The sequence below is a fragment of the Arthrobacter sp. YAF17 genome (assembly GCF_052113365.1).
GTDB lineage: Bacteria > Actinomycetota > Actinomycetes > Actinomycetales > Micrococcaceae > Arthrobacter.
The window spans coordinates 1-49,678 of sequence record NZ_JBFRDB010000022.1; the positions used below are offsets into that span (position 1 = coordinate 1).

Annotated in this window: 40 protein-coding genes and 2 tRNA genes; 16 read left to right on the forward strand and 26 right to left on the reverse strand. The window is 67.3% G+C overall.

Annotation, left to right across the window (positions count from 1 at the left end; genetic code table 11):
- Positions 1-390: 390 nt before the first annotated feature.
- The 3 genes from AB4Y67_RS16115 to AB4Y67_RS16125 are packed head-to-tail and all read right to left on the reverse strand — an operon-like array spanning position 391 to position 8,025.
- A complete protein-coding gene (locus AB4Y67_RS16115) occupies positions 391-4,149 on the reverse strand; it encodes a 1,4-alpha-glucan branching enzyme (RefSeq protein ID WP_441406771.1) in 3,759 nt (1,252 codons plus the stop codon).
- Position 4,150: 1 nt separating this feature from the next.
- Complete coding sequence (gene treS, locus AB4Y67_RS16120; protein WP_441406772.1) at positions 4,151-5,947, reverse strand: maltose alpha-D-glucosyltransferase; 1,797 nt, start codon at positions 5,945-5,947, stop codon at positions 4,151-4,153.
- A 5-nt stretch (positions 5,948-5,952) separates the two neighbouring features.
- Positions 5,953-8,025, reverse strand: coding sequence for an alpha-1,4-glucan--maltose-1-phosphate maltosyltransferase (locus AB4Y67_RS16125; protein ID WP_441406773.1), 2,073 nt, complete (start codon positions 8,023-8,025; stop codon positions 5,953-5,955).
- A 142-nt stretch (positions 8,026-8,167) separates the two neighbouring features.
- On the opposite strand from AB4Y67_RS16125, the gene glgP reads away from it, so the two are divergent.
- Complete coding sequence (gene glgP / locus AB4Y67_RS16130) at positions 8,168-10,786, forward strand: alpha-glucan family phosphorylase (protein WP_441406774.1); 2,619 nt, start codon at positions 8,168-8,170, stop codon at positions 10,784-10,786.
- 105 nt (positions 10,787-10,891) lie between these two features.
- On the opposite strand, the gene AB4Y67_RS16135 is transcribed toward glgP, so the two are convergent.
- The 3 genes from AB4Y67_RS16135 to glgX form a co-directional block, all read right to left on the reverse strand.
- Entirely contained in the window at positions 10,892-11,248 is a 357-nt protein-coding gene (locus AB4Y67_RS16135) for a barstar family protein (RefSeq protein WP_441406775.1), read from the reverse strand.
- Positions 11,249-11,256: 8 nt separating this feature from the next.
- Entirely contained in the window at positions 11,257-11,751 is a 495-nt protein-coding gene (locus AB4Y67_RS16140) for a ribonuclease domain-containing protein (RefSeq protein ID WP_441406776.1), read from the reverse strand.
- Between the two features lie 62 nt (positions 11,752-11,813).
- Positions 11,814-13,928, reverse strand: a complete 2,115-nt coding sequence (gene glgX / locus AB4Y67_RS16145; protein WP_441406777.1) for a glycogen debranching protein GlgX — start codon at positions 13,926-13,928, stop codon at positions 11,814-11,816.
- Positions 13,929-14,045: 117 nt separating this feature from the next.
- Here glgX and AB4Y67_RS16150 point away from each other — a divergent pair, with 117 nt between their 5' ends.
- Positions 14,046-14,849: a carbon-nitrogen hydrolase family protein gene (locus tag AB4Y67_RS16150; RefSeq protein WP_441406778.1), complete on the forward strand. Its 804-nt coding sequence runs from the start codon at positions 14,046-14,048 to the stop codon at positions 14,847-14,849.
- A 668-nt stretch (positions 14,850-15,517) separates the two neighbouring features.
- Here the strand turns inward: AB4Y67_RS16150 and rlmB are convergent.
- The 6 genes from rlmB to AB4Y67_RS16180 form a co-directional block, all read right to left on the reverse strand.
- Complete coding sequence (rlmB, locus tag AB4Y67_RS16155) at positions 15,518-16,504, reverse strand: 23S rRNA (guanosine(2251)-2'-O)-methyltransferase RlmB (protein ID WP_441406779.1); 987 nt, start codon at positions 16,502-16,504, stop codon at positions 15,518-15,520.
- A 123-nt stretch (positions 16,505-16,627) separates the two neighbouring features.
- The gene (gene cysS, locus AB4Y67_RS16160) at positions 16,628-18,097 is read right to left on the reverse strand and encodes a cysteine--tRNA ligase (RefSeq protein ID WP_441406780.1); all 1,470 of its coding nucleotides are present in this window, start codon (positions 18,095-18,097) and stop codon (positions 16,628-16,630) included.
- Between the two features lie 55 nt (positions 18,098-18,152).
- Positions 18,153-18,482 (reverse strand): hypothetical protein, encoded by a 330-nt coding sequence (locus tag AB4Y67_RS16165; protein ID WP_441406781.1) that lies wholly within the window; start codon positions 18,480-18,482, stop codon positions 18,153-18,155.
- Between the two features lie 43 nt (positions 18,483-18,525).
- On the reverse strand, positions 18,526-19,062 hold the full coding sequence (gene ispF, locus AB4Y67_RS16170) for a 2-C-methyl-D-erythritol 2,4-cyclodiphosphate synthase (RefSeq protein WP_441406782.1): 537 nt from the start codon (positions 19,060-19,062) through the stop codon (positions 18,526-18,528).
- A gap of 2 nt (positions 19,063-19,064) precedes the next feature.
- Positions 19,065-19,883: a 2-C-methyl-D-erythritol 4-phosphate cytidylyltransferase gene (gene ispD, locus AB4Y67_RS16175; RefSeq protein WP_441406783.1), complete on the reverse strand. Its 819-nt coding sequence runs from the start codon at positions 19,881-19,883 to the stop codon at positions 19,065-19,067.
- A 181-nt stretch (positions 19,884-20,064) separates the two neighbouring features.
- A complete protein-coding gene (locus AB4Y67_RS16180) occupies positions 20,065-20,547 on the reverse strand; it encodes a CarD family transcriptional regulator (RefSeq protein ID WP_024367191.1) in 483 nt (160 codons plus the stop codon).
- Between the two features lie 327 nt (positions 20,548-20,874).
- On the opposite strand from AB4Y67_RS16180, the gene AB4Y67_RS16185 reads away from it, so the two are divergent.
- On the forward strand, positions 20,875-21,417 hold the full coding sequence (locus AB4Y67_RS16185; protein ID WP_441406806.1) for a hypothetical protein: 543 nt from the start codon (positions 20,875-20,877) through the stop codon (positions 21,415-21,417).
- 117 nt (positions 21,418-21,534) lie between these two features.
- On the opposite strand, the gene AB4Y67_RS16190 is transcribed toward AB4Y67_RS16185, so the two are convergent.
- Positions 21,535-22,215: a winged helix-turn-helix domain-containing protein gene (locus tag AB4Y67_RS16190; protein WP_441406784.1), complete on the reverse strand. Its 681-nt coding sequence runs from the start codon at positions 22,213-22,215 to the stop codon at positions 21,535-21,537.
- The gene (locus tag AB4Y67_RS16195) at positions 22,212-23,465 is read right to left on the reverse strand and encodes a sensor histidine kinase (protein WP_441406807.1); all 1,254 of its coding nucleotides are present in this window, start codon (positions 23,463-23,465) and stop codon (positions 22,212-22,214) included. Before AB4Y67_RS16195 ends, AB4Y67_RS16190 begins: the two co-directional genes overlap by 4 nt.
- A 207-nt stretch (positions 23,466-23,672) precedes the next feature.
- Between AB4Y67_RS16195 and phoU the strand changes: the two genes are divergently transcribed.
- Positions 23,673-24,335, forward strand: coding sequence for a phosphate signaling complex protein PhoU (gene phoU, locus AB4Y67_RS16200; RefSeq protein ID WP_441406785.1), 663 nt, complete (start codon positions 23,673-23,675; stop codon positions 24,333-24,335).
- A 107-nt stretch (positions 24,336-24,442) separates the two neighbouring features.
- Here the strand turns inward: phoU and AB4Y67_RS16205 are convergent, their stop codons facing one another.
- Entirely contained in the window at positions 24,443-25,189 is a 747-nt protein-coding gene (locus AB4Y67_RS16205; RefSeq protein WP_441406786.1) for a phosphoglyceromutase, read from the reverse strand.
- 215 nt (positions 25,190-25,404) lie between these two features.
- On the opposite strand from AB4Y67_RS16205, the gene AB4Y67_RS16210 reads away from it, so the two are divergent.
- Positions 25,405-26,235: a class I SAM-dependent methyltransferase gene (locus tag AB4Y67_RS16210; RefSeq protein ID WP_441406808.1), complete on the forward strand. Its 831-nt coding sequence runs from the start codon at positions 25,405-25,407 to the stop codon at positions 26,233-26,235.
- A 23-nt stretch (positions 26,236-26,258) separates the two neighbouring features.
- Here the strand turns inward: AB4Y67_RS16210 and AB4Y67_RS16215 are convergent, their stop codons facing one another.
- Both AB4Y67_RS16215 and AB4Y67_RS16220 read right to left on the reverse strand, forming a co-directional pair.
- The gene (locus AB4Y67_RS16215; RefSeq protein ID WP_346927364.1) at positions 26,259-26,615 is read right to left on the reverse strand and encodes a DUF2516 family protein; all 357 of its coding nucleotides are present in this window, start codon (positions 26,613-26,615) and stop codon (positions 26,259-26,261) included.
- A 9-nt stretch (positions 26,616-26,624) separates the two neighbouring features.
- Positions 26,625-27,845: a trans-sulfuration enzyme family protein gene (locus AB4Y67_RS16220; protein WP_441406787.1), complete on the reverse strand. Its 1,221-nt coding sequence runs from the start codon at positions 27,843-27,845 to the stop codon at positions 26,625-26,627.
- An 88-nt stretch (positions 27,846-27,933) separates the two neighbouring features.
- Here AB4Y67_RS16220 and tmk point away from each other — a divergent pair, with 88 nt between their 5' ends.
- The 6 genes from tmk (at position 27,934) to AB4Y67_RS16250 (ending at position 33,841) form a co-directional block, all read left to right on the forward strand.
- The gene (gene tmk / locus AB4Y67_RS16225) at positions 27,934-28,590 is read left to right on the forward strand and encodes a dTMP kinase (RefSeq protein WP_441406788.1); all 657 of its coding nucleotides are present in this window, start codon (positions 27,934-27,936) and stop codon (positions 28,588-28,590) included.
- On the forward strand, positions 28,587-29,729 hold the full coding sequence (locus AB4Y67_RS16230; protein WP_441406789.1) for a DNA polymerase III subunit delta': 1,143 nt from the start codon (positions 28,587-28,589) through the stop codon (positions 29,727-29,729). Before tmk ends, AB4Y67_RS16230 begins: the two co-directional genes overlap by 4 nt.
- A gap of 110 nt (positions 29,730-29,839) precedes the next feature.
- Complete coding sequence (locus AB4Y67_RS16235) at positions 29,840-31,405, forward strand: alpha/beta hydrolase (protein WP_441406790.1); 1,566 nt, start codon at positions 29,840-29,842, stop codon at positions 31,403-31,405.
- Positions 31,406-31,499: 94 nt separating this feature from the next.
- A tRNA-Thr gene (locus tag AB4Y67_RS16240) sits at positions 31,500-31,572 on the forward strand.
- Positions 31,573-31,940: 368 nt separating this feature from the next.
- Entirely contained in the window at positions 31,941-32,492 is a 552-nt protein-coding gene (locus AB4Y67_RS16245; RefSeq protein ID WP_441406791.1) for a hypothetical protein, read from the forward strand.
- A gap of 134 nt (positions 32,493-32,626) precedes the next feature.
- Complete coding sequence (locus tag AB4Y67_RS16250) at positions 32,627-33,841, forward strand: MFS transporter (RefSeq protein ID WP_441406792.1); 1,215 nt, start codon at positions 32,627-32,629, stop codon at positions 33,839-33,841.
- 39 nt (positions 33,842-33,880) lie between these two features.
- Here the strand turns inward: AB4Y67_RS16250 and AB4Y67_RS16255 are convergent, their stop codons facing one another.
- Positions 33,881-34,354 carry a hypothetical protein gene (locus AB4Y67_RS16255; RefSeq protein ID WP_441406793.1) on the reverse strand — a complete coding sequence of 158 codons (474 nt, stop codon included), beginning with the start codon at positions 34,352-34,354 and terminating at the stop codon, positions 33,881-33,883.
- A 71-nt stretch (positions 34,355-34,425) separates the two neighbouring features.
- On the opposite strand from AB4Y67_RS16255, the gene AB4Y67_RS16260 reads away from it, so the two are divergent.
- Positions 34,426-35,385: a hypothetical protein gene (locus AB4Y67_RS16260; RefSeq protein ID WP_441406794.1), complete on the forward strand. Its 960-nt coding sequence runs from the start codon at positions 34,426-34,428 to the stop codon at positions 35,383-35,385.
- Positions 35,386-35,421: 36 nt separating this feature from the next.
- The gene (locus AB4Y67_RS16265; protein ID WP_441406795.1) at positions 35,422-35,601 is read left to right on the forward strand and encodes a hypothetical protein; all 180 of its coding nucleotides are present in this window, start codon (positions 35,422-35,424) and stop codon (positions 35,599-35,601) included.
- A gap of 80 nt (positions 35,602-35,681) precedes the next feature.
- Here AB4Y67_RS16265 and AB4Y67_RS16270 read toward each other — a convergent pair whose 3' ends face one another.
- From AB4Y67_RS16270 to AB4Y67_RS16300, 7 genes are all read right to left on the reverse strand, one after another.
- The gene (locus tag AB4Y67_RS16270; protein WP_441406796.1) at positions 35,682-36,527 is read right to left on the reverse strand and encodes an aldo/keto reductase; all 846 of its coding nucleotides are present in this window, start codon (positions 36,525-36,527) and stop codon (positions 35,682-35,684) included.
- Positions 36,528-36,634: 107 nt separating this feature from the next.
- Positions 36,635-37,090, reverse strand: a complete 456-nt coding sequence (locus AB4Y67_RS16275) for a hypothetical protein (RefSeq protein WP_441406797.1) — start codon at positions 37,088-37,090, stop codon at positions 36,635-36,637.
- Between the two features lie 7 nt (positions 37,091-37,097).
- Positions 37,098-37,808 carry a proteasome activator gene (locus tag AB4Y67_RS16280; RefSeq protein ID WP_441406798.1) on the reverse strand — a complete coding sequence of 237 codons (711 nt, stop codon included), beginning with the start codon at positions 37,806-37,808 and terminating at the stop codon, positions 37,098-37,100.
- Positions 37,809-37,962: 154 nt separating this feature from the next.
- On the reverse strand, positions 37,963-38,154 hold the full coding sequence (locus tag AB4Y67_RS16285) for a YbdD/YjiX family protein (RefSeq protein WP_441406799.1): 192 nt from the start codon (positions 38,152-38,154) through the stop codon (positions 37,963-37,965).
- Between the two features lie 13 nt (positions 38,155-38,167).
- Entirely contained in the window at positions 38,168-40,468 is a 2,301-nt protein-coding gene (locus tag AB4Y67_RS16290; protein WP_441406800.1) for a carbon starvation CstA family protein, read from the reverse strand.
- 197 nt (positions 40,469-40,665) lie between these two features.
- Positions 40,666-41,202 (reverse strand): PadR family transcriptional regulator, encoded by a 537-nt coding sequence (locus AB4Y67_RS16295; protein WP_441406801.1) that lies wholly within the window; start codon positions 41,200-41,202, stop codon positions 40,666-40,668.
- 130 nt (positions 41,203-41,332) lie between these two features.
- On the reverse strand, positions 41,333-42,316 hold the full coding sequence (locus tag AB4Y67_RS16300; protein WP_441406802.1) for an NAD(P)H-quinone oxidoreductase: 984 nt from the start codon (positions 42,314-42,316) through the stop codon (positions 41,333-41,335).
- Between the two features lie 171 nt (positions 42,317-42,487).
- On the opposite strand from AB4Y67_RS16300, the gene AB4Y67_RS16305 reads away from it, so the two are divergent.
- Positions 42,488-42,575 (forward strand) — tRNA-Ser (locus tag AB4Y67_RS16305).
- Between the two features lie 135 nt (positions 42,576-42,710).
- On the opposite strand, the gene AB4Y67_RS16310 is transcribed toward AB4Y67_RS16305, so the two are convergent.
- Entirely contained in the window at positions 42,711-43,553 is an 843-nt protein-coding gene (locus tag AB4Y67_RS16310; protein WP_441406803.1) for a hypothetical protein, read from the reverse strand.
- Between the two features lie 336 nt (positions 43,554-43,889).
- On the opposite strand from AB4Y67_RS16310, the gene AB4Y67_RS16315 reads away from it, so the two are divergent.
- Positions 43,890-44,693 carry a VOC family protein gene (locus tag AB4Y67_RS16315; protein ID WP_441406804.1) on the forward strand — a complete coding sequence of 268 codons (804 nt, stop codon included), beginning with the start codon at positions 43,890-43,892 and terminating at the stop codon, positions 44,691-44,693.
- Between the two features lie 368 nt (positions 44,694-45,061).
- Complete coding sequence (locus tag AB4Y67_RS16320; protein ID WP_441406805.1) at positions 45,062-49,612, forward strand: ExeM/NucH family extracellular endonuclease; 4,551 nt, start codon at positions 45,062-45,064, stop codon at positions 49,610-49,612.
- Positions 49,613-49,678: the final 66 nt, after the last annotated feature.

Genomic DNA, 49,678 nt, shown 5'->3' on the forward strand with positions numbered 1-49,678 from the left:
GTGGCGCAACCTGGTCAATTCAACCAATTCAATACAATAAATTGGTATCAACAAACTTGGCACACTATTGAGTTCTCAAACAACAGACACACCCGGCACCACCACAACCTCAGCCGTGGATCGCTCCGGAGCAACTTATCTAACTTACCGGGCCGCTTCACCCTTGTCAAATCGCCATCCCGACTCAGTCTCGCCGTGAGGCATCTGGGTCTTGTTGGCCGATCAACTCCGGGGAGCAGCGCGGAAATAAACTCTACCACCACTTCGTCCTGGTGACAAAGGGGCGCCGCTGCACCCTCCTGCAGAACGCCAAAAAAGCCCGGAATCACGGGGATTCCGGGCTCTTCGGCGTAGCTTAGCCTGCCCGCCGCCGGGGCACCGGGCCCGGCGTCAGCTCACGGGTTTGAAGTACGCGGCACCCAGGGGAGGCAGCGTGACGGTGAGGGTGGCCGGCTGGCCGTCGATGCCCACATCCGTTGCTGTCAGCGTGCCGCTGTTCAGGACGCCGGATCCCCCATACGTGTCGGCGTCGGTGTTCAGCGCTTCCTGCCACTCCCCCACCGCGGGGACACCGAGGCGGAAGTCGTTGTGCGGGCCGCCCGAGAAGTTGAAGGCGCAGACCAGCGGGTTGCCCGCGGCATCCCGGCGGATGAAGGTCAGGACGTTGCGGTCCGAATCCCCGCCGTTGATCCACTGGAAGCCGGCGGGGTCGTTGTCCTGTTCGTAGAGCGCCGGCGTGGCGCTGTAGAGCTCATTCAGGTCCTTGGTCAGGAGCTGCATGCCCCGGTGCGCCGGAATTTCGGCCAGCCACCAGTCCAGGCCGTGCTGCTCGGACCATTCGGCTTCCTGGCCGAATTCTGTGCCCATGAAGATCAGCTGTTTGCCCGGGTGCGCCCACTGGTATCCCAGGAAGGTGCGCAGGTTGGCCAGCTGCTGCCAGCGGTCTCCGGGCATCTTGCGCAGCATCGATCCCTTGCCGTGCACCACCTCGTCGTGGCTGATGGGCAGCAGGAAGTTCTCCGTGTAGGCGTAGACCATGGAGAAGGTGACGGTGCCGTGGTGCCACTTGCGGTTGAACGGATCCTCGGAAATGTACTTGAGCGAGTCGTGCATCCAGCCCATGTTCCATTTGATGCCGAAGCCCAGGCCGCCCTGGCTGGTGGGCGCCGTGACGCCAGGGAATGCGGTTGATTCCTCGGCGATCATCACCGCGCCGGGGTGCGTCTTGTAGACCGTGGCGTTGACTTCCTGCAGGAAGGAGATGGCCTCGAGGTTTTCCCGTCCGCCGAACCGGTTCGGTTGCCATTGCCCCTCCTCACGGGAGTAGTCGAGGTAGAGCATCGAGGCGACGGCGTCCACGCGCAGGCCGTCGATGTGGAATTCGTCGAGCCAGTACAGCGCGTTGGCGACGAGGAAGTTGCGGACCTCGCGGCGGCCGAAGTCAAAGATCAGCGTTCCCCAGTCCGGGTGTTCGCCAAGGTTCGGGTCGGCGTGCTCGTACAGCGCCTCGCCGTCGAACCGGGCCAGCGCCCATTCATCCTTGGGAAAGTGAGCCGGCACCCAGTCCAGCAGCACGCCGATGCCGGCCTGGTGGAGTTCGTCCACGAGGTACCGGAATTCGTCGGGGTGGCCGAAGCGCGACGTCGGGGCGAAGTAGGACGTGACCTGGTAGCCCCAGGATCCGCCGAAGGGGTGCTCTGCCACCGGCATGAATTCCACGTGGGTGAAGCCAAGCCACTTGACGTAGGCCACCAACTCTTTGGCCAGTTCCCGGTAGCTGAGACCGACCCGCCAGGAGCCGAGGTGCACTTCATAGACACTCATCGGCGAGTTGTGCGGATCCTGCCCGGCCCGGGCCTCCATCCACTCTGTGTCCTTGAAGGCGTAGGAGGGCTCGACGACGCGCGACGCCGTCAGCGGCGGGACCTCGGTGCCGAACGCCAGCGGATCCGCCTTCTCCACCCAGTAGCCGTGCTTGGTCCGGAGCTCAAATTTGTAGCACGCCCCTGCTACAACGCCCGGGATAAAGAGTTCCCAGACCCCGGAGGAGCCGAGGGACCGCATCGAGTGCTGCCGCCCGTCCCAGCCGTTGAAGTCGCCCTTGACGCGCACCGCCTGGGCGTTCGGCGCCCACACCGCGAAAGAAACGCCGTCGACGTCGCCCATGGTGGACTTGTAGTGCTGGACATGTGCGCCGAGCACATCCCAGAGGCGCTCGTGGCGGCCTTCACCGATCAGGTGCAGGTCCAGTTCACCGATGGTCGGCAGGTAGCGGTAGGGGTCATCGGCTGCCTGCGGCGTCTGGCCCTCGTAGGTCACTTCCAGCCGGTAGTCCGGCACATGCCCCGAGTCCACCGGCTCCAGCACGGCAACCCATACCCCGCCGGACTCGTGTGTCATCGGGAAAGTGCCGGCGGCGGTCACAACGGAGACGGCTTCGGCGAGGTGCTTGACCGTGCGGATGGTGACGTGCCCGTGGTCATCGAGGTGCGCGCCCAGGACCGAGTGCGGCGCATGGTGTTCGCCGGAGGCGACCCTCGCCAGGGTGTCCGCATCCACCGGCATGGGACTTCCTGGACGATCGATACGTGCTGAACCTGTCATTTTGATACCTTCCGCTGCGGCTTCGGCCGGGACGCCGGAGCCAGTACTGCCGAGGAGACGACGTGATGCGTGGACCGGAATGGGGAGCCAGTCCGGTCTGTTCCGTAGTTCGTAGATGACTTCGTAGAGCGCTTTGTCGAGCCAAAGCGCCACGAAGAGGGGCGAATCCCGGTCGATGCTGCCGGGGATGACTTCCGCGTAGCCGGCCAGGAAGGCCTCGGCGCAGTCATCGACCCAGGATTCCGGGACGTCCGCGTCCGGGTGCTCCCGGATGGCCGCGCCGGCGGCGTAGTCAAAGGACCGCAGCATTCCCACAACGTCGCGCAGCGGGACATCCGGGAAATTGCGCTCAGAAATCGGCCGGAGCGGCTCGCCCTCAAAATCGAGGATGGCCCAGCGCGGCGCCTTCCCGGCACCGCCCGGAACCTGGAGGATCTGCCCGAGGTGGAGATCGCCGTGGATCCGTTGCAGGGGGCCGGCGCCGCTGCCTTCGAGCCGCACGAGGAGCCGGTCAAGTGCTTCACTAAAGGGGCCGACGGCGGTCCCGGCCTGCGCCCAGGACTGACGCACGCGCGCGGCCACACCGGGCGCAATGTCGCCGCCGGGAACGGATTCGGAGGCGACGCCGAGGGCCTCGGCAAGCCGGCGGTGCACTGCTGCGGTGGCGGCGCCGAGCGCGTGGGCCTCGGCGGTGAAACCCCGCCCGCCGCTCGCCGCATCGACGGCGAGCCGCCAGGCATCCAGCCCGCCCGCAAGAAACTCGTGTGCCACTGCCAGTTCGCCGACCGCGGTGCCGGTGGCGTTCTGCCCGGACGGGGGCTCCCACTCCCCGGTCACCCAGCCGAGGGTGGCCGGCACTTCAACGGTGTGTCCGGCGGTCAGGGCAGCACCGATTTCCACCTCCGGGTTCTGGCCTTCGGACAGTACCCGGAAAAACTTCAGGATCGCGGCGGATTCGCCGTCGTCGACGATCACCGAACTGTTGGACTGCTCCCCGGAGAGTACTTTCACGACGCCGGTGGCCCGGGGCAGGACGTAGCCGGATGCAACGAGGTGGCCGGTCGCGTTCCCGGACGGAGGGCTGCCGCCGCCGCGCATCAGTTCCAGCCATGCCGCGATGAACGCCGGGTCGTGGACGCCGTCGTAGATCCACCGGGCACCGGGCGCTCCGGCGGAAGTCTCCGCCCCGGCGGATCCGGCCTGGCCGGAGGCTCCGGCGGGACCTGGCCCGGAAATCTGACCGATCAGCGCTGATTCCGCCCCCAACAGAGGCGCGCTGCGGATGCTGAGCGGGACCTGGACGACGTCGGTACGGGAACCGTCCGGCGTCGGGTAGCTCACGGCCAGCAGCAGCACCTCGAGTCCGGCAGCGGTGGCGCCGCCAGGACCGCCGGGGCTGCCAGGTCCGTCCGGGCCGCTGGCGAGGCTCAGGCCCCCGGCCGGTTCGAAGCTGAACGCCGCGCTCTTCACGGGGAACCAGCGCTGGCGCCGAAGCCAGCCGCCGAGCAGTCCGCTCAGGGCAGGGGTAAGGGTCGGTCGGCTCATCTCAGCCTTCGATGGACAGGATCGGCATGGCCTGCGTGTGGGGCGACGCCGGGTTGGAGGCGGCCGAGCGGATCCGCAGCCAGAAGAAATCGTGGCTGCCCAGGGTCAGCGTCAGGGTTCCGTCGTCGGAGATCGCCGGGAACGCCTGCCCGCCGAACACGTCCCGCAGGCCGCGGCCGGCGAACCTCGGAACCCTCAAAGTGGTGGCCACCGGGTGCTGGGACAGGTTGAAGGCGCACAGGACAGTCTCCGGCTCCTCACCGGCGGCGTTACCGGCCGGCAGTTCGCGCAGGTAGGCGAGGACGACGTCGTGGTCCGCTTCGACGTGCTCGAAGCCGCCCAGCCCGAAGGCCGGGTGGTTCTTCCGGACACTGAGGATCTGGCGGGTCCAGCGCAGCAGCGAACCGGAATGCGCCGCCTCGGCCTCCACATTGGCCATGCTGTAGTTGTAGACCAGCGACTGGATCACGGGGAGGTAGAGCTTGCCCGGGTCGGCATTGGAGAACCCGGCGTTGCGGTCCGGGTTCCATTGCATCGGGGTGCGGACCGCGTCGCGGTCCTCGAGCCAGATGTTGTCGCCCATGCCGATCTCGTCCCCGTAGTACAGGAACGGGCTGCCGGGCAGGGAGAGCAGCAGGGCGTTGATGAGTTCGATCTCGGAGCGGGAGTTGTCCAGCAGCGGCGCGAGCCGGCGCCGGATCCCAATGTTGGCGCGCATGCGCGGGTCCGGGGCGTACCAGCCGAGCATGGCGGCCCGCTCGTCGGCGGTGACCATTTCCAGTGTGAGCTCGTCGTGGTTCCGCAGGAAGGTGCCCCACTGGGCGCCTTCGGGGATGTTCGGGGTGTCCTTCATCGTTTCGATGATGGGCGCCGCCTTCTGGTCCCGCAGCGCGTAGTAGAGCCGCGGCATGATCGGGAAGTGGAATGCCATGTGGCATTCCGGTTCTTCCTGGCTGCCGAAGTACTCCACCACTTCGGCCGGCGGCTGGTTTGCCTCGGCGATGATCACGCGGCCCGGGTAGCTTTCGTCGACCATCTTGCGCAGCTTGCGCAGGAACTCGTGGGTCTGCGGCAGGTTCTCGCAGTTGGTGCCCTCTTCCTCGAAGAGGTACGGGATGGCGTCCGCACGGAATCCGTCGATGCCCTGGTCCAGCCAGAACCGTACGACGTCGAAGAGCGCGTCGATGACTTTGGGGTTCTCAAAGTTGAGGTCGGGCTGGTGGCTGAAGAAGCGGTGCCAGAAGAACTGGCGGCGGATCGGGTCGAAGGTCCAGTTGGATTCCTCCGTGTCCACGAAGATGATGCGGGCGTCTTCGTACTTCTCGTCCGTGTCGCTCCAGACGTAGAAGTCGCCGAACGGCCCCTCCGGATCCTTGCGGGATTCCTGGAACCACGGGTGCTGGTCCGAGGTGTGGTTCAGCGGGAGGTCGATGATCACGCGCACGCCGCGGGCATGGGCCTCCGCGACGAGGCGCTTGAAATCGCTGATGGTGCCGAATTCGTCGAGGACGGAGTTGTAATCCGAGATGTCGTAGCCGCCGTCCCGGAGCGGTGACTGGAAGAACGGCGGGAGCCAGAGGCAGTCGACGCCGAGCCACTGCAGGTAGTCCAGTTTCTCGATCAGCCCGTGGAAGTCACCGGACCCGTCGCCGTTTCCGTCCGCGAACCCCCGGACCAGCACTTCGTAGAAGACCGCCTTGCGGTACCAGTGGGGATCATGCTGGAGGCCGGGCGCGTTCAATTCAAAGGTGCCCTTCGGGCTGAAGTGCTGGCTGGGGTTCGTCGCGCTGAAACTCACTCGTGCTACCTCCGGATGCTAAGAATGTGCGCGGGTTCCACGTGGGCGTCCAGGCGAACGTAGTTGTACTCGCCCCATTCCCAGCTCTCGCCGGTCACCAGATCATCCACCAGGAAGCGGCCGTTGTGCGTCAGGTTCTCCGGGTCCAGCTCCAGTGCCGCCAGGTCCAGGGTCACCGTGCTTTCCCGGATGCCGTGCGGGTCTACGTTTACGACGACGATGAGCGTGTCCTTGGTGCCGTCGGGAAGGGTCTTGTGCTTCGAGTAGACGACTGTGGCGTTGTCCGTGCTTGCGTGCACCGTCAGGTTCTGCAGGTCCCCGAGGGCGGGGTGTGCCCGGCGGATCGCGTTGAGCCGGGTGAGGTATGGGGCCAGCGTCCGGCCGGATTCGGCCGCGGCGTCCCAGTCACGGTCCTTGTACTCGAATTTCTCGTTGTCGATGTACTCCTCGGCGCCGGGCCGGGCCACGTGCTCGTAGAGTTCGAAGCCGGCGTAGACGCCCCAGATGGGACTGGCAGTGGCAGCCAGTGCGGCCCGGATTTTGAACGCGGGCGGCCCGCCATACTGCAGGAATTCGGTCAGGATGTCCGGGGTGTTGACGAAGAAGTTCGGCCGGAAGAATGCCGGCGATTCGTGGCTGACCTCCTGGAAGTACTCCTCCAGTTCCTCCTTGGTGTTCCGCCAGGTGAAGTAGGTGTAGGACTGCTGGAAGCCGGCCCGCCCCAGCGCGTGCATCATGGCCGGGCGGGTGAACGCCTCGGCGAGGAAGACGACGTCGGGGTGCTTCTTGTTGACCTTGGCGATCAGCCATTCCCAGAACCACACCGGCTTGGTGTGCGGGTTGTCGACGCGGAAGATCTTGACGCCGTGGCTCACCCACAGGAAAACGATGCGCAGGATCTCGTTGGAGAGGCCGGCGGGGTCGTTGTCGAAGTTGAGCGGGAAAATGTCCTGGTACTTCTTCGGCGGGTTCTCCGCGTAGGCGATGCTGCCGTCAACGCGGGTGGTGAACCACTCGGGGTGGCTTTGGACCCAGGGGTGGTCCGGCGCGGCCTGCAGCGCGAGATCCAGGGCGACTTCCAGCCCCAGTTCCCCGGCCCGCGCCACGAAGGCGTCGAAGTCTTCAAACGTGCCGAGCTCCGGATGGATGGCGTCGTGGCCGCCCTCCTTGGCACCGATGGCCCAAGGGGAGCCCGGATCGTGCGGCCCGGCGAGCAGCGTGTTGTTCGGGCCCTTGCGGTGCTGGATGCCGATCGGGTGGATCGGCGGCATGTAGATGATGTCGAACCCCATGGCCGCGACGGCGTCGAGCCGCTGGGCGGCCGTGCGGAAGGTGCCGGAGGTCCATTCACCCGTGCCGGGGTCGCGGACGGCGCCTTCGGACCGCGGGAAGAATTCGTACCAGGAGCCCCGGCCCGCGAGCTCGCGCTCCACCAGCAGGGGGTAGTTCTCGGAGACGGTCACCAGTTCGCGGATCGGCTGGCGGTCGACGACGGCGGCCACCTCGGGGCCGAATCCGGCGGCGAGGCGCTCCTCGGGCGTCTTGCCGGCGTCGTTGAGCCCGACGACGGCCATCCGCAGGGTCCGCCGGTCCGCGGACGGGCGGGATGAGTCCTCGGAGGCTTCGGAGAGCAGCGCGGCGCCCTCGGCCAGCATCAGCTCGACGTCGATGCCGGCTTCGACCTTAACCTCGGCGTTGTGGTGCCAGGTGCCGTAGCGGTCGTGCCAGGCCTCGATGACGAAGGACCAGTTGCCCGTGGCGGTCGGGGTCAGCAGGCCTTCCCAGCGGTCGGTTCCCTTCCCGCGGTTGCCGCGGGGCGGGGCGAGACGGACGCGCTGTCGTTCTTTTCCGCGGGGATCCAGCAGGACAGCGCTGACGCCGAGCAGGTCGTGGCCTTCGCGGAAAGCGGTGGCGCCCACCACCAGGGTTTCTCCGACGACTGCCTTGGCAGGGAATTTTCCGCCTTCGACCGCAGGCTGTACAGCGGTGATCGGAAAACGGCCAAAACGAAGGCCTTCCGTGATCAGGGCCTTCGGCTTTTGCTTGGACACGGCACTGGTTCGCGAGTTAGTCGTCACAGGCTCGACGTTATCGACAAATCGGCCAGATTGCTAAGCCTGCTCAGTTTTTCCGGAGGTTTTCCGGAAGCCGGTCCGTCATTTATACAAAAGAGACTTAAAGCGGTTCCGGGCCCCCGACTTGTCGGTTAGTGTTTCGCTGGTGAAGGCAATCCGCAGATTTACCGTCCGAACCGTTCTTCCCGAGCCGATCCGGCCGCTTGCCCGCCTGGCCACGAATCTTCGGTGGTCGTGGCACCGGCCCACCCGGCAGCTTTTCGAGGGCCTGAACCCGAAAATCTGGGCCGAGAGCTCCCACGATCCGGTGCGCTTCCTCGGCCTGGTCAGCAGGGAGGAGCTGCAGCGCCTCGCCGCAGACCAGGACGTGGTGCAGCGGGTCCACGCCGCCGCCGAGGACCTCGACCAGTACCTCGAGCAGCCCCGCTGGTACCAGAGCCTCGGCGACGGTGCGCCGGCGTGCATCGCCTACTTCTCCCCCGAGTTCGGCATCACCGAGGTGCTGCCCCAGTACTCCGGCGGCCTCGGCATCCTCGCCGGCGACCACCTGAAGGCAGCCTCGGACCTTGGCGTGCCGCTGATCGGCGTCGGCCTGCTCTACCAGGCCGGCTACTTCAAGCAGTCCCTGTCCCGTGACGCCTGGCAGCAGGAAACGTATCCTGTCCTGGATCCCGACGGGCTGCCGCTGACCCTGCTGCGCGAAGCTTCCGCCGACGGCAACGGCAAGCCCATCCAGATCTCACTGCCGCTCCCCAACGGCCGCCGCCTGCTGGCGCACGTCTGGCGGGCCGACGTCGGGCGTGTCCCGCTCCTGCTCCTGGACTCCAACGTGCCGGGCAACGACGAGGCCGCGCGCGGCATCACCGACCGCCTGTACGGCGGCGGCGGCGACCACCGCCTCCAGCAGGAACTCCTGCTCGGCATGGGCGGTGTCAAAGCCCTGCGCGCTTTCCAGCAGCTCACCGGCAGCCCCGCGCCGGAAGTATTCCACACCAACGAGGGCCACGCCGGTTTCCTCGGGGTGGAGCGGATCCAGGAAATGATGTCCGCCGCGGAACCGCTGACCTGGGACGAAGCACTGGCCGCCGGACGCGCCTCCACCGTGTTCACGACCCACACCCCGGTCCCGGCCGGCATTGACCGGTTCGAGGTCTCGCAGATCCAGCACTTCTTCGACGCCGGGCTGGCTCCCGACGTTCCGGTGGCCAAAATCCTGAACCTCGGCCGCGAGGACTACACCGACGGCAACCCGTTCGTGTTCAACATGGCCGTCATGGGCCTGCGGCTGGCCCAGCGCGCCAACGGTGTGGCCAAGCTGCACGGTGTAGTGTCCCGCGGCATGTTCTCCGCGCTGTGGCCCGGATTCGACCACTCCGAGGTGCCCATCACGTCTGTCACCAACGGCGTGCACGTGCCCACGTGGGTGGATCCGCGCGTCTCTGCCCTGGCCCGTGACCAGTTCGGCTCCGACGCGGAAGAGCAGGGCCGCTGGGACCTCGCCTACAACGTCAGCGACGAGGACGTGTGGGCCCTCCGCCGCGAGATGCGCGTGTCCCTCGTGGAGGACGTCCGGCGCCGCCTCCGGGCCGCCTGGAAGAAGCGCGGTGCGGCCGACGCCGAGCTCGCCTGGACGGATTCCGTGCTGGACCCGGACATCCTGACCATCGGTTTCGCCCGGCGCGTGCCCACCTACAAGCGGCTCACCCTGATGCTGCGCGAGCCCGAGCGGCTCAAGGCGCTGCTGCTGCACAAGACCCACCCGATCCAGCTGGTCATCGCGGGCAAGTCGCACCCGGCCGACGACGCGGGCAAGAAGATGATCCAGGACCTGGTCCGGTTCACCGACGACCCCGCCGTGCGGCACCGGATCGCGTTCCTGCCCAATTACGACATCGCCATGGCCCGGACCCTGTTCCCGGGCTGCGATGTGTGGCTGAACAACCCGCTGCGTCCGCTGGAGGCGTGCGGCACCTCCGGGATGAAGGCCGCCCTGAACGGCTCGCTCAACCTCTCCGTCCTGGACGGCTGGTGGGACGAGATGTACGACGGCGAGAACGGCTGGGCGATCCCGACCGCCAACAACGACGCGTCCCCCGAGGAACGCGACGACATCGAGGCCGCTGCGCTGTACGAGCTGCTGGAGACGCAGGTCGCCCCGCGCTTCTACGGGCTCACGGTGTCCGACGGCGCCGGCGCTGCCGGGCCTTCGACGTCGGGGCCGCAGGCTGTCCCCACGCACTGGGTCTCGATGATCAAGCACACCATGTCCCACCTGGGCCCGGCGGTCTCGGCGGACCGGATGCTGAAGGACTACGTCAACGTGCTGTACCGCCCTGCCGCCGTCGCCGGCCGCCGTGCCGTGGCGGACAATTTTGCCGAGGCGAAGGCCCTCGCGGCCTGGACCTCACGGGTCCGGGCCGCCTGGCCCCAGATCCAGGTGGAGCATGTGGACTCGGTGGGTGTGTCGGAGGACCCGCAGATCGGCGACATGCTCCAGGTCAATGCCTACGTGGGCCTGCGCGATCTCACCCCGGATGATGTGTCCGTCGAGGTGGCGTACGGCAAGGCGGAGGACAGCGACGAGCTGGCCGACGTCACGGTGGCGGAGCTGAAGGCGATTGAAGACCTCGGCAAGGGCCGGCATCTTTTCAGCGGCACGGTGGTGATCGACCGGTCCGGTTCCTTCGGTTACACGGTCCGGGTGCTCCCGAAGAACGCGGCCCTCGCGTCCAAGGCGGAACTGGGCCTCATCGTCAACGCCTAAAGCCGTCGTTCCGCAAACCGGCCATCCTCCGCGTGCTCGCTCGTTCCTCGCTTAGACGCACGCTTCCGGATAACCGGTTCGCGGAACGGCCTTGCGCGGCTGCGATTAGAGGCAGACGGCGATCACGGCCAGGTTCTTTCCGGCGTAACGTTCCGCGTCCTGCAGGATTTCGCAGATGACGCCGAAGGAACGGTCCGCGCGGAAGGCTGAAGGGACTTCCCAGATGAACGTGATCGGGGCCTGGTCGTCGTCGGAGACTGCATCGGCGAAGTCGTGCAGGGAATCGTTGAGGGCGTCGAGGTTCACGCCGTAGTCCTCCGGGAAGTCCAGCGTCTCCGCGAACGTCTCGAGGACGGTTCGCTTGGTGTCAGCGGCGGGAATCAGCACCGTGCGCCGGCCGGCGTCGGCCACCAGGGCCTGCAGTTCCTCGATGGTCCAGGTGTCTGCGGAGTAAATCTTCATGGGTTCCTTTATTTTCCTTCGATGATGAATTTGAACGAGTTGTAATGGTCCGCGGTGTAATACTTCTCGCCCGCTTTTCCGGCCACGATCCGGCGGGCGCCGCGGTCCGATTCGCCCGGCGTCGGGACCGTGTATTCCTTGTAATAGCCGGAGGACTTCCGCGGAAGAACGCGCTCGAAATTGCCGAAAGTGACGTCATCGCGGGTGTACGGATAGGGGCCGCCCCGGGCAATGAGCGCCAGCGTCCGGCGGGCTTCGTCGGGAAGTTCCGAGGCCAGCACTTCCGGCAGGCCGGACGTGTTTGCGACGGCCGGCGTCGCGGGCGGGTTCACGACGGCGGACGATGCCGGCGCCGCAGGCGGGCTGGTGGCTGGCTTGGTGCTGGCAGGCTGGCCGGCGTCGGGCGGCGCCGTTCCCTGCTGCGGCATGCCGGCCAGCACAAACGCCAACACCACCAGCCCGGCCAGCAGGGCAAGCAGGGCCGTCAGCCGCTGGAGCTTCACTTGTGGTTCCCCTATGCCTGGATCGAGGGCCGGACTGCGTTTGCCCGCTATTTTGCCCGTTATTACGTGCGGTAGATGTTGATGGAATTGGCCTGCACGACGTCGCGCTCCCCCGAGGCGACCCGGACGCCCTGGCGCCGGTCATGGAGCCCGGACGTGGTCAGGCGCAGTTCGAAGAGCCGGTGGCCGGTGCCGTCCTCGTTGCTGAGCGGCGGCAGCGTGACCTTGACGTCCTGGACTCCGCCGTTGACCACCACGAGTCCGTCCACGTGGCCGTCGTCGGAACCGAGCAGGAGCTGCACCACACGGTGCCCCGGATCCTGCCAGCTGTCTCCGGCCATCGGCTCGCCGCGCTCGTCGAACCAGTGGAAGTAGGACTGCTTATCGCGGGTCGGGTAGTCGTGCGGCTGCCCGGCGAGGAATTCCTTGCGGAGTCGGATCACGCGTTTGGTGGTGCGCAGCATCGAGTGTGATTCGGGAGTGCTGGTCCAGTCGATCCAGGTCATCGGGTTGTCCTGGCAGTAGGCGTTGTTGTTGCCCTGCTGGGTGCGGCCGAGCTCGTCGCCGGCGGTGATCATGGGCACGCCCTGGGAAATCATGAGCGACGCCATCAGGTTGCGGCTGGACTGCGCACGCCGGGCGAGGATGTCCTCATCCTCCGTGGGGCCCTCGAAGCCGTGGTTGTAGCTGCGGTTGTCGCCGTGGCCGTCACGGTTTTGCTCGCCGTTGGCCTCGTTGTGCTTGCGGTCGTAGGACACGAGATCGGCCAGGGTGAAACCGTCGTGAGCTGTGATGAGGTTGACCGAGGCGAGCCGGGACCGGCCGGACGGCTCGAACAGCCGCGCCGAGCCGGAGAGTGCGTCGGCGAGGCGGGCCACGGAGCCGCCCTGCCCGCCGCCGTCGATCGCGGCGCGGTCGGCGAGCCAGAAGCTGCGGACGGCGTCGCGGAAGTGATCGTTCCAGTCCACCCAGCCGGCCGGAAAACGGCCGGTCTGCCAGCCGCCGTAGCCGATGTCCCAGGGTTCGGCGATGAGTTTCGTGGCCGACAGCACCGGGTCGGCGCCGATCGCGACGAGGAACGGGTGCCGGGGATCGAATTCGTTGGCGGCATTGCGGGCCAGCGTCACCGCGAGGTCGAAGCGGAAGCCGTCGATGTGGAACTCAGTCAGCCAGTAGCGCAGTGAATCCAGGACCAGCTGCACCACGCGGGGCTCGCCGAAGTTCAGGCTGTTGCCGCATCCGGTGGTGTCCACGTACTTGCCGTGGCCGTCATTGCGGTAATACGTCATCTCGCCCAGTCCGCGGAAGCTGAGCGTCCGGCCGTCCGGGCCACCCTCGGCAGTGTGGTTATAGACGACGTCGAGGATCACCTCGAGCCCGGCGGCGTGCAAGAGCTTGACCATGCCCTTGAACTCGTCCTGGACGGCCTGCGGGCCGGCCGCCTGCGCCGCCGCCGTGGCGTAGCCGGGGTGCGGGGCGAAGAACGCGGCAGTGTTGTAGCCCCAGTAATTCGTCATGCCGAGGTTTTGCAGGTGCGGTTCGTCCACGTGGAAGTGCACCGGAAGGAGCTGGACGGCGGTGACCCCCAACGCGATCAGGTGCTCGATCATGGCCGGGTGGGCCAGCCCGGCGTACGTGCCCTGGAGGTCTTCGGGGATGTCCGGGTGGAGCTTGGTCTGACCGCGGACGTGCGCCTCGTAGATGATTGTGTTGCGCCACGGGACCCTGGGACCGCGGTCATTGCCCCAATCGAAACCGCTTTCCATCCGGACGCTGGTGATGAAATCGTCGCGCTCGTCCACGGCCCGGCCATAGGGGTCCAGCAGCAGTGGCTGCTCGCCGATTGCATCGAAATCAGTGGCGGGCATGGACAGCGGGAGCGCCTCATGGTCCGGGGAGGCCCGGAACCCGTACCTCGAGCCGGCCGGGATGCCTTCGACGATGCCGTGGTGCACGCCGTCGGTCACATTCGGCAGCGTCTTGAGTTGCCAGATGCCGCCGGGCGCCTGGTAGGCGATCTCGAGGGTGGTCACCCCGGGCGCGTAGACAGCGACATTCGCGAAGGCACCCCGAGGGTCGTCCGTTGCGGGCGACCCGGTGACCGGAACGCTGATTCCCAACGGAAACGCGCGCGAGGCGTCTACCGTGGAAGCTGTGTCTACGTAGGGCATAACCATTGCTTAAAGTTTAGCGGGGCCGAACAAATAACCCCGGTTCCTGCATTTCCTGACGAAGTGCAGTGTACGGAATAGCGGCGTTGCATACTGGAACAAGCGCCGAAATTGGAGGTAATAGTGCGGATTGCACTCGCTCAAATCATCACCGGACGCGATCTGGCCGAAAATCTGGCCCTCGTGGCGGACTACGCGGCCCGGGCCAAAGCCGGCGGCGCAGAGCTCGTGGTGTTCCCCGAGGCCACGATGCGTGCCTTCGGCAACTCGCTCCTGGACATCGCGGAGCCGCTGGACGGACCGTGGGCATCACGGCTGCGCGCCATCGCCGCGGACCAGGACATCGTGATCGTCGCAGGCATGTTCACCCCGGGCGCCGGGGGCGACGGCGGCAAGGTGCGCAATACCCTGCTGGTCACGGGCCGCGGCATCGAGACCAGCTACGACAAGATCCACCTCTTCGACGCCTTTGGCTTCGCGGAATCAGACACTGTCGACGCCGGCACCTCGCCCGTCACCTTCGAGTTCGACGGCGTGACCTTTGGCCTGGCCACCTGCTACGACATCCGTTTCCCGGCACTGTTCACCGAAAACGCGGACCGGGGCGCCGAGGTCAACATCGTGTGCGCATCCTGGGGCTCCGGCCCCGGCAAGGCCGACCAGTGGAAGCTCCTGGCCCGGGCCCGCGCCGCGGACTCCACCACCCTCGTCCTCGCCTGCGGCCAGGGCGACCCCGCCAGCCAGGGCATCGAGCCCAAGGGCGCGGCGCCCACCGGCGTCGGGCACTCCGTCGTCGTCTCCCCGTTCGGAGAAGTCCTCGAAGAGCTCGACGGCGCCCCCGGCCTGCTGTTCGCCGACCTGGACCCCGCCGTCGTCAAGGAAGCCCGCACCAAACTCCCGGTCCTCGCCAACCGCCACAAGTTCTAGGCTGGCCGCGGGTTCGGCCGTGGGCACTTTCGCCGTGGTCACCCTCGCTGTGGTCACGTTCCGCGGACACCGGCGCCTTGCCGTCGCTTAGCGTTCAGCCCCTTCCCAAACTTCGCAAGCTCAGTTCGGGTCCCTCGGGGCTTCTCTTCCTCCCTCCGCTTCCTCCGGCCGCGGAAGGCCTGCGGAAGCTCTGGTCGGCGATGCGCTCCTTTGCAAGACCCCGCCGCCCGCTCGATATTCAGCCCACCTCACGTCGGGGTACTCCGGGAAAACGACGCTCCCTCACCTTTCGCCGTTTAACTGGAAACGCTCCCTCACGAGACGTGAGAGAGCGTTGCCCGAATTGTCGCCAGACGTGAGAGAGCGTCTGCCGTCCGCCCGCCAAAAGTGCGGGAGCGTCCGCCGTCCGCCCGCCAAAAGTGCGGGAGCGTCCGCCGTCCGCCCGCCAAACGTGAGGGAGCTTCCGCTGTCCACGCGCCAAAGGTGAGGGAGCGTCAGAGCCGGTACCGGAGTTTTGCAAAGGAGCGCATCGCCGACCAGAGACGCTGCAGGCCGCCCGCGGCCGGAAGCGTCGTCGGGAGGTGTCTAAGCGACGGCAAAGCTCCGGTACCGGCGGACCCAACCACGACTAGGGTGACGGCAAACCGAACCGCCATCCGAAGCGAAGGTTACTTGGCGGCGCGCTGGCGGGAGATCTCGTAGAGCGAGATGCCGACGGCCATGGAGGCGTTGAGCGATTCCATGGCGGAGTCGATCGGGATGGAGACGATCTGGTCGCAGTTTTCGCGGACCAGGCGGCTGAGGCCCTTGCCTTCGGAACCGACGACGATGCAGACCGGCTCGGTGGCCAGGGCGAGGTCGGGCAGCGAGACGTCGCCGTCGCCGTCGAGCCCCAGAACATAGATGCCCATGTTCTTGAACGCCTTCAGCGTGTTGTTCAGGTTGGCCGCGCGTGCCACGGGGACGCGGACGGCGGCGCCGGCGCTGGTCTTCCAGGCCGAGGCGGTGACGCCGACGGAGCGGCGCTCCGGGACGATGACGCCGTGGCCGCTGAACGCCGAGACGGAGCGGATGATCGCGCCAAGGTTGCGCGGGTCGGTGATGCCGTCGAGCGCGACGAAGAGCGGCGCGTTGGCGACATGGCCCTTCTTCCAGGCATCGATGGTCTCTTCCGCGAGCTCGTAGGCGTCCTGGTACTCGTACGGCGGGATCTGCAGCACGAGGCCCTGGTGGATGGCGTCGTCCGTCATCCGGTCCAGTTCCGGCTTGCCGGTCTCGAGCAGCGGGATGCCGCGCTCGGCCGCGAGCTTGAGGGACTCCTTGACGCGGTCGTCCATCTCGATGCGGATGGCAACGTGCAGGGCCTTGGCCGGGATGCCGGCGCGCAGGGCCTCGACGACGGAGTTGCGTCCGGTGACGACTTCCTCGGTGGCGCGGCCCTTGGGGCCGGAGCGGGCACCGGCGTTGCGCGGGGCACCCGGGCGCTTGGCGGCGGAGCGTTCCGAGAGCTGCTTGTTCTTGTGGGCCTTGTGGTACGGGCGGTCCTCCGCCTTGGGCGTCGGCCCCTTGCCCTCGAGAGCCTTGCGGCCGTGGCCGCCGGTTCCGACGGTGGGGCCCTTCTTCAGTTTGACCGAGCGGCGACCGTTGTTGGCCATGAGTTTCACCCTTTTAACTACGCGATTTGTTGATAAGTCTGAACTCCAGTCTACTGACTCGACTTAAATCCTCGACCGCGGGGGTTGGCGGTGCCCTGGTTCAGCGCCGGGAACGGCCCCGGATCAGCCGCGTTTGAGGGCCCAGTTTGCGCCGTCGGGGCCGTCCTCGACGACGACGCCGGCGGCGGCGAGGGTATCGCGGATGGCGTCCGAGGCGGCCCAGTCCTTGCTGGCGCGGGCCTGTGCCCTGGCCGAGAGCTGCGCCTCAACGAGGACGCCAAGGGCGGTGTTGCCCTGTTCGTCCACGGCCGGCGCCGCGGTGTCATTGAGACCAAGGACACGCAGCATGTCGGTGACACTGGCGAGTGCCTCCCGGGCGGCGTCGAGCTCTCCGGCAGTCAGCGCGGTGTTGCCCGCCCGGACGGTGTCGTGCAGGACCGCGAGGGCCTGCGGGACGTTGAGGTCGTCATCCATCGCTGCGGCAAAGGCGTCGGGGACGGTGCCGTAGCTGGCGAAGCTGACGCTGACGGGGGTGCCGCCGTCGACGCCGGCGAGGGTCCGGAGGGCGCGGCTGATGAAGCCATCGATGCGCTCCATGGCTGCTGCAGCTTCCTGCAGGGACGTCGGCTGGTAGTCCAGCACCGAGCGGTACTGCGCCTGGCCGAGGTAGTACCGGACCACGCGCGGCGGCGCGAGTTCCAGCATATCGGCCGGGCTGACCGTGTTGCCGATGGACTTGGACATCTTTTCGCCGGCGTAGGTGACCATGCCGTTGTGCATCCAGAAGTTGGCGAAGCCGTGGCCCGCGGCCTGGGACTGGGCCATCTCGTTTTCGTGGTGCGGGAACCTCAGGTCCAGCCCGCCGCCGTGGATGTCGAACTCGGTGCCGAGGTACTTGGTGACCATCGCGGAGCATTCGAGGTGCCAGCCCGGACGGCCGGCGCCCCACGGCGAGGCCCAGCTGGCCGTCGTCGGCTCCCCGTCCTTGTGGCCCTTCCAGAGGGCGAAGTCGCGCGGGTCCTTCTTCCCCCGGGGGTCGGCATCGGGAGCCCCCTGCATGTCGTCGAGTTTTTGGCGCGTCAGCGTGCCGTACTTGGCCCAGGAGCGCACGTCGAAGTACACGTCACCGGAGCCGTCGAGGGCCGGGTAGGCGTGGCCGCGGTCGATCAGCTGCTGGATGAGGGCGTGCATTTCCGGGATGTGGCCGGTGGCGCGCGGCTCATAGGTGGGGCGGGAGACGCCCAGGGTGTCGTACGCCTTGAGGAATTCCTGCTCGTAGCGGTAGGCCAGCGCCCACCACTCCTCCTCGCGGACGGAGCCCGGCTCGTCCTCAAAGTCCGGGGCGAAGGAATCCGCGGACTTGGCGAGGATCTTGTCGTCGATGTCGGTGACGTTGCGGACCGAGGTGACGCGGAATCCGCGGTACTGCAGCCAGCGGGTGAGCTGGTCGAAGGCGATGGCGGAGCGGATGTGCCCGACGTGCGGCATGCCCTGCACCGTGGCGCCGCAGTAGTAGAGGCTCACTTTGCCCGGAACCAGGGGGACGAAGTCGCGGACTTCGGCGGATGCAGTGTCATAGAAGCGCAGGGTCACCGCTCCAGATTAGCCGATGGCGTTCGCGCCCCGGGGTCCGGACCGCGCCGGGCTCCTACTTGCAGTACTCGCCGATCTTGTTCATCTGTTCCGCGAGCTGTTTGGTCTGTTCATCGCTTTTGGCGCCGAGGGACGAACCGGAGACGTCCTTCATGACGTCGGCCATCTTCTGGATGGGGGCCGCCACCTCGGGAGCCACCTTGTCCGCGACCTCCTGGTAATGCTTGGAGATTTGTTCCGCCTGCTGCTGCTGGTTGCCGGTGGGAACGAAGGTGTCCTTGTTGAGGAACGCGCAGCTGTCCGGGATGCTCATCTTCGGCGTTCCGGCGCAGCCGGTCAGCAGCAGTCCGGCCACAAGTACGACGGCGGGCAGCAGCTTTTTCACGGGGAGTCTCCTGGTGTTGTGCGGAAAGGATCTGCACTCAAGCCTAGGCGACGGGCTCCGAAGACGCCGAGCCGGCCGGGTAGACCAGTGCCGTGGCCGTGGCCGCGATGCCTTCGCCGCGGCCGGTGAAGCCCAGGCCGTCGCTGGTGGTGGCCGAGACACTCACGGGAGCTCCAGCGGCCTCGCTCAGGACCCGCTGGGATTCCTCCCGGCGGGGGCCGAACTTGGGCCTGTTCGCCACGAACTGCACGGCGATGTTCCCGATCTCGAAGCCCGCCGCGCGGACGATCCGCGCGGCCTCGGCCAGCAGGGTCACGCCGGAGGCCCCGGCATACTCCGGGCGGTCGGTGCCGAAATGCGTTCCGAGGTCCCCGACGCCGCAGGCTGAGAACAGGGCGTCGGCTGCGGCGTGGGCGACGGGGTCGCCGTCGGAGTGGCCGGACAGTCCGCGCTCCCCGTCCCAGAGCAACCCGCCGAGCCAGAGTGGCTGGGGCGCGTCCGCGGGGGCGTAGGCATGGACGTCGATGCCGATGCCGGTCCGCGGGATGACGGGCAGCGGGGCGTTCTGGGGTCCGGACATGGTCAGCCTTCCACCCAGCGGACACCCAGCGGACCTTCGAGGAGACCCTCGGCAATGATCAGGTCCAGCGGCGTGGTGATCTTCAGCGACTGGCTGGCGCCGCGGACCGCGTGGACGGGGACGCCGAGGAGCTCGACCAGCATGGCGTCGTCCGTGACGGCGGCCGCCTGGCCGTCATCGAAGGAGGCCGCGGCCTCGTGGGCGCGCCGGAGGGTGGCCAGGTCGAAGCCTTGCGGGGTCTGTACCGCCCGCAGGGTCTCCCGGGCCGCGGTGCCGGTGACAAGCTCGGGGGCGATCGCGGCGCCGTCGCCGGTGGTCGGTTCCACTGTCTTGACGGTGTCCACGACGGGGATGGCCGGGATGACGGCCAGGGCGCCGGCCGCGAGTGCGTGGGACACCCGGTGGAAGACGGCCTCGGGCGTCAGTGCGCGGGCGGCGTCGTGGACCAGGACTGCTTCCGTGGCCGGCAGGAGGGCTGCCAACGCGGCACGGACTGACTCGGCGCGGGTGGCGCCGCCGTCGACAATGGTCACGATGGGGGGTTGACCGGCGCCCCCGGTGCCAGGCGTGCCCGGGTGTTCGGCTTTGAGGGCCTGGGCGAAGTCGTCGCAGAGCGCGAGCAGCTCCTGGTCGCCGGGCGGAATGGCGACGCAGATCTGTTGCGCGATGCCGGCCGCCGCGACGCCGCGCAGGGCGTGGGTGAGGATGGTGTCGCCGCCCAGGGGAACCTTGGCTTTGGGCATCCCGTAGCCCAGGCGCTGGCCGGAGCCGGCAGCCACGACGATGACCGCGGTGACGGGGTTTCTCGGTGCAGAGTCCATGCGCACAAGACTACGTCCCCGCGCCGAGGAACATCCCGTTGAGCTGTCAGGTCTGGTGCTTCCGGGGCGCTCGGCGGGACCACAAGTGACAGAGCAACCCGGGGGCGGCCGAAAGAGGGCAAGAAGAAACCCCGGCAGCTGTTAAGCCACCGGGGTTCGATTCTTGTCTTTCGACTGTTGCTTAGGAAGCCAGGACCTCGTCGAGAACGCTTGCAGCCTTCTCTTCATCAGTCTTCTCAGCCAGTGCCAGTTCTGAAATCAGAATCTGGCGGGCCTTGGCCAGCATGCGCTTCTCTCCTGCGGAGAGACCCCGATCGTGATCGCGGCGCCACAGGTCGCGGACGACCTCTGCCACCTTGATGACGTCACCGGAAGCAAGCTTCTCCAGGTTTGCCTTGTATCGACGTGACCAGTTGGTGGGCTCTTCAGTGAACTCGGCCCGCAGCACTTCAAACACGTGCTCCAGACCTTCTTTGCCCACTACGTCCCGGACCCCAACCAGGTCAACGTTTTCTGCTGGAACTTCAATGGTCAGATCACCCTGAGCCACCTTGAGCTTGAGATACATCTTCTCTTCGCCCTTGACAGTGCGCATCTTGATTTCTTCAATTTTTGCTGCACCGTGGTGAGGGTAAACTACTGTCTCGCCGACCTCAAAAACCATGTGGACATTCCCCTTTCCCGCAGACCAGTTTATCACGTTTAAGGCATACGTCTGCCATGGAACGCACCCAAGAACCGCATGAATACGGGGAAAATGGCCTAAACGGCCCCTCCAGACCCCTTGACGAAAGCGGATATTAGTGCATTGCCCTCCCTTTGCCAAGGGCGCGCTGCTTCCCCGCGAGAGGCCCTCCCGACGCCGGATCCGGCGGCAATGTGCACGGTTATGTGTAAGGCCCGAATCATCGTTTGGCGTCGATTGCCGATAGGCTATGGCTGAAGAATGTTCCAAGACTCTCAAGGAGTGCGTGACGTGGGTTTCACTGCGATGAACCGGGGCCAGCGCGGCAAGCTGGCAATGGCAACGGCTGCACTGGCCATCGGCCTGCTGTCCGTAACAGGCTGCGGCTACATCAACCCCCAGCAGACCACCGAGCATTACGCTGCTTCGGACGGAACACAGGCCAACGTTGGCCCGCTGCAGCTCCGCAACATGATGATCATCTCCGACGGCGAGGACAAGCCCGGCCGTGTGATCGGTGCTGTCTACAACTCGTCCTCCGAGGATGTGACGCTGACCATCGTCGGCGCCGCCGGCTCCCAGACCCGGGTCCCGGTCAAGCAGAACTCCTACACGCTGCTCAACGACTCCACGGACGAGGCCATCCTGAGCACCACCGGCGGCGCTCCCGGATCCCTCGTCGAGGTCAGCATCACCGAGGACGGCACCAACCAGAACGCCAAGTTCAAGGTTCCGGTACTGGACGGGACGATCTCCGACTACAAGCAGTACCTGCCGGCAGGCAGCGAGCCCACAGGCTCGGCCACGCCGACGTCGACCCCGTCGCCGACGAGCAGCGCAAACCACTAGCTTCCACACAAAAGGAGGGGCACCCGGTTCGGGTGCCCCTCCTTTTGTCTGTGTCGTCATTGTTGGTGCCGGCGTGGGCCGGCTGTGTGCCGCCGGCCGGTTGCAGGTCCTCCCGGTTTAGGGGTCGAACTTGTAGCCCAGGCCGCGGACCGTGATCAGGTGCCGGGGCGCAGAGGGGTCCGGTTCGACCTTGCTGCGCAGCCGTTTGACGTGGACGTCCAGGGTCTTGGTGTCCCCCACATAGTCCGATCCCCAGACGCGGTCGATCAGCTGCCCGCGGGTCAGGACCCGGCCGGAGTTCCGGAGCAGCATTTCCAGCAGCTCGAATTCCTTCAGCGGAAGCGAGACCGGTTCGCCGCCGACAGTGACCACATGCCGCTCAATGTCCATCCGGACCGGGCCCGCCTGCACGGTGCTGGACACCAGTTCCTCGGGCTCGCCCTGGCGGCGCAGCACCGCCCGGACGCGGGCCACCAGTTCCCGGGATGAGTAGGGCTTGGTGACGTAGTCGTCGGCGCCGAGTTCCAGCCCCACGACCTTGTCGATCTCCGCGTCCTTCGCCGTCAACATGATGACCGGGACGGACGACCGCTGCCGCAGTTGCCGGCAGACCTCGGTGCCCGACTGCCCGGGCAGCTGCAGGTCCAGCAGCACCAGGTCGGCGCCGTTGCGGTCGAATTCGGTGATGGCGTCAATTCCGTTGTCCACCACCTCCACCTCGAACCCTTCCTTGCCCAACAGATAGGACAAAGGGTCGCTGAACGACTCTTCGTCCTCGACAACTAGAATCCTGCTCAAGCGGTAGCTCCTTGCTCATGGGCGCCAGCGGCGTCATGTCGTATGGGTCGTTGGTTCTGGGACAGGCTCTGCTCCGCTAGAGGGGCGGACGAGCGGGCCGCCGGGCCGCGCGCCTCGGCAACGCCGTCGTCCTGGCCTTCCAGCTCCGGAAGCCGGATGGTGAAGGTGGAGCCCTGGCCGGGCTGTGACCAGAGGGTCACCTCGCCGCCGTGGTTGGCGACCACGTGCTTGACGATGCTCAGGCCGAGACCGGTGCCGCCGGTATGGCGGGACCGTGCGGCGTCCACGCGGTAGAAGCGTTCAAAGACGCGTTCCTGGTCCTCCGGGCTGAGCCCTCCGCCCTGGTCCGTCACGGACACGGCCACGAGGCCGTCCTTGGACCGGATGCCGATCCCGACGCGGGTGTTTTCCGGGGAGTAGCGGATGGCGTTGTCGATCAGGTTGCGCAGCGCCGTCACCAGCTGGTCCTGGTCGCCGTAGACCATGGCGTCCGCATGCCCGCCGACGACGAGGTCGATGGCTTTGCTTTCCGCCGGCAGCTGGGACCGGTCCACCGCCTCGGTGACGACAGTATTGATGTCCACCGCCCGTCCCTGCTGCGCGACGTTGGCGCCCTGCAGCCGGGAGAGTTCGATGATGTCCTGCACCAGGGCGGCCAGCCGGGCGGACTCCTTGTGGGTGCGTTTGGCGAAGCGGCGCACGGCCTCCGGGTCGTCCGCAGAGGACTCAAGCGCCTCCGCCAGCAGCGAGATAGCCCCGACCGGGGTTTTCAGTTCGTGGGAGACGTTGGCAACGAAGTCGTTCCGGACTTCCTCGGTGCGGGTGACCTCGGTCCGGTCGTCGGCGAGCAGGAGGATGTATTCCTCCGCGATCACGGCCGCCCGCACCTGGACCACGATGGTGCCCTGGCCCAGCGGACCACGCGGCAGTTCGAGGAGCCGTTCGAGGATGACGCCGTCACGCCGCACCTTGGCCGTCATCTCCAGCAGCTGCTGGTGGACGAGGGTGTGGCCGCGCACCAGGCCGTAGGCGTAGGCGGCTGGGCTGGCCCGGACGACGCCGTCGATCGCGTCCACCACCACGAAGGCTCTCCCGACGGCGGCGAGCACCTCGGCGGCTCCGTCGGGAAGGGAGGGATCCTCGAACTCCACGTCGACGAGTTTGCGCTGTTGCTCGCTGACCCGGAACGCGAGCACGCCGAAGACGCCAAGCGACAGGCCGATCAGGCCGGCGATCACGCCGATGAGCATTGGATCCACGGCTCCAGCTTATGCTCTGGCCTGCGTCAGAAACTGAAATCTCCCGCTATTCGCGCTTCGGTTCAGCTAACGTTCACCTATTGGGGCGTAACAGTTCACCGGACGCTGGAACACTTGACAGTTGGAGCGCCGAGAGGTGACCGAAATGGGCCCGCCACTGCTGGTGGCTGGCAGTATTTCCGAGGAAAGGACGCACACGTGCGCAAGGTTTTTCAGGAAGAGCTCGCCCAAGTGGGGGAACAGCTCGTCGAAATCTCGAAGCTGGTCAGTGAGGCCATCGGGAAAGCTACGACTGCCTTCGAGGGCGCGGACATCGATCTGGCCGAGGATGTCATCGCGGCCGACGCGCGGATCGACTTCCTGCAGAATAGCCTGGACGAGCGTGCTATCGACATCCTCGCCCTGCAGGGTCCCGTGGCCAGCGATCTGCGGATGATCGTGGGCTCCCTCCGGATGAGCGCATCGCTGGAGCGGATGGGCGACCTCGCCCGCCATCTCGCCCAGCTCGCGCGCCTCCGCTACCCCGCAACCGTGGTTCCGGCCCAGCTGCACGAGACCTTCAAGAGCTTCGCCGCGTACGACCTGCTGATCGCCGAGAAGCTCACCGTGCTGCTGGAAACCCGGGATCTTGCAGTGGCCCGGGACATCATGAAGGCCAACACCGCAGTGAACGACCTGCACCTGAGCGTGTTCCAGGCGATCGCCCGCAGCGACTGGCAGGAATCCCCCGCCACGACCGTCGACGTCGCACTGGCCAGCCGCTACTTCGAGCGCTTCGCGGACCACGGCGTCTCCGTCGCGCAGAAGGTCACCTACCTGGTCACCGGCGCCTGGCAGCCGAACGGCATCGAGCACAGCTAGGCGCAAACTATCCGGCCCTGAGTGCCGGTCCATAAGAACGTACGACGCCGGCCGGTCACCTTGGGGGGGGTGACCGGCCGGCGTCGCTAATTCCGGGTGGAGGCGGGTTACTTCTTGCCCTGGTTCGCGACGGCCAGGATGGCCTCGGCCGCGGCCTCGGGATCGAGGTAGGTGCCGCCGGGATTCAACGGCTTGAAGTTCTCATCCAGGTCGTAGACCAGCGGGATGCCGGTGGGGATGTTCAGCCCGGCGATGGCTTCGTCGCTGATGCCGTCGAGGTGCTTGACGAGGGCGCGCAACGAGTTGCCGTGGGCCGTGACCAGGACGGTCTTGCCGGCCTTGAGGTCTTCCTTGATGTCCGATTCCCAGTAAGGCAGCAGGCGGACCAGTACGTCCTTGAGGCATTCGGTGCGGGGCAGCGCGTCGCCGAGGTCCGCGTAGCGCGGATCGTGGGCCTGGGAGAACTCGGAGTCGTCGGCCAGGGGTGGCGGCGGGGTGTCGTAGGACCGGCGCCAGGTCATGAACTGCTCTTCGCCGTATTCGGCGAGGGTCTGGGCCTTGTCCTTGCCCTGCAGGGCGCCGTAGTGGCGCTCGTTGAGCCGCCAGTCGCGCTTGACCGGGATCCAGCCGCGGTCGGCCTTGTCGAGGGTCATGTTGGCGGTGTTGATGGCCCGCTTCAGCAGCGACGTGTACAGGATGTCCGGGAGGATGTTGTTCTCCACGAGAAGCTCGCCGCCGCGGATCGCCTCGGCCCGGCCCTGGTCGTTGAGGTCAACGTCCACCCAGCCGGTGAACAGGTTCTTGGCGTTCCATTCGCTGTGGCCGTGGCGCAGCAGAATCAGCTTATAAGTCATGGTTTTTATCCTAGCCGAGCGGTCCCGGACGGTGCCGTGCGTTACATCACGGTGCCCCGACCGCAACGCGGGGTCACTCCGCGCCGATGGCGGGACGCCGGATGGGCCGGAGCTGACCCCGCGTCGGAGGATGCATTGGAGGATAGGGTGGGCTGGTGGTGCAGAAGGCTGAGCGGGTGGCGCCCCCGCATACCCACGTAGTGGACAAACGCGGCATGGAAAAACGCAGCGGGGCAACAGGCGGCGTGGCGAAAAGCGGACCCCGCGCCGGCAGGCCGGTGGGCAACATTACCCGCGGCACCACCAACCCAAACCGGATGCGGCGGCTGGACCGCTGGCTGACCGGGCCGCAGGCCTGGCGGCTGCGCGCGGCGGCCGATCCCCTGGTGGTGGACCTGGGCTACGGCGCGTCGCCGGCCACCGCCGTCGAACTCTTTGAACGGCTGTCCGTGGTCCGGCCCGATGTGCGGGTGGTCGGCGTTGAAATCGAGCCCGAGCGGGTCCGGCTGGCCAAGGAACTGGAACGTCCCGGACTGAGCTTCCAGCTGGGCGGTTTCGAACTGCCGGTGGCCGGCCGTCCCGTCCTGGTGCGGGCGTTCAATGTGCTGCGGCAGTACGAGGAAGCCGACGTCGCGGCGATCTGGCGGCTGGTGCAGGGCCGGCTGGCGCCGGGCGGGCTGTTCATTGACGGCACGTGCGACGAGATCGGCCGCCGGGTGACGTGGGTGGCGCTGGACGCCGAGCGGCCGCTGAGCCTGAGCCTGTCCATGCGGTTCGGCAGTTTTGCGTTGCCGTCAGACGTGGCCGAACGGCTGCCGAAGGCACTTATCCACCGGAACATCCCGGGCGAGAACATCCACGCCTTCCTGCAAGCCATGGACAGGGCCTGGCTGGAGGCGGCGCCGCTGGCCTCCTTCGGGAACCGGCAGCGCTGGACGGCCATGTGCCGGGCACTGCGCGACGGCGGCTGGCCGGTCCTGGACGGCCCGTCCCGGTGGCGGCTGGGCGAACTGACGGTCAGCTGGGACGCGGTCGCGCCGGGGTAAGGTGCCGGCTTATCCGGAAATGGTCACCAGGGGCCGTAGGGGCCCATGTTGCGGCTCCCGCCGCGGCCGGCGTCTTTGACGGCCGGCCGGACGTCGGCGAGGTAGACGGACGCTGCCGTCACGGCGACGAGGCCGAACAGTCCCAGCGGGCCCAGGAGGCCTCCGCCTCCGCCGCCCAGGAGGGACAGCAGGCCAACGGCCATGGCGCCGCCGGTGACGGCCAGCCAGAACGTCTTGGTGCGCTTGGACACGGCTTCGAAGGCGTTTGCCTTGTGCCGCAGGCAGTCAAAGAACGCCCACACCTCGAGGGCGAGGGCTACGAGGGCCAGGAGAAAATAGATCCCTGTTTCGACATAGTAAATAAGCGCTCTTCCGTCCATCCCCCCAGCCTAACTGCCCAACGCGGCCAGGGCCTGCTCCAAATCGGCCCAAAGGTCCTCGACGTTTTCGATCCCGACGCTCATCCGGACCAGGTTGTCCGGCACACTGGCCGGTTCGGCGGCGTGGCGGCGCCGCCTTTCGATCAACGACTCCACGCCGCCCAGGGAGGTGGCAGGCAGCCACAGCTTCAGGGCCCGGATCATCCGGTCCGCCGCGTCGGCCCCGCTGAGGCTGACCGTGCCGGTGCCGCCGCCGTCGTTTCCGCTGCTGGCGACGGGGGCCATTTCAATGCACAGCACCGAGCCGAAACCCTTCATCTGGCTTTTCGCCCGCTCGTGGCCGGGGTCCGAGGGGAGGCCCGGGAACCGGATGCTGCCTACCCGCGGGTGCCCGCTCAGCCGCTCGGCCAGCACCGCCGCCGAGGCCTGCGACCGTTCGACCCGAAGGGCCAGGGTGCGCAGTCCGCGCAGCGCCAGCCAGGCCTCGAAGGGTCCCGCGATGCCGCCGTGGATGGTGCGGTGGTGCAGCAGCGAGGCGCGGAGTCCGGCGTCGGACGTCACCAGGGCGCCCAGCACGACGTCGGAGTGGCCGGAGAGGTACTTCGTCACCGAATGCAGGACGACGTCGGAACCCAGCGCCAGCGGCTGCTGCACCAGAGGAGTGGAGAAGGTGTTGTCGGTGACGACGACGGCGCCGGCCGCGTGCGCGGCGGCCGTCAGCGCACGGATGTCCGCGACGCCCAGCATCGGGTTGGTGGGACTTTCCAGCCAGAGCATGCTGGCGGGCCGCCCGTCCGCCGGAGCGAGCTGCGCCAGGACCGCGTCGGTGTCCGCAATGTCCACCGTCCGCAGCTCCAGGAAGCCTTTCTCGGCAAGTTCCGTGGCCATCACCAGGGAACCTGCGTAGCTGTGGGACGGCATGACCAGGACTCCCCCGGCGGGAACCAGGGAAAGGGCCGAACTGACGGCGGCGAGACCGGAGGAGTAGAGCAGGCCCGGGAGCGTGGCGCCTTCGAGCTGGCTGAGGGCTTCCTCGAACGGGTCCCAGGTGGGGTTGGAATACCGCCCGTAGCCGCGGTCGCCGTCGCCCAGCGGTCCCGTGCCGAAGTAGGTCGAGGAGAGCACCAGCGGAGGGTTGACCGGCGCATCGCGTTCACGCGGCGGCCGGCCCGCCGCCACAACGACTGTTTCTGCGGAGAGCGCGGCTGCCTGTTCTTCGGAAAGACTCATGGTCACAGGGTACTTCGGCGCCCGGCAGGGCACCCAAGGCGTTACGTCGGGGCACGTTCCTGTCAGGGATTGTCGGTAGGCTAGAAGGGTGACCACCCAGAACCCCGGACTGTTTATTGCCTTCGAAGGCGGCGACGGCGCAGGCAAGTCCACGCAGGCAGCCGAGCTGGCCGCGGCCCTCGAGTCGCGCGGCCTCACAGTGCGGCGGACCCGGGAGCCGGGCGGCACCCCGATCGGCGAGAAGCTGCGCTCCCTGGTCCTGGACCACGGCCACGGCCACATCGACGCGCACACCGAAGCCCTGATCTTCGCGGCGTCCCGCGCCGCCCACGCCAGCCAGGTCATCCGCCCCGCCCTCGAACGCGGCGAGATTGTCCTCACCGACCGCTACATCGACTCCTCGGTCGCCTACCAGGGCGCCGGCCGCGACCTCGGCACCGACGCCGTCCGGGACATCAACCACTGGGCCACCTCCGGTCTGCAGCCGGACCTTACCGTGCTGCTCGACGTCGACCCCGAAGTCGGCCGCCGCCGCCGCACGGCGGGCGACGCGGCCGAGGACCGGCTGGAATCAGAGGCCGACGAATTCCACGCCAGAATCCGGACCGCATTCCTCAATCTCGCCGCCGCCCGGCCCGAGCAGTACCTCGTCCTCCCAGCTCACCTCCCGGTCGTTCAGCTGGCCGCCCGGATCCTCGAGCGGGTGGAATCCCTGCTGCCCCTTCACCGCGGGGTGAAATCTTGAGCGTCTGGGACGACCTCCAGGGCCAGCCCGCCGTCGTCGATCAATTGCGGCAGGCGGCCCAGGGTGAGGGCCTGACCCATGCCTGGCTTTTCACCGGCCCGCCGGGGTCCGGCCGGTCCAACGCGGCGAAGGCCTTTGCTGCCGCGTTGAACTGCGACCAGGACGACGTCCGCCTGCGCGGCTGCGGCGAATGCGCGGCGTGCCTGACGATCGTGGGCGAGACCCACTCCGATGTGGCTTTTGTGCGCACCGAAAAGGTCACCATCACCATTGATGAGGCCCGCGACCTGGTCTCCACTGCCGGGAACCGGCCCTCCTCGGCGCGCTGGCGCATCATCGTGGTGGAGGACGCGGACCGGATGGCGGAACGCACCACCAATGTGCTGCTCAAGGCGATCGAGGAACCGACCCCCCGGACCATCTGGATGCTCTGCGCACCCTCCCCGGCCGACGTCCTGGTCACCATCCGCTCCCGCTGCCGCCCGGTAGCGTTGCGGCTTCCGCCCGCGGCCGACGTCGCGGCCCTGCTGGTCAAGCGCGACGGCATCGACCCGGCCGTCGCCGAACGAGCTGCCCGGGCCGCGCAAAGCCATGTCGGGATCGCCCGCCGCCTGGCCCGCGATCCCGAAGCCCGCGAGCGGCGGCTCGAAACAGTACGGTTCCCCCTGGGCCTGCGGGGCGTCACCGCCGCGGTGCTGATGGCCGACAAACTCGTCAAGATCGCCACCGAGGAAGCCAACAGCTCCAACGATGAGCGCGACGCCGCCGAGAAAGCCGCCTTGCTCGCCACCCTCGGAGCGCCCGAAACCGACACGCTGCCGCCGGCCATGCGCGGCCAGGTCAAGCAGCTCGAGGACGATCAGAAGCGCCGCGCCAAGCGTTCGGTGACTGACTCCCTCGACCGCACGCTGACTGACCTGCTGTCTTTCTACCGGGATGTGCTCATCATCCAGATGGGGAACGCCGTGGAACTGGTCAACGTTGAACTCAGGAGCGAACTCGTTGAGTTTGCCCGCCACTCCTCCGCAGAAACCACCCTTGCCCGCATGGATGCCATCAACAAGGCCCGCAAACGGATCACGACCTCCAACGTGGCCCCGCTGCTGACCATCGAGTCCATGGCCGCCAGCCTCATCTGAGAAACCATCCCGTGACCCCCTCCCCGGTGAACCGCCCCTCAGCCCCGCCCCGTCCGCCCGCCCGGCGGGAAGAGGCAGCCCCTCCGCTCCGATCCTCCAAGGAGAACCGTATGAAGTCTGCACGAGCAGTGTCTGCAAGATCCCGATCCGTAACGATCGGCCTGCGGGCAGCCGGTGCCATGGTCCTGGCCCTGGTGCTCTCCTCGTGCACCCTCTTCGGTGGGGACAGCGGGGCGAAGAGCGCCAGCACACCGAATCCTGAGATCGCCGACGCCGCACCCGCAGAGCTCCGCAGCTACTACACGCAGCAGGTCGAGTGGGTCCCGTGCGAGTCAGACTTCACGTGCGCCAAGATCAAGGTCCCGCTGGACTACAGCAAACCGGACGGCGACAGCATCGAACTCGCGGCGCTCAAACTGTCCACCAAGGGCAACAGTAAGAAGGGCAGCCTGCTGGTCAACCCCGGCGGCCCCGGCGGCTCCGGCTATGACTTCGTCCGCGACGCCGGCTCCACCAACATCTCGGAAAAGGTCCGCTCCAACTACGACATCGTCGGTTTCGATCCGCGCGGCGTGAATCGCTCCGCCCCGGTCACGTGCCTCACCGACCAGGAGCGCGACGCCTCCCGGGCGAAGGCCTATGCCCTTGACACGGACGCCGGGCTGGCCGCTGCCCTCGCGGACAACAAAGCCATCGCCGCGAAGTGCGCGGAAAAGACCGGCCCCGTGCTCGGCCACATCGACACTGCCAGCGCGGCAAAGGATCTCGACATTCTGCGCGGCGTGCTGAATGACAGCAAACTCAACTACCTCGGCTACTCCTACGGCACCTTCCTCGGCTCCACCTACGCCTCGCTGTTCCCGGACAACGTTGGCCGGATGGTCCTCGACGGCGCGATGGATCCGTCGCTGAGCTACGAGGAGCTGACTAGCGGACAGGCGAAGGCATTCGAGAAGGCCATCATGGCCTACGTAACGCATTGCCTCGACAACAGCGGCTGCCCGCTCAGCGGCACCCCGGAGGAAGCCGTCGGCCAGATCCAGGAAGTCATCAAGGCCGTGGAGGCGGACCCGAGGTCCGCGAAGGACGGGCGGATAGTCAACGCCTCCATGTTCGTCAGCGGCTTCATCCTGCCGTTCTACAACGATGACAACTGGCCCTTGCTGACGCAGGCCTTGGGCAGCGCGCTCAAGGGTGACGTGTCGCCGATGCTCCGGCTCGCCGACTTCGGCGCGGACCGGGAGCCGAACGGCAAGTACACCGCGAATTCGACCTTTGCCTTCGGCGCCATCAACTGCCTGGACTACCCCATGGTGACGGATCCGGCCGGGATGCGCGCGGATGAGCAGAAACTCCGCCAGGCCTCCCCCACTCTTGGCTACTACTTCGCCTACGGTGGCACCAACTGCAAGGACTGGCCGTACCAAAGCGTCCGGACCCCGGCACCGGCAAACTACACGGGTTCCACCGATATCGTCGTCATCGGCACGACGGGCGACCCGGCCACCCCGGTGGAATGGGCCGGCGAGCTGCGCAAGCAGCTGGGAACAGCCGCGCTGCTGACGTGGAAGGGCGAGGGCCACACGGCCTACGGCCGCTCCAACGACTGCATCGGCAATGCCGTGGACAGTTACCTGGTGGACGGCAAAACCCCGGCTGACAACACCGTCTGCTGAGGCGTCCGCCACTCATTTTGACCCGGGCCGGAGGACTCAACTACAGTTATCTCTGGCATGAATCGCCCGGGTCATCCGGACATTCCATGCGGTTGCTTCCTTAGCTCAGTTGGTAGAGCGTCTCACTCGTAATGAGAAGGTCGCCAGTTCGATTCTGGCAGGAAGCTCAGATCTCCAAGGAACGGCCCCGGCGTAATCGTCGGGGCCGTTCCTTTTTGCCCGGTTTGGGCCCGTGGCTGCGGTCCGGGGGCACTTTGACACGGACACGCCGCGAACGCCCGGCCCGAGGGCTGAAATCGTGGCCAAAGTCGCCCCGGACGGCGAGCTGTAGTGTCCGGAGCTTCCTTCGATGCGGGGTTGGCAGGGCCGGGCAGCAGCAGGAAAGCCGCGCCAGGACCGGGCCCAACACTCCCGCGTCAACCCGCTGCGGAGGCTCCCCACCGCGGCGATTTCGGCTGGCGCCCGGCCGGTCTGGCGCCAACGCTCCCCGCCAGGGTCCCCGCCCGGCGCTCTCCGCGCCCCTACGATGGATCGGGTGAAGACCACAAAAGGGGCCAGCTACACCATCATGGCCGCGCTGATGCTGGCATCCGCGCCCCTGATCCTCGCATTGCCGGCGACCGGCGCCCCCTGCGGCCCCGTCGGAGGAATCGTGCCGGGGCTGATCTGCCCGCAGCCCACCGACCGTCCGGATCCCACGGCAACTCCTGTCCCGACAGCAAGCGCCACCGGGGCGCCGGTCTCCCCCAAGGCCCCGCCCGGAACGGCACCGGCGCCGCGCCTCCCGGCAGTTCCTGCTCCAACGGGCACCCAGGCCGCAGCGCCCACCGCCGGCCCCGGCACCCCACCGCCGGCCGGCGATCCGGCTGCCACAGCCTCCCCCTCCGATCACAGCACGGCCACCCCGGCTCCGACGGTGACAGCCCCGTCAGCCCCCGCCCCTTCCGAGACTGCGCGTTCCCTGGCTGCAGAGTCGCCGGCCTCAGGGGATCTGGATGGCCGCAGCGTCGCCGGCGCACTCCTGCTGGCGCTCGGCGGCCTGCTGGTCATCGCCTGGGTTTTCCTGGACATCCGAACGTCCGCCTGACAGCAAGCCCGCCTCCCGGGGCCCTTGTCCTGCCGTGCTTCGTCCGCGAGCCTTGGGAAATGAACCGGCCCCACCAAAGTTCCTCAGCCCGCGGGCGGGCCACACGGACTGCACCTGCCAAGGCGCACCGGCGCGTGCTGTGGGGCCCGGTGATCGGGCTGGGACTTGTCAGCCTGGCCGCCGACGTCGTCTCCGACGGCGCCCGGCCGCTGGCTGGTCCCCTGCTCGCCCAGCTGGGTGCCTCCGCGCTGGTGGTCGGTCTGGTGACGGGCGCCGCCGAGGCTGCGGCGCAGGGACTCCGGCTGGTGTTCGGACCCTGGGCCGACCGCACCCGCAAATACTGGACGTTCACGCTTGCCGGCTATGCCCTCACCGCGGTCTGTGTGCCCCTGCTCGCCGTCGCACCTCTGGCCGGAACGTCCGGGCTGGTTCTGGCTTCCGTCCTGATCATCGGGGACCGGATCGGAAAAGCTGTCCGCAGCCCGGCCAAGACGGTGCTGCTGGCCGCGGTCGCCAAACCGGTCGGCCGGGGTCGCGGCTTCGCAGTCCACAAGTCCCTCGACCTGGTCGGTGCCCTGCTCGGGCCACTCCTGGTCGCCGCGATCCTCACGGCCACCGGGAACCTCTCGGCCGCGTTCGCGGTGCTGTCCATTCCTGCGGCGGCGGCCATGTTCCTGCTGTTCTGGCTGCGCCGCCGCATCCCCGATCCCGGCACCAGCCTGCCGGCGGCGGCCCCGGCCAGCCAAACTCGGGAAACCGCCGTCGATCCGGCCGCCCCGCACGTGGCAGGCCGTCCGGCGTCGTTGTTCACCGGAAGCTTTGTCCTGTTCGCTGCCGCCGCGTTTTGCTGGAGCGCCGGCCTGGTTGCGTTCGGTGTCATCTCCTTCCACCTCACGACGGCGGCGGCCGTTCCGGTGTCCGTGGTCGCGCTGTTTTACGCGGCGGCGATGGCGGCGGGTGCCGTGGGCGCCCTTGCCAGCGGCGTCCTCTACGACCGGTCCGGGGCTTGGGTGCTCCTGTCGATTCCCGTGCTGACCGCCGCGGTGCCGGTGCTGGCTCTGTCTCCGGCGGCCGGGCTGGCGGTCACCGGGGTCCTCGCCTGGGGCATCGCACTGGGCATCCAGGACTCGACCGTCAAGGCACTGCTCGCGGACCTGGTGCCGGCACACCGCCAGGGAGCGGCGTACGGCGTCTTCGCTGCGTTTCAAGGGGCCGGGGCTCTGGCAGGTGGCGTCTTGTATGGCGCCCTCTATGAAAACCGCCCGCTGTTGATCGCGTCGGTGGCGGTCCTGCAGTTGCTGGCGGTCGTGGTGCTGGTTGCTGCCCTGCGCGGGAGACAGCGGGCCTGACAGACGTCTTTGCTGATCGGCACGGCCATGGGAACCGTGCTAACGGGCCCAGACCGAGGCAGCGCCGGAATGGCCCGTGATGATGCTCTGGTAGATGAAGAAGGCCCCGGCCACCGCCGCGAGAACCAGGAGGGTCATCCGGACGGCGGGGTTTGTCCGCAGGCGGCCCAGGAAGGAGAAGTGCCGGCCAATGGGGTCATAGCCCGCGATCAGCGCAGCGGCGACCACCACGAAGAAGACCACGGACACGGCCTTGAGCACGTCCCCTTGCTCCGCATGTTCCCGGATCAGGGCGGACGCGGGGCGGGTCTCCTCCAACTGCTCCCCTGCCTGTGCCGTGAGCAGGGACAGGGGAACCAGGCCCAGGGACAGCACCCCCAGCGGCCAGGCCAGCTGACCACGCCAGCGGGGCACCGCGGCAAACACGATGGCGGCCAGTCCGGCGATCGGCGCCAGCACCACAACGGCATGGATGAGCAGGATGTGGGCCGGGAGCCCGGCAATTTCGATCATGATTGCCTTTCCTCTCCGAGAAAGGTCCGGTGGCGGCGGCGTTGCCTGGGCCAGGCTTCTATGATTCTTGCATGGGAGAGCAGGGGCTGGCGGAAGTTGCGGCACAGCTCTATGCCCTGCCGTTCGACGATTTCGTCGCCGCGCGGACTGCCGCCGCCAAAGGCGCGGCAGCCGCGAACGAGCGGCGGTCCCTCGCCGCTGAAGTGCGCTCCCTCCCCAAACCGTCCGTCGCCGCGTGGACGGTAAACATGCTTGCCGCCCGCCGCCCGGAGGCCCTCCGCGAACTCGCCGGGCTGGGGCAGTCGATGCGGGCCGCGCAGTCCTCCCTCGACGCCCCGGAACTCCGCCGGCTCGGCCAGGAACGACGCCAGCTGCTGAGCGGCGCGGTGAAGGCGGCACAGGAAGTCGCCGGAGAGCTGGGCCGGAAGATCAGTGCGGCGATCGCGGCGGAAGTGGAAGCAACGCTGCGTGCGGCGACAGCCGACGCGGGGGCCGCAGCTGCCGTGCAGTCCGGCCGCCTCCTCCGGGCGCTGTCGGCCGACGGCGTCGACGTCGTGGATCTTTCGGGTGCGGTTGCGCTGCCCGGCCTCGTGGTTCCGGCAACTCCTGGTCCCGCGCCCGGCTCATCCGGGGCGGTACCGCCCGGAACCACGCGCCCGAAAGAAGCTGAGCAGCCCCGCCTGCGGGCCGTCCGCCCCGAACCCCGGAGAACCACTCCCTCCGCCCTGGAACGGGCACGGACACTGCACAGGGACGCCGAAGAGGACGCCGGCGCGGCCGCGGGGAAAGCCCGACAGAGTGACGAGGAGCTCGCCTCGCTGACTGCCCTGACTGCGGAACTCTCCGACTCGGTACGCAGGCTGCGCGAGCAGCTGGCCCAGCGCGAACAGGAACTCAAAGCCGCCGGGAAACGGCGTGAACTGGCCGTTGCCGAAGCCCAGCAGGCAGCACGGGCGGCGGACAGGGCGAGGCGCGCCGCGGACCGTGCCAGGGAACGGGTGCTGCGGCTTGGCAACACGCCGGACCCATGAGCACATAGTGTCGGAGGCCGGTTGCACACTTAATTCATGGAAACCAAGCAGTACTTTGAAGTCACGTATCTGGACACGGACTGCGGCCGCATCCGCGCCGAGGCCTTCGATGACGTTGCGGATGCCGAACGGTTCGCCAGCCGCCAGTCCGCCGACGAGCACGGCTGGGCCATCATCGACGCGGTGCCGGTGCGGGAAAACCGGCAGGCGGCCTAGCCGGATCCACGATTTTCACCAGTCAGGAAAAAGGCCCCCACCCTGGCGGGTGAGGGCCCTGCTCCGGCTAAGCGGGTGGCTTAGGCGAAGTCGGAGACTGCCGGGTCCGGGCCGATGCGGCCCGCGCCCTCGGCCGAGTTGTCCAGGCCGTTGATGGCCTGCACATCGGTCTCGTCCAGGGTGACATCCAGCGCCGCGTAGTTCTCGCGGATGCGGGATTCGGTCACGGACTTGGGGATGACAACGTTACCGATGGCCAGGTGCCAGGCGATGACCACCTGCGCCGGGGTGGCGCCGTGCTTTGCCGCGATCTGGCCGATGACGGCGCTCTCCAGCAGGTCGCCGCCCTGGCCCAGCGGTGACCAGGCCTGGGTGAGGATGCCCTTGGAGGCGTTGAACTCGCGCAGCTCGGCCTGGTTGAAGAAGGGGTGGAGTTCGACCTGGTTGATGGCCGGCACGACGCCGGTCTCGTCAATGAGGCGCTGCAGGCCCTCCTTGGTGAAGTTGGAAACGCCAATGGTCTTGACGCGGCCCTGCTTCTGCAGCTCGATGAGGGCCTTCCAGGTGTCCACGTACTTGTCCTGCTTGGGCTGCATCCAGTGGATCAGGTACAGGTCCAGCGTTTCCAGGCCCAGGCGCTCCATGGATTCTTCGAAGGCCTTCAGCGTGGACTCGTAACCCTGGTCGGCGTTCCACAGCTTGGTGGTGATGAAGATGTCCTCGGGCGTGAGGCCGGATCGCTCGATCGCACGACCGACCCCTGCCTCGTTGCCGTAGATCTTGGCGGTGTCGATGTGGCGGAACCCGGCTTCGAACGCCTGGGCCACCACCTTCTCGGCGACGTCGTCTTCAACCTGCCACACTCCGTAGCCAAGCTGGGGAATGGTGTTGCCGTCATTGAAAGTCAGTACCGGTGAGAAAGTCATCCAGCCATCCTGCCAACGCCAGCCCCGGACCGCCAGCGCAAAGGGCGCAGCTAAGCTAGGCGCTTAACCGGGAATTTCGGCCGGGAGGCAGCAACAGCGCGGACGCATCAGCCCGCCGCGGCCGCCTCGGCAAGCCGGCGTTCGGCGTCGTTGACCTGCTCCAGCACCGATGCGGCGCGGCGGCGGACCGACTCCGCACCGGCCGGGACGGGACCGACGGCGAGGCGGAGCATCGCCGCTGCTTCGGCCGTCGTCGCCAGGGAATTACCGGCCGTGGACAGGGCGCGGTGGACGCCGGCCAGTGTCCCCGGGATATCGAGTCCATCGCTGGGCGCGCGGCGCTGCGCCTCCACGCAGACCTGCCGGACCCGCCCGGAGAGTGCGGACAGCTCATTGGCGATCTCCAGGAGCTCGCCATAGAGGGCTTCGTCCTCAACGCCCTCAAGGACCTGGTGGTAGCGGTCGAGGCCACGGGTGAAGCGGTCGTTCGCCCGCCGCCAGAGGCCCTTGCCGAGTTCGGCGTCGTCTTTCCGCCCCTGCCGGGCGGTGCTGAAGAATCCCAAGGGTGCCCTACAGGTACTGGCCGGGGCCGTGGTCCGGGTCCGCGGGTACGGGCGCCTGCGAGGGATCCTCGCCGGGCCTGCGCGCAGCGGCCCGCTGGGGCTCGCCGTTCTCGCCAATAATGACGCCCGGGGCGATCACCGTTCCGGGCGGCAGCTGGCGGAGCTGGGCCTGCGCGACGGCGTGGTCCCGCGCCGCATGCTGGGCTGCGAGTGCGGTCTGGATGCCGTGGAAGAGGCCCTCCAGCCAGCCGACCAGCTGGGCCTGGGCGATTCTCAGCTCAGCGTCCGACGGCGTTCCGTCCGCGGGGAAGGGCAGGGTGATCCGCTCCAGCTCCTCGACCAGTTCCGGCGCAAGACCGTCTTCGAGTTCTTTGATGGAGCGTTTGTGAATGCCGGCCAGCCGCACCCGCGCCGCGTCGTCAAGCGGTGCGGACTTAACTTCGTCCAGGAGCTGCTTCATCATCGTGCCGATCCGCATCACTTTCGCGGGTTCGTCTACGAGATCCTGGAGCTGGCTCGGTTTGGGCCGCGCGGGCACCGCGGGCCGGCCAGGGTGTCCTGATCCCCGTGGCTGGTCGGGCTGCCCGGGCTGTTCCGGCTGCCGGGGCTGGTCACGCTCCTGTGACGTCGGTCCGTCGTCGCCCGCCGGCCGGGGGTGGAAAGTGGCGCCTTCGATGGGGGCGTCGTCGGCGGGATGAGTGTCGTGCGGATCGCTCATGGCTTCATACTCTCACGAGCCCGGAGCCGCGCCGGCGCCCCGCCCCGGACGGCACTCTTCGGCGCATCATGTGGCGCAACAAGGGCCCGGGCAAGGTCCAGGCAAACAGCCCAACACACAGCAGAGGGCGGCAACGCTGATCGGCCGGAACCGGTCAGCAGCACCGGCCCTGCGGGTTGGCGTCCTGGCGGTCCGTCTGGTCCCGCCAGAACTCCCGCTCGGTCATCGGCGGCGAGCCGTGACCGGCTTCGGCGTGGTGCGCCAGGTACTTCGCGTACGCGTCCGCACCCATCACGCCGCCCAGGTACCGGGAGAATCCCCGGAAGCCCGCAACTATTGCGTTCATGTCTGACTCCGCCTTAGTGGTGGCCGGCTTTTTCGGCCCGCCGGTCCGCCGGCAGTTGGTTCCACGTGGCCATGAGCTCACGCTCGGACCCTGTGGGTGCCGGTCCTGCCGGGGCGAAGACCCGCGACGGCAGCGCCGGATCCTCGTTGTCGGTGTTGATCACCCCGGCCTTGGCGTTTCGGAACGCCCTGTAGGTGGCGATGAGTGCCGCCGTAATGACGATGATGCTGAGCACCACGAAGATCACCGAGAGCCAGCCCTGGATCGCGGTGTTGCGGATCACGGCTTCCATGGCCGGGACGGTCTTGGCCGCACCGAAGGAAGTCTTGCCTTCCGCAAGCGCCTTGGAGAAGGCTGCGTTGTTGGCGAAGTAGCCCACGGCCGGGGTGGAGGAGAAGATCTTCTGGTAGCTCGCCGTGATGGTGACGACGGCCACGAAAGCCATCGGGACCGCCACGATCCAGAGGAACTTGAAGGAGCCCTTCTTCGCCGCGATCGCGAGGCAGACGGACAAGGCGATGGCGGCGAGCAGCTGGTTGGCGATGCCGAACAGCGGGAACAGCGTGTTGATGCCGCCCAGCGGGTCCGTGACGCCCATCAGCAGCACGGCGCCCCAGGCAGCGACCATGACGGCGGTGGCGAGCCAGGCGCCGGGACGCCAGGAGTGCTCCTTGAACTTCGGGACGAAGTTGCCGATCGAGTCCTGCAGCATGAAGCGGGCAACGCGCGTGCCGGCGTCGACCGCGGTAAGGATAAACAGGGCCTCGAACATGATGGCGAAGTGGTACCAGAAGCTCATCATGGCGGTGCCGCCGATGAACTGCTGCATGATGTGGGCAAGCCCGACGGCGAGGGTCGGGGCGCCGCCGGTGCGGGAAACGATGCTGGCTTCGCCGACGTTGGCAGCCGTCTCGGCCAGCATGTTCGGGCTGATGTTCACGCCGGACAGTCCCAGGCTGTTGACCCAGGCAGCCGCGGATTCCACCGTGCCGCCGGTCAGGGCAGCCGGGGCGTTCATGGCGAAGTAGAGCCCGCGGTCGATGGAGATCGCCGCGACCAGGGCCATGATGGCCACGAAGGACTCCATGAGCATGCCGCCGTAGCCGATGTACCGGGTCTGGCGTTCCTTTTCGATCAGCTTCGGCGTGGTGCCGGACGCAATCAGGGCGTGGAATCCGGACAAGGCGCCGCAGGCAATGGTGACGAAGAGGAACGGGAACAGCGCGCCCGGGAAGACGGGCCCGTTGTCGCGGCTGGCGAATTCGCTGAACGCCGGGACCGAGATTTCCGGACGGACCACGATGACGGCGAGGGCCAGCATCACGATGACGCCGATCTTCATGAAGGTGGAGAGGTAGTCGCGGGGAGCCAGGAGGAGCCAGACCGGCAGGATCGCGGCGATGAAGCCGTAGATGATGATGGCCCAGGCGATGGTGACCTTGTCCAGCGTGAAGAGGGCGTGGCCCCAATCGGTCGCCGCGACGGCGCCGCCGCCGATGATGGCGGCCATGAGGAGCACAAAGCCGATCAGGGAGACTTCCATGATCTTGCCGGGGCGGATGAACCGCAGGTAGACGCCCATAAAGAGGGCGATCGGGATGGTCATGCCGACGGAGAAGACACCCCAGGGGCTTTCGGCCAGGGCGTTGACGACAACGAGGGCAAGGATGGCGACGATGATCACCATGATCAGCAGGGTGGCGATCAGCGCGGCGGTGCCGCCGATGACGCCGAGTTCCTCGCGGGCCATCTGGCCCAGGGAACGTCCGCCGCGGCGCATGGAGAAGAACATCACGACGTAGTCCTGAACGGCACCGGCGAACACGACGCCGATGATGATCCAGATGGTGCCCGGGAGGTAGCCCATCTGGGCTGCGAGGATCGGGCCCACCAGGGGTCCGGCGCCGGCGATGGCGGCGAAGTGGTGGCCGAAGAGGACGTTGCGGTCCGTGCGGACATAGTCCTTGCCGTCTGCCTTGTACTCCGCGGGCGTGGCCCGGCGGTCGTTCGGCTTCAGCAGGTACCGCTCAATGACCTTGGAGTAGAAGCGGTAGCCGATCAGGTAGGTGCACACCGCGGCGAACACGAACCAAATGGCGTTGACCGTTTCACCGCGGACGATCGCCAGCATGAACCAGGCCACGGCGCCCAGCAGGGAAATTGCCACCCAGATCGCGATTTTGGTTGGCGTCCATTTGCGTTCTTCCGCCTCGCGCACGGACGCGTCCACGGCTGTGGGCGGCAGTGCCGGGTCCGGCGTAATGCCGTCCTCGACCAGTAAGTTCTTTGGCGTGCCATCTGGCATTGTGCCCATGTCTCCTCCTTGAGAAACCCCAACCGGGCAAATCCACTCGACAGATGTGCCCCAAGGCACCCTACCAACGGCGGGGATGCCTGGGTATGCCCTTGCGCCAGGCGGCCCCGTGGGGGCGGCGAACGGTTGGGCATAGGCGCTGAACGGCGCGAGTGTTACCGGCTGGCGTTAATATTCGCACCGCTGGCCCCGGGAGGCTAGGCGTTCGGACCGGTCAGCTGCATCAGCCGTGCCTCGCAGAGGTCCAGCCACCGCACCTCGGCTTCGGTCTGGAAGATCAGGGAATCCAGGACCAGCAGCCGGGCGGTATCCGCCGGCCGGTGCTGGGACGCCGTGTCACGCCGGGCTTTGGTGTAGTCCTGCAGCGCCCGGATCGATACGGCGCGCTGGGCGTGGATGGAGGCGCCGACGTCGACGCCGGGAAGTGTCAGCGCGAGGGCGAGCTTGATGGCCAGTTCGTTCCGCGGAGGACTCGCCCGCGGCACAGGGGACGTGAACCAGTTGCGGACCTCGGCGAGGCCCTCGGCAGTGATGCTGTAGATGACGTGGCCTTCACCGTCGGCACCATCTTTGCGGACAAGGCCGTCGCGCTCCAGGCGGTCGAGGGTGGTGTAGACCTGCCCGATGTTGAGGGGCCAGGATGATCCGGTGCGGTCCTCGAATTCAATCCTGAGCTGGTAGCCATAGCGTGGGCGGTCCTGCAGGAGGGCGAGGAGGCTGTGACGAATGGACATAATGCTCCCGGAGGGTAGCGGGACGACAGCATACACGCGCCCCAAGACGCGTGTATACCGCGTATGGAATTACATTACAGTCATTCGGTGTGACAGAGCAATTCGGTGTATGTCATAACGGGCATATGTGCTACATGACCAGCAGAATCTTTCCTACGTGGTCCCCGGTATCGAAGTACCGGTGCGCGTCACCGACCTGCCCCAGCGGGAAGGTCTTTGCCACAAGCGGCCGGATCCGGCCGTCGGCCAGCAGCGGCCAGACCGCGTCGCGGACGGCGTCCATGATCACGGACTTCTCCTCCACCGGCCGTGGACGCAACGCCGTCGCAATGATCGCGGCACGCTTGCGCAGCAGCATGCCGAGGTCCAGCTCGCCCTTGGCTCCGCCTTGCAGCCCGATCACCACCAGCCGCCCGTAGTCCGCCAGTGCGTCCACGTTCTGCTGGAGATATTTGGCTCCGACGACGTCGAGGATGACGTCCGCGCCCTTACCGCCGTTTTGCGCGCGGAGGCTCGCCGGGAAGTCTTCCTCGGAGTAGTTGATCGCGATGTCCGCGCCGAGGAAGGCCTTGGCGGTGCCGACCTTCTCCGCTGTGCCCGCCGTGGTGGCCACCACGGCACCCATGGCCTTCGCGAGCTGGATGGCCATGGTTCCGATGCCCCCGGTTGCCCCGTGGATGAGCACGGTCTCGCCCGGTTGCAGCTGCGCCGTCATGATCAGGTTGGAGTAGACCGTGGCCGCGACTTCCGGCAACGCTGCGGCGGTGACGAGGTCGACGCCGTCGGGGATCCTCAGAACCTGTCCCGCCGGCACGGCAACCTGCTCGGCGTAGCCGCCGCCGGCCAGCAGGGCTACCACCTTGTCCCCCACGGAGAACGGTTTGGTCACGCCGGGCCCGAACCCGGCAATCCTGCCTGAGACTTCCAGCCCGGGAACTTCCGAAGCGCCGGGCGGGGGCGGGTAGTGGCCCTTGCGTTGCTGGACGTCGGCGCGGTTGAGCCCGGCGGCGACGACGTCGATCAGCACTTCGCCTGGGCCGGGCACCGGGGCCGGGACGTCGCGGACCTCCAGGGCCTCGGGTCCGCCGGGCTCTGAGATATAGACAGCCTTCATGGAGAACTCCCGATTCCTAACAGACTTCTTGCAGCCTTTTTGCAGGGATGCGCCTGCGGCACACCACGTCCGAAGCGCCTTCTCCCAGAGTAGGCGGAGGAGCTACGCCTGTCCGCGAGCGCAGCTGCGTTTTTTGTTGCTGCCGACCGCCTATGAAACACTACTCGTTAGGGAAGGTTGTCCGAGCGGCCGATGGAGCTGGTCTTGAAAACCAGTGTGCGGTGACCCCGTACCAAGAGTTCGAATCTCTTACCTTCCGCGAATAATGCCCCTGGTTCTGCGCTTTGCCGCCGAGCCAGGGGCATTTTTGCGTTACGGGCGGGGTTCGTGGGCGTGCTGGTGCCCGCGGGCGCGGCGCGGATCGGGAATGGCTAGAGGGGAGGGGCACCGCGGGCTAGAGGGACCGGGCCCGCGGCGAGGGCAGATCAGGGCGGTGCTGGGCCGGCGTGAGGTGATGTCCGCCGTCGTACTCCACCGCGAGCCTGAACTCCGGGCAGGCCAGATCGATCCACAGCGGCGTACCCTGCCGGTCCAGCAACACATAGCTCGGTTCAAAGGCGGGCAGGCCGGAGCGCCCGAAGAGCAGCCGCAGTCTGGTCTCGGGCGGCGAGTCGGCCCCCACACGGGCCAGTCCTAGTGACTTCCTCAGCAGGAGAAGACCAGCCACGGGACGTCGACTTCCCGTGTAGCGCTGGAGCTCCCCCAACGTGAACCGAGCGGTCCGCGGGTGCTGGTAGCGGACGTGCTCGCAAACCAGGTCGTCAGCAATGACGACGAGGTCCTCGAGAGTCAGGTTTCCCGTCCCCGCGAGGTCCAGCAGGGTCCGGGGAATCGAGGTGACCGGGACGCCCTGCAGAATGACGATATCGTCGGGCTCAAGTCTTGAGCGGTGGCCGACGACGCCCTTGCGCCGGGGAGCGGCGGACCCGTCCCGGGTGAGGTGCAGCAGCCCGGCCGACGGCGTCGAACGCGCGTTCGCCACGGCGCCGGGAAGTTTGAAGGCGTGGATGAAAGCCGCCGAGTAGAAGCTGACCGTGTCCGGCGGCCCCAGCCACGTGTAGGGCCGCGCCCGTTCCAGCAGCGACTGCTCCTTGCCGGTCGGCACGCGTATGCCGCGGCTCGGTACATGGAGGTCCTTGGCCTTGGTCCGCCATGGCGAAATGCTGCTCAACCGGCCCTCGCCGATGGTGAAGGATGCTGCCGCCAGTTCCGCGGGCAAGGGTCTCGCTGTTGCCATGCGCCTATTAGGCCACAGTGCGGTCCGGGCTGCGCTGCGTTATCCACAGCCTCGTCCCCGTGGGCGGCGGCGCAGCCTGAGGCCCGGGAAATGGATCCGCCGGGTGGGCAGATCAGGGCGGATTTGGGGCGCGGATCCGCCCTCATCTGCCCACAGGGCGGTCGTGCTGATTTCCGGCTGCGGATTCCCGGCACCTGCTTTGCCGGATCCGATCAGCGGTGCCATTGAAACCGTCGGCCCCCGGGCATAGTCTCACTGTGTCTTCATCACTCCCCCCAGACGCACTGGCCCGGCAGAGCCATCTTCACTGCCTCCAACAGAAAGCAGGACCCCACAATGCCAACACCAGACCACCCCAACGGAGCGCCCTGCTGGATCGACCTGCTGACCTCCGATACCGAAAAGGCCAAAGCGTTCTATGGCGAGCTTTTCGGCTGGATTTTCGAGACGGGCGATCAGGAGAAATACGGCGGCTACATGACAGCGCTGAAGAACGGCAAGTCCATCGCCGGAATGATGCAGAAGCAGGAAGCCCAGGCCGGCTTCCCGGACGTGTGGTCCACCTACCTGCGCACTGACGATGCCAGGGCCACGGTCAAGAGCGCGGCGGAGCACGGCGGACAGGTCTACATGGAACCCATGGACGTGCCCGAACAAGGCAGCATGGCCATGGTGGGCGATGCCACCGGCGCGTCTGTTGGTATCTGGCAGCCCGGCGAGATGAAGGGCTACGAGCTCGCCGCTGAACCGGGCACCCCCGCCTGGCACGAACTCCATGCCCGGGACTACGCCAAGGCTGTGCAGTTCTACCAGGACGTGTTCGACTGGGAAACCGAAGTCCTGAGTGACAGCCCGGAATTCCGCTACACAACGCTGGGAGCCGGAGACGACGCCAAAGCCGGAATCATGGATGCCTCGGGCTACCTTCCCGCCGGAGTCCCGGCCAGCTGGCAGATCTACTTCGCCGTCGAAGACACGGACGCCGCCATCGAGAAGGCCGTCGCAATGGGAGCCGAAGTGATCGACGGACCCGACGACAGTCCCTTCGGCCGGCTGGCCACCCTCGCTGACCCCACCGGCGCAGTGTTCAAAATAGTGGCCGAAACCCAACAGGGGGCCCAGGCCGCCGCAGACGCCTAAACGCGCAGCGCGGACAACCCGTTCCCGCCTAATTACCAAAATTGTTGTAAGAAATACCGGCCAGCCCCTTTCCCAAGGGCTACTGGCCGGTATTCTGCTGTGGAGCGTCCGGCCGAGGCACCCGGGCATCACTCACAGGCATCACCAGAAACCCTGACCCGGGCGTTCGAGCCGTTCCGGGAAGGCTGTGACGCGTTCCGCTGGGGGACGTCTCGCCGAATGCACATGCCGTACACATCGTGTTCATTCATCCCTGTTTTGCTGTGCCGGAAGCTGCTTGACCAGGAGCAGTGACCGGCAGTCCGTTGGCATCACGCGGACACATTCCACCCAGCCCTTACCCGGGCACCTAATGAGAGTTAGAGCGGATGAAACGCATACCTTGGAAAACCGCGCTCGGGACAGCGCTGTCAGTGGGGCTCATCGCAGCCCCACTGGCCGCTGTCCCGGCGTTTGCCGTGGAGGTCTCCCCGGCTGCTGGCGCCTCGCCAGTCATCATCAACGAGGCATACCTCAGCGGCGGCAGCGCCGGAGCAGCCTACAAGAACAAGTTCGTTGAGCTGTACAACACCTCGGACGCCCCGGTTTCCCTGGACGGCTGGTCGCTGCAGTACCGCGCCGCAACAGGTACATCGGCGCCCAGCTTCGCCGCCCCACTGACCGGCAGCATCCCTGCCAAGGGCTACTACCTGCTTAAGGGCGGCGCCAACGGCGGCACCGCCGCCGCCGGCGCCGAACTCCCCGCCGCTGACGTCACCGCCACCGGTTTCAACCCTGCCATCGGCGGCGGAACCATCGTGCTGGCCAAGCAGGCCGCCGCGCTGAACCCGCTGGCAACCGGTTCGGTCATCGAGCCCGCCAACGTCGCGGACCTGCTCGGCTATGGCTCGTCCAACACCTTCGAGGCCCAGGCCGCCACCGCGCCGTCGGGCACGGGTGACGTCAAGAGCGTGAACCGCAGCAACGGCGTTGACACCAACAGCAACGCCGCGGACTTCACCCTGAACGCGACAATCACCCCCAAGGCCGTCAACGGTACGGCCGCCCCCGTTGATCCTCCGGTCGATCCGGGCCCGGTCACTCCCCCTGCCACCAAGACCATCGCCGAGATCCAGGGCAACGGTACCGCCAGCCCGCTCGTAGGCACCTCCGTGACCACCCGCGGCAAGGTCACCGCCACGTTCCCCACCGGCGGGTTCGCCGGCTACTACATCCAGACCCCCGGCACCGGCGGCGACCTGACCCCGGCCAACCACACGGCGTCGGACGCTATCTTTATCTTCTCGTCGGCCACGGCAGGTTCCGTCCAGGCCGGCGACTACGTCGAGGTGTCCGGCACCGTCAGCGAATACTTCGGCATGACCCAGATGACGGTTGCCGCCCCGGCGGACCTGAAGAAGCTCACCGAGGCAGCCCCTGAGGTCAAGGCCACCGGTTTTGCCCTCCCGGCCGAGGAATCCTTCCGCGAATCCCTCGAAGGCATGCTGCTGGCCCCGCAGGGTCCCGTGACCGTGAGCGATAACTATTCGCTGAACCAGTACGGCGAAATCGGCCTGGCCGGCGGCACCACGCCGCTGGAGCAGCCCACCGCCGTCGCCGAGTACGGTTCCGCCACGTACACCGCCACCGTCGCCGAGAATGCCTCCCGCGGCATCAAGCTCGACGACGGCGCCACCACCAACTTCCTCAAAGACGCCACCACCAAGGCCCTGGAACTGCCGTACCTGAGCACGGCGGATCCTGTCCGCGTCGGTGCGCCGGTGAGCTTCAAGACCAACGTGGTGCTGAGCTACACCAACAACTCCTGGAAGTTCCAGCCGCTGACCCACCTGACCCCCGCCAACGCGGAGGCAGTCCAGCCGGTCAGCTTCGGCGCCACCCGCACAGACGCTCCGGCAGCAGTGGGCGGCAACCTCAAGATCGCCTCGTTCAACGTGCTGAACTACTTCCCGACCACCGGCGACACGATCGCCGGTTGCAAGTTCTACAACGACCGGGCGGGCAACCCCATCACGGTCAGCGGCGGCTGCAATGTCCGCGGCGCCGCCAACGCGGAGAACCTCAAGCGCCAGCAGGACAAGATCGTCGCCGCCATCTCCAAGTCCGGCGCCGACGTCGTCACCCTCATGGAGGTTGAAAACTCGGCGCAGTTCGGCAAGAACCGCGACGACGCCCTGGCCAAGCTGGTTGACGCGCTGAACATCGCCACCCCCGGGATCTGGGACTACGTCCGCACGCCGGCTAACGCACCCCCGCTGGCCGACGAGGACATGATCCGCACCGCATTCATCTTCAAGAAGGCCGTCGCGGAGCCGGTGGGTGAGTCCATCATCCTCAACGACACCGCAGCCTTCGCCAGTGCCCGCAAGCCGATGGCGCAGGTCTTCAAGCCGGTCGGCGCCTCCGATGACAAGAAGTTCATCGCGATCGCCAACCACTTCAAGTCCAAGGGCTCAGCCGCGACTCCGGAGGACACCGACAAGGGCCAGGGCGCCTCAAACCTGGCCCGCACCGCACAGGCCAAATCCCTGCTCGCGTTCTCGAACGAGCTGCAGGCCTCCAAGGGCACCGACAAGGTCTTCCTGATCGGCGATTTCAACTCCTACGCCAAGGAAGACCCGATCAACGTCTTCACGGCCGCCGGATACGTCAACCAGGACGACAAGGCCAAGAACGCCGATGGCTCCGCCAAGCACTCCTACCTCTTCGGTGGCATGGTGGGCTCCCTGGACCACATTCTCGCCTCCCCGGGTGCCAACGCCATCGTCACCGGCGCCGACATCTGGAACATCAACTCCGTGGAGTCCGTCGCCCTGGAGTACAGCCGCTACAACAACAACGTGACCGACTACTACGCCGCGGACCAGTTCCGGGCGAGCGACCACGATCCGGTGGTGGTCGGGCTGAACCTTCCCATCACCCCGGCCAGCGTTGAGCTGAACTTCCTCGGCATCAACGACTTCCACGGCCGCATCGATTCCAACACCGTGTTCTTCGCGGGAACCATCGAAAAGCTGCGGGCCCAGGCTGCCCCCGGCGCCACGGCGTTCCTCTCCGCGGGCGACAACATCGGCGCCTCGCTGTTCGCCTCGGCCGTTGCCAAGGACCAGCCGACCATCGATGTGCTGAACGCCCTTGAGCTGCAGACCTCGGCCGTGGGCAACCACGAGTTCGACGGCGGCTGGGCCGACCTGCGCGACCGCGTCATCGCGGGCGGCAACAACGCCAAGTTCCCGTACCTTGGCGCCAACGTCTACAAGAAGGGCACCACCGAGCCGGTGCTGCCGGAGTACACGGTCCTCGACATGAACGGCGTCAAGGTCGCCGTGATCGGAACCGTCACGCAGGAAGTGCCCTCGCTGGTCACCCCCGCGGGCATCGCCGATCTCGAATTCGGCGACGCCGTCGACGCGATCAACCGCGTCGCCGCGAAGATCAAGGCGGCGAAGCTCGCCGACGTGATCATCGTGGAGAACCACGACGGCGCCGGTTCCGGAGCGCCGGAAGGTTCCACCCTGGCGCAGGAAGTCGCCGCCGGCGGCCCCTTCGCCAAGATGGTCACCGAGGTCACCCCGGATGTTGCGGCGATCTTCAACGGCCACACCCACAAGCAGTACTCCTGGGACGCTCCGGTCCCGGGCGTTGAGGGCAAGACCCGCCCGATCGTCCAGACCGGCAACTACGGCGAGTACATCGGCCAGATCCAGCTCACCATCGACACCAAGACCAAGTCGGTCACCGGCTACAAGGCCGGCAACGTCAAGCGGACCACCTCCGCTGACCAGCCGGCCGACGTTCTGGTCCGCGATTACCCGCGGGTCGCCGCCGTCAAGACCATCGTTGACAAGGCCCTGGCCGACGCAGCAGTGGTGGGCAACCAGCCTGTCGGCAAGGTGACCGCGGATATCACCACCGCGTTCGGCGGCTCCCCCGCCGTGCGTGACGACCGCGCGAACGAGTCCACCCTGGGCAACCTGGTCGCCGATTCCCTCGTGGATTCGCTCAAGGCTCCGGAACTGGGCGGCGCCGAGATCGGCGTCGTCAACCCGGGCGGCCTGCGCAACGAGCTGTACTTCGCGCCGGACGGGACCGTCACCTACGCCGAGGCCAACGCGGTCCTGCCGTTCGTGAACAACCTGTGGACCACGTCGCTGACCGGCGGGCAGTTCAAGACGCTCCTGGAGCAGCAGTGGCAGACCAACCCGGACGGCACGGTTCCCAGCCGCGCCTACCAGCAGCTGGGCCTGTCCAAGAACGTCAACTACACCTACGACGCCGCCCGCGCCGCCGGTGACCGGATCACCTCGATCCGGGTCAACGGCGCGCTGATCGACCCGGCGAAGTCCTACCGGATCGGAACGTTCAACTTCCTGGCAACGGGCGGCGACAACTTCCGGATCTTCAAGGAAGGCACCGGCACCAAGGACTCCGGACTCGTGGACCGCGACGCGTGGATCAAGTACCTGCAGGCACACAGCCCTGTGGCACCCGACTTCGCACGCCGCTCCGTGGCCGTGGTGAACACCACCGCAGCCGAGGTCAAGGGCGGGGGAGCCCTCACCCTGGCTGTCTCCAAGCTGGACCTCACCTCGCTGGGCAGCCCGGCCAACGCCTCGCTGCGCGCCGAGTTCACGGATGCGAAGGGCACCGTAACGGCCCTTGGCACGGTTCCGGTTTCCGCCGGCACCGCCACGGTGGATCTGAAGGTACCCGCCGGCGCAGCCGCCGGCACAGGCACGCTGGTGCTCACCGCCGTCGAATCCGGCACCGTGGTGAAGGCGAGCGTCCAGGTCGCTGCCACCACACCGGTCCCGCCGAAGTGCACCGTCCCGGTTCCGCCGACGAAGTGGTACGACTTCAAGGGCTGGATCAAGTACACGATTGCCTGGGTCCAGTACCTGAAGTGCCTTAAGGGCTAGTTTCCCGGCCCTGACCCAGTGAGCATGCCCTCCCCCGGGCTGCAGCAACGGACATATTGCCAATAT

What these genes read in the sequence shown, in the direction of transcription:
- AB4Y67_RS16115 (WP_441406771.1), bottom strand. Translation starts at nt 4,149, where the DNA reads ATGAGCCGACCGACCCTTACCCCTGCCCTGAGCGGACTGCTCGGCGGC.
- AB4Y67_RS16135 (WP_441406775.1), bottom strand. Translation starts at nt 11,248, where the DNA reads ATGAAGATTTACTCCGCAGACACCTGGACCATCGAGGAACTGCAGGCC.
- glgX (WP_441406777.1), bottom strand. Translation starts at nt 13,928, where the DNA reads ATGGTTATGCCCTACGTAGACACAGCTTCCACGGTAGACGCCTCGCGC.
- rlmB (WP_441406779.1), bottom strand. Translation starts at nt 16,504, where the DNA reads ATGGCCAACAACGGTCGCCGCTCGGTCAAACTGAAGAAGGGCCCCACC.
- ispF (WP_441406782.1), bottom strand. Translation starts at nt 19,062, where the DNA reads ATGTCCGGACCCCAGAACGCCCCGCTGCCCGTCATCCCGCGGACCGGC.
- ispD (WP_441406783.1), bottom strand. Translation starts at nt 19,883, where the DNA reads ATGGACTCTGCACCGAGAAACCCCGTCACCGCGGTCATCGTCGTGGCT.
- AB4Y67_RS16180 (WP_024367191.1), bottom strand. Translation starts at nt 20,547, where the DNA reads ATGGTTTTTGAGGTCGGCGAGACAGTAGTTTACCCTCACCACGGTGCA.
- AB4Y67_RS16185 (WP_441406806.1), top strand. Translation starts at nt 20,875, where the DNA reads ATGAACCGGGGCCAGCGCGGCAAGCTGGCAATGGCAACGGCTGCACTG.
- AB4Y67_RS16195 (WP_441406807.1), bottom strand. Translation starts at nt 23,465, where the DNA reads ATGCTCATCGGCGTGATCGCCGGCCTGATCGGCCTGTCGCTTGGCGTC.
- AB4Y67_RS16205 (WP_441406786.1), bottom strand. Translation starts at nt 25,189, where the DNA reads ATGACTTATAAGCTGATTCTGCTGCGCCACGGCCACAGCGAATGGAAC.
- AB4Y67_RS16210 (WP_441406808.1), top strand. Translation starts at nt 25,405, where the DNA reads ATGGAAAAACGCAGCGGGGCAACAGGCGGCGTGGCGAAAAGCGGACCC.
- AB4Y67_RS16215 (WP_346927364.1), bottom strand. Translation starts at nt 26,615, where the DNA reads ATGGACGGAAGAGCGCTTATTTACTATGTCGAAACAGGGATCTATTTT.
- AB4Y67_RS16220 (WP_441406787.1), bottom strand. Translation starts at nt 27,845, where the DNA reads ATGAGTCTTTCCGAAGAACAGGCAGCCGCGCTCTCCGCAGAAACAGTC.
- AB4Y67_RS16235 (WP_441406790.1), top strand. Translation starts at nt 29,840, where the DNA reads ATGAAGTCTGCACGAGCAGTGTCTGCAAGATCCCGATCCGTAACGATC.
- AB4Y67_RS16255 (WP_441406793.1), bottom strand. Translation starts at nt 34,354, where the DNA reads ATGATCGAAATTGCCGGGCTCCCGGCCCACATCCTGCTCATCCATGCC.
- AB4Y67_RS16260 (WP_441406794.1), top strand. Translation starts at nt 34,426, where the DNA reads ATGGGAGAGCAGGGGCTGGCGGAAGTTGCGGCACAGCTCTATGCCCTG.
- AB4Y67_RS16265 (WP_441406795.1), top strand. Translation starts at nt 35,422, where the DNA reads ATGGAAACCAAGCAGTACTTTGAAGTCACGTATCTGGACACGGACTGC.
- AB4Y67_RS16270 (WP_441406796.1), bottom strand. Translation starts at nt 36,527, where the DNA reads ATGACTTTCTCACCGGTACTGACTTTCAATGACGGCAACACCATTCCC.
- AB4Y67_RS16280 (WP_441406798.1), bottom strand. Translation starts at nt 37,808, where the DNA reads ATGAGCGATCCGCACGACACTCATCCCGCCGACGACGCCCCCATCGAA.
- AB4Y67_RS16285 (WP_441406799.1), bottom strand. Translation starts at nt 38,154, where the DNA reads ATGAACGCAATAGTTGCGGGCTTCCGGGGATTCTCCCGGTACCTGGGC.
- AB4Y67_RS16290 (WP_441406800.1), bottom strand. Translation starts at nt 40,468, where the DNA reads ATGGGCACAATGCCAGATGGCACGCCAAAGAACTTACTGGTCGAGGAC.
- AB4Y67_RS16295 (WP_441406801.1), bottom strand. Translation starts at nt 41,202, where the DNA reads ATGTCCATTCGTCACAGCCTCCTCGCCCTCCTGCAGGACCGCCCACGC.
- AB4Y67_RS16300 (WP_441406802.1), bottom strand. Translation starts at nt 42,316, where the DNA reads ATGAAGGCTGTCTATATCTCAGAGCCCGGCGGACCCGAGGCCCTGGAG.
- AB4Y67_RS16310 (WP_441406803.1), bottom strand. Translation starts at nt 43,553, where the DNA reads ATGGCAACAGCGAGACCCTTGCCCGCGGAACTGGCGGCAGCATCCTTC.
- AB4Y67_RS16315 (WP_441406804.1), top strand. Translation starts at nt 43,890, where the DNA reads ATGCCAACACCAGACCACCCCAACGGAGCGCCCTGCTGGATCGACCTG.
- AB4Y67_RS16320 (WP_441406805.1), top strand. Translation starts at nt 45,062, where the DNA reads ATGAAACGCATACCTTGGAAAACCGCGCTCGGGACAGCGCTGTCAGTG.